This is a genomic window from Micromonospora sp. NPDC049060 (genome assembly GCF_040649055.1).
In the GTDB taxonomy this organism is placed as follows: domain Bacteria; phylum Actinomycetota; class Actinomycetes; order Mycobacteriales; family Micromonosporaceae; genus Micromonospora; species Micromonospora reichwaldensis.
This window is the reverse complement of sequence record NZ_JBEZEV010000028.1, coordinates 1-56,916: the sequence shown is the minus strand read 5'-3', so window position 1 is coordinate 56,916 and position 56,916 is coordinate 1. Positions and strand designations below refer to the sequence as shown.

The 56,916-nt window shown below is 72.1% G+C and carries 48 protein-coding genes and 3 tRNA genes (1 of these 51 only partly in view); 25 read left to right on the top strand and 26 right to left on the bottom strand.

The features are described from left to right. A protein-coding gene (gene fxsT, locus AB0B83_RS13750; protein WP_357578453.1) for an FxSxx-COOH system tetratricopeptide repeat protein crosses the window boundary here: on the top strand, window positions 1-3,478 show its 3' portion. Its footprint begins 434 nt before the window's first position; only the last 3,478 of its 3,912 coding nucleotides appear in the window; its start codon lies beyond the left edge, outside the window; the stop codon is at window positions 3,476-3,478. Here the strand turns inward: fxsT and AB0B83_RS13745 are convergent. Next, window positions 3,472-4,422 (bottom strand): alpha/beta fold hydrolase, encoded by a 951-nt coding sequence (locus tag AB0B83_RS13745; protein WP_357578452.1) that lies wholly within the window; start codon window positions 4,420-4,422, stop codon window positions 3,472-3,474. The two genes, fxsT and AB0B83_RS13745, sit on opposite strands and share 7 nt — an antisense overlap. 231 nt (window positions 4,423-4,653) lie before the next feature. Next, the gene (locus AB0B83_RS13740) at window positions 4,654-5,421 is read right to left on the bottom strand and encodes an RNA pseudouridine synthase (RefSeq protein WP_357578451.1); all 768 of its coding nucleotides are present in this window, start codon (window positions 5,419-5,421) and stop codon (window positions 4,654-4,656) included. Window positions 5,422-5,980: 559 nt separating this feature from the next. On the opposite strand from AB0B83_RS13740, the gene AB0B83_RS13735 reads away from it, so the two are divergent. Further along, window positions 5,981-6,631 (top strand): DUF2306 domain-containing protein, encoded by a 651-nt coding sequence (locus AB0B83_RS13735; RefSeq protein ID WP_357578450.1) that lies wholly within the window; start codon window positions 5,981-5,983, stop codon window positions 6,629-6,631. Here AB0B83_RS13735 and AB0B83_RS13730 read toward each other — a convergent pair. Next, window positions 6,603-7,043 (bottom strand): pyridoxamine 5'-phosphate oxidase family protein, encoded by a 441-nt coding sequence (locus AB0B83_RS13730; RefSeq protein ID WP_357578449.1) that lies wholly within the window; start codon window positions 7,041-7,043, stop codon window positions 6,603-6,605. The genes AB0B83_RS13735 and AB0B83_RS13730 overlap by 29 nt on opposite strands. 254 nt (window positions 7,044-7,297) lie before the next feature. On the opposite strand from AB0B83_RS13730, the gene AB0B83_RS13725 reads away from it, so the two are divergent. After that, window positions 7,298-9,166, top strand: coding sequence for an ABC transporter ATP-binding protein (locus tag AB0B83_RS13725; protein ID WP_357578448.1), 1,869 nt, complete (start codon window positions 7,298-7,300; stop codon window positions 9,164-9,166). Window positions 9,167-9,268: 102 nt separating this feature from the next. Here AB0B83_RS13725 and AB0B83_RS13720 read toward each other — a convergent pair whose 3' ends face one another. The 3 genes from AB0B83_RS13720 to AB0B83_RS13710 all read right to left on the bottom strand — a co-directional run bounded on the left by AB0B83_RS13720 (window position 9,269) and on the right by AB0B83_RS13710 (window position 13,267). Further along, complete coding sequence (locus AB0B83_RS13720) at window positions 9,269-10,501, bottom strand: serine protease (RefSeq protein ID WP_357578447.1); 1,233 nt, start codon at window positions 10,499-10,501, stop codon at window positions 9,269-9,271. A 240-nt stretch (window positions 10,502-10,741) separates the two neighbouring features. Then, complete coding sequence (locus AB0B83_RS13715; protein WP_357578446.1) at window positions 10,742-12,421, bottom strand: cellulose-binding protein; 1,680 nt, start codon at window positions 12,419-12,421, stop codon at window positions 10,742-10,744. 345 nt (window positions 12,422-12,766) lie between these two features. Continuing rightward, window positions 12,767-13,267, bottom strand: a complete 501-nt coding sequence (locus tag AB0B83_RS13710) for an HAD family phosphatase (RefSeq protein ID WP_357578445.1) — start codon at window positions 13,265-13,267, stop codon at window positions 12,767-12,769. A gap of 9 nt (window positions 13,268-13,276) precedes the next feature. Between AB0B83_RS13710 and AB0B83_RS13705 the strand changes: the two genes are divergently transcribed. Next, on the top strand, window positions 13,277-13,453 hold the full coding sequence (locus AB0B83_RS13705; protein WP_357578444.1) for a hypothetical protein: 177 nt from the start codon (window positions 13,277-13,279) through the stop codon (window positions 13,451-13,453). A 125-nt stretch (window positions 13,454-13,578) separates the two neighbouring features. Here AB0B83_RS13705 and AB0B83_RS13700 read toward each other — a convergent pair whose 3' ends face one another. Next, the gene (locus AB0B83_RS13700) at window positions 13,579-13,752 is read right to left on the bottom strand and encodes a hypothetical protein (protein WP_357578443.1); all 174 of its coding nucleotides are present in this window, start codon (window positions 13,750-13,752) and stop codon (window positions 13,579-13,581) included. A 247-nt stretch (window positions 13,753-13,999) separates the two neighbouring features. Here AB0B83_RS13700 and AB0B83_RS13695 point away from each other — a divergent pair, with 247 nt between their 5' ends. Beyond that, window positions 14,000-15,256, top strand: coding sequence for an MFS transporter (locus tag AB0B83_RS13695; RefSeq protein ID WP_357578442.1), 1,257 nt, complete (start codon window positions 14,000-14,002; stop codon window positions 15,254-15,256). A 288-nt stretch (window positions 15,257-15,544) separates the two neighbouring features. Next, a complete protein-coding gene (locus AB0B83_RS13690; RefSeq protein ID WP_357578441.1) occupies window positions 15,545-16,795 on the top strand; it encodes a S8 family peptidase in 1,251 nt (416 codons plus the stop codon). 148 nt (window positions 16,796-16,943) lie between these two features. Here the strand turns inward: AB0B83_RS13690 and AB0B83_RS13685 are convergent. From AB0B83_RS13685 to AB0B83_RS13675, 3 genes are all read right to left on the bottom strand, one after another. After that, window positions 16,944-17,016, bottom strand: a tRNA-Arg gene (locus tag AB0B83_RS13685). 36 nt (window positions 17,017-17,052) lie between these two features. Next, a tRNA-Ser gene (locus AB0B83_RS13680) sits at window positions 17,053-17,143 on the bottom strand. 635 nt (window positions 17,144-17,778) lie between these two features. Beyond that, window positions 17,779-18,243 (bottom strand): hypothetical protein, encoded by a 465-nt coding sequence (locus AB0B83_RS13675; RefSeq protein WP_357578440.1) that lies wholly within the window; start codon window positions 18,241-18,243, stop codon window positions 17,779-17,781. Between AB0B83_RS13675 and AB0B83_RS13670 the strand changes: the two genes are divergently transcribed. Beyond that, complete coding sequence (locus tag AB0B83_RS13670; RefSeq protein WP_357578439.1) at window positions 18,233-18,991, top strand: hypothetical protein; 759 nt, start codon at window positions 18,233-18,235, stop codon at window positions 18,989-18,991. The two genes, AB0B83_RS13675 and AB0B83_RS13670, sit on opposite strands and share 11 nt — an antisense overlap. A 178-nt stretch (window positions 18,992-19,169) precedes the next feature. On the opposite strand, the gene AB0B83_RS13665 is transcribed toward AB0B83_RS13670, so the two are convergent. Continuing rightward, the gene (locus tag AB0B83_RS13665) at window positions 19,170-19,940 is read right to left on the bottom strand and encodes a CPBP family intramembrane glutamic endopeptidase (RefSeq protein ID WP_327029954.1); all 771 of its coding nucleotides are present in this window, start codon (window positions 19,938-19,940) and stop codon (window positions 19,170-19,172) included. A gap of 189 nt (window positions 19,941-20,129) precedes the next feature. On the opposite strand from AB0B83_RS13665, the gene AB0B83_RS13660 reads away from it, so the two are divergent. Then, window positions 20,130-21,248, top strand: coding sequence for a globin domain-containing protein (locus tag AB0B83_RS13660; RefSeq protein ID WP_357578438.1), 1,119 nt, complete (start codon window positions 20,130-20,132; stop codon window positions 21,246-21,248). Window positions 21,249-21,410: 162 nt separating this feature from the next. Here the strand turns inward: AB0B83_RS13660 and AB0B83_RS13655 are convergent, their stop codons facing one another. Then, the gene (locus tag AB0B83_RS13655) at window positions 21,411-22,928 is read right to left on the bottom strand and encodes a peptide deformylase (RefSeq protein WP_357578468.1); all 1,518 of its coding nucleotides are present in this window, start codon (window positions 22,926-22,928) and stop codon (window positions 21,411-21,413) included. A 293-nt stretch (window positions 22,929-23,221) separates the two neighbouring features. On the opposite strand from AB0B83_RS13655, the gene AB0B83_RS13650 reads away from it, so the two are divergent. Beyond that, the gene (locus AB0B83_RS13650) at window positions 23,222-24,004 is read left to right on the top strand and encodes an IucA/IucC family C-terminal-domain containing protein (protein ID WP_357578467.1); all 783 of its coding nucleotides are present in this window, start codon (window positions 23,222-23,224) and stop codon (window positions 24,002-24,004) included. Window positions 24,005-24,029: 25 nt separating this feature from the next. On the opposite strand, the gene AB0B83_RS13645 is transcribed toward AB0B83_RS13650, so the two are convergent. Next, window positions 24,030-25,850 (bottom strand): hypothetical protein, encoded by a 1,821-nt coding sequence (locus tag AB0B83_RS13645; RefSeq protein WP_357578437.1) that lies wholly within the window; start codon window positions 25,848-25,850, stop codon window positions 24,030-24,032. A 212-nt stretch (window positions 25,851-26,062) separates the two neighbouring features. On the opposite strand from AB0B83_RS13645, the gene AB0B83_RS13640 reads away from it, so the two are divergent. Beyond that, complete coding sequence (locus tag AB0B83_RS13640; RefSeq protein WP_357578436.1) at window positions 26,063-26,773, top strand: class I SAM-dependent methyltransferase; 711 nt, start codon at window positions 26,063-26,065, stop codon at window positions 26,771-26,773. Window positions 26,774-26,791: 18 nt separating this feature from the next. Here the strand turns inward: AB0B83_RS13640 and AB0B83_RS13635 are convergent, their stop codons facing one another. The 3 genes from AB0B83_RS13635 to AB0B83_RS13625 form a co-directional block, all read right to left on the bottom strand. Beyond that, on the bottom strand, window positions 26,792-27,325 hold the full coding sequence (locus AB0B83_RS13635) for a YbhB/YbcL family Raf kinase inhibitor-like protein (protein WP_327029958.1): 534 nt from the start codon (window positions 27,323-27,325) through the stop codon (window positions 26,792-26,794). A 90-nt stretch (window positions 27,326-27,415) separates the two neighbouring features. After that, entirely contained in the window at window positions 27,416-28,654 is a 1,239-nt protein-coding gene (locus AB0B83_RS13630) for an ATP-grasp domain-containing protein (RefSeq protein WP_357578435.1), read from the bottom strand. A 42-nt stretch (window positions 28,655-28,696) separates the two neighbouring features. Continuing rightward, entirely contained in the window at window positions 28,697-30,094 is a 1,398-nt protein-coding gene (locus AB0B83_RS13625) for an FAD-linked oxidase C-terminal domain-containing protein (RefSeq protein ID WP_357578434.1), read from the bottom strand. Between the two features lie 341 nt (window positions 30,095-30,435). Between AB0B83_RS13625 and AB0B83_RS13620 the strand changes: the two genes are divergently transcribed. The 7 genes from AB0B83_RS13620 (at window position 30,436) to AB0B83_RS13590 (ending at window position 39,085) form a co-directional block, all read left to right on the top strand. Further along, window positions 30,436-31,866 (top strand): FAD-dependent oxidoreductase, encoded by a 1,431-nt coding sequence (locus AB0B83_RS13620; RefSeq protein ID WP_357578433.1) that lies wholly within the window; start codon window positions 30,436-30,438, stop codon window positions 31,864-31,866. A 230-nt stretch (window positions 31,867-32,096) separates the two neighbouring features. Next, window positions 32,097-32,897, top strand: a complete 801-nt coding sequence (locus AB0B83_RS13615; protein WP_357578432.1) for a DUF6202 family protein — start codon at window positions 32,097-32,099, stop codon at window positions 32,895-32,897. A 101-nt stretch (window positions 32,898-32,998) separates the two neighbouring features. Further along, complete coding sequence (locus tag AB0B83_RS13610; RefSeq protein ID WP_357578431.1) at window positions 32,999-34,126, top strand: DUF6421 family protein; 1,128 nt, start codon at window positions 32,999-33,001, stop codon at window positions 34,124-34,126. Window positions 34,127-34,191: 65 nt separating this feature from the next. After that, window positions 34,192-35,037 carry an aspartyl/asparaginyl beta-hydroxylase domain-containing protein gene (locus AB0B83_RS13605; protein ID WP_357578430.1) on the top strand — a complete coding sequence of 282 codons (846 nt, stop codon included), beginning with the start codon at window positions 34,192-34,194 and terminating at the stop codon, window positions 35,035-35,037. Window positions 35,038-35,045: 8 nt separating this feature from the next. Continuing rightward, window positions 35,046-36,311, top strand: a complete 1,266-nt coding sequence (locus AB0B83_RS13600; RefSeq protein ID WP_357578429.1) for a hypothetical protein — start codon at window positions 35,046-35,048, stop codon at window positions 36,309-36,311. A 78-nt stretch (window positions 36,312-36,389) separates the two neighbouring features. Then, window positions 36,390-37,751, top strand: a complete 1,362-nt coding sequence (locus tag AB0B83_RS13595) for a hypothetical protein (protein WP_357578428.1) — start codon at window positions 36,390-36,392, stop codon at window positions 37,749-37,751. Between the two features lie 26 nt (window positions 37,752-37,777). After that, complete coding sequence (locus AB0B83_RS13590; protein WP_357578466.1) at window positions 37,778-39,085, top strand: MFS transporter; 1,308 nt, start codon at window positions 37,778-37,780, stop codon at window positions 39,083-39,085. On the opposite strand, the gene AB0B83_RS13585 is transcribed toward AB0B83_RS13590, so the two are convergent. Together AB0B83_RS13585 and AB0B83_RS13580 are read right to left on the bottom strand one after the other, a co-directional pair. Further along, a complete protein-coding gene (locus tag AB0B83_RS13585; RefSeq protein WP_357578427.1) occupies window positions 39,075-39,902 on the bottom strand; it encodes a PhzF family phenazine biosynthesis protein in 828 nt (275 codons plus the stop codon). The genes AB0B83_RS13590 and AB0B83_RS13585 overlap by 11 nt on opposite strands. A gap of 17 nt (window positions 39,903-39,919) precedes the next feature. Next, window positions 39,920-41,488 carry a hypothetical protein gene (locus AB0B83_RS13580; RefSeq protein WP_357578426.1) on the bottom strand — a complete coding sequence of 523 codons (1,569 nt, stop codon included), beginning with the start codon at window positions 41,486-41,488 and terminating at the stop codon, window positions 39,920-39,922. A gap of 140 nt (window positions 41,489-41,628) precedes the next feature. Between AB0B83_RS13580 and AB0B83_RS13575 the strand changes: the two genes are divergently transcribed. Beyond that, a complete protein-coding gene (locus tag AB0B83_RS13575) occupies window positions 41,629-42,432 on the top strand; it encodes a cyclase family protein (protein WP_357578425.1) in 804 nt (267 codons plus the stop codon). Window positions 42,433-42,491: 59 nt separating this feature from the next. Next, window positions 42,492-43,010, top strand: a complete 519-nt coding sequence (locus tag AB0B83_RS13570) for a hypothetical protein (RefSeq protein ID WP_357578424.1) — start codon at window positions 42,492-42,494, stop codon at window positions 43,008-43,010. A 38-nt stretch (window positions 43,011-43,048) separates the two neighbouring features. On the opposite strand, the gene AB0B83_RS13565 is transcribed toward AB0B83_RS13570, so the two are convergent. Next, a tRNA-Ser gene (locus AB0B83_RS13565) sits at window positions 43,049-43,135 on the bottom strand. 83 nt (window positions 43,136-43,218) lie between these two features. Here AB0B83_RS13565 and AB0B83_RS13560 point away from each other — a divergent pair. Continuing rightward, window positions 43,219-43,479 (top strand): AAA family ATPase, encoded by a 261-nt coding sequence (locus tag AB0B83_RS13560; protein ID WP_357578423.1) that lies wholly within the window; start codon window positions 43,219-43,221, stop codon window positions 43,477-43,479. 71 nt (window positions 43,480-43,550) lie between these two features. Beyond that, the gene (locus AB0B83_RS13555; RefSeq protein ID WP_357578422.1) at window positions 43,551-44,528 is read left to right on the top strand and encodes an NAD(P)H-quinone oxidoreductase; all 978 of its coding nucleotides are present in this window, start codon (window positions 43,551-43,553) and stop codon (window positions 44,526-44,528) included. Between the two features lie 21 nt (window positions 44,529-44,549). Here AB0B83_RS13555 and soxR read toward each other — a convergent pair whose 3' ends face one another. Then, window positions 44,550-45,014 carry a redox-sensitive transcriptional activator SoxR gene (gene soxR / locus AB0B83_RS13550; protein ID WP_357578421.1) on the bottom strand — a complete coding sequence of 155 codons (465 nt, stop codon included), beginning with the start codon at window positions 45,012-45,014 and terminating at the stop codon, window positions 44,550-44,552. Between the two features lie 46 nt (window positions 45,015-45,060). Here soxR and AB0B83_RS13545 point away from each other — a divergent pair, with 46 nt between their 5' ends. Then, window positions 45,061-45,828, top strand: a complete 768-nt coding sequence (locus tag AB0B83_RS13545; RefSeq protein WP_357578420.1) for a transketolase — start codon at window positions 45,061-45,063, stop codon at window positions 45,826-45,828. A 2-nt stretch (window positions 45,829-45,830) separates the two neighbouring features. Further along, window positions 45,831-46,733 (top strand): transketolase, encoded by a 903-nt coding sequence (locus AB0B83_RS13540; protein ID WP_357578419.1) that lies wholly within the window; start codon window positions 45,831-45,833, stop codon window positions 46,731-46,733. Between the two features lie 63 nt (window positions 46,734-46,796). Here the strand turns inward: AB0B83_RS13540 and AB0B83_RS13535 are convergent, their stop codons facing one another. Beyond that, window positions 46,797-47,504 (bottom strand): glycosyltransferase family 2 protein, encoded by a 708-nt coding sequence (locus tag AB0B83_RS13535; RefSeq protein WP_311410093.1) that lies wholly within the window; start codon window positions 47,502-47,504, stop codon window positions 46,797-46,799. Window positions 47,505-47,625: 121 nt separating this feature from the next. On the opposite strand from AB0B83_RS13535, the gene AB0B83_RS13530 reads away from it, so the two are divergent. Both AB0B83_RS13530 and AB0B83_RS13525 read left to right on the top strand, forming a co-directional pair. Continuing rightward, the gene (locus tag AB0B83_RS13530; protein ID WP_357578418.1) at window positions 47,626-49,848 is read left to right on the top strand and encodes a hypothetical protein; all 2,223 of its coding nucleotides are present in this window, start codon (window positions 47,626-47,628) and stop codon (window positions 49,846-49,848) included. Between the two features lie 155 nt (window positions 49,849-50,003). Then, window positions 50,004-51,602 carry a ricin-type beta-trefoil lectin domain protein gene (locus AB0B83_RS13525; RefSeq protein ID WP_357578417.1) on the top strand — a complete coding sequence of 533 codons (1,599 nt, stop codon included), beginning with the start codon at window positions 50,004-50,006 and terminating at the stop codon, window positions 51,600-51,602. A 95-nt stretch (window positions 51,603-51,697) separates the two neighbouring features. Here AB0B83_RS13525 and AB0B83_RS13520 read toward each other — a convergent pair whose 3' ends face one another. The 5 genes from AB0B83_RS13520 to AB0B83_RS13500 all read right to left on the bottom strand — a co-directional run bounded on the left by AB0B83_RS13520 (window position 51,698) and on the right by AB0B83_RS13500 (window position 55,978). Further along, the gene (locus tag AB0B83_RS13520; RefSeq protein ID WP_357578416.1) at window positions 51,698-52,288 is read right to left on the bottom strand and encodes a hypothetical protein; all 591 of its coding nucleotides are present in this window, start codon (window positions 52,286-52,288) and stop codon (window positions 51,698-51,700) included. 55 nt (window positions 52,289-52,343) lie between these two features. Beyond that, window positions 52,344-53,759 (bottom strand): HAMP domain-containing sensor histidine kinase, encoded by a 1,416-nt coding sequence (locus AB0B83_RS13515; RefSeq protein ID WP_357578415.1) that lies wholly within the window; start codon window positions 53,757-53,759, stop codon window positions 52,344-52,346. Further along, window positions 53,752-54,444 carry a response regulator transcription factor gene (locus tag AB0B83_RS13510; RefSeq protein ID WP_357578414.1) on the bottom strand — a complete coding sequence of 231 codons (693 nt, stop codon included), beginning with the start codon at window positions 54,442-54,444 and terminating at the stop codon, window positions 53,752-53,754. The genes AB0B83_RS13515 and AB0B83_RS13510 overlap by 8 nt, the downstream gene beginning before the upstream one ends. A gap of 68 nt (window positions 54,445-54,512) precedes the next feature. Continuing rightward, window positions 54,513-55,025 (bottom strand): hypothetical protein, encoded by a 513-nt coding sequence (locus AB0B83_RS13505; RefSeq protein WP_357578413.1) that lies wholly within the window; start codon window positions 55,023-55,025, stop codon window positions 54,513-54,515. A 362-nt stretch (window positions 55,026-55,387) separates the two neighbouring features. Continuing rightward, window positions 55,388-55,978 carry a hypothetical protein gene (locus tag AB0B83_RS13500; protein ID WP_357578412.1) on the bottom strand — a complete coding sequence of 197 codons (591 nt, stop codon included), beginning with the start codon at window positions 55,976-55,978 and terminating at the stop codon, window positions 55,388-55,390. Window positions 55,979-56,916 lie beyond the last annotated feature (938 nt).

Sequence of the window (56,916 nt, the reverse complement as noted above, 5' to 3'; positions counted from 1 at the left end):
CTACAACCGGCTCGGCGGCGCGCAGTTCTTCGACGCGCTGCGCGAGGACATGAAGCGGCACTACGACTACGCCCTGATCGACAGCCGCACCGGGATCAGCGACGTCGCCGAGATCTGCACCATCCACCTGCCCGACGTGCTGGTCGACTGCTTCACCCTCAGCGACCAGGGCATCGACGGCGCCGCGGCGGTGGCCGCCCGCGTCCGCGACTACGAGGGGCGTCGGGCGCGGCGGGTGCTGCCCGTGCCGATGCGTGTCGACGACGGGGAGAAGGGCAAGCGGGACGCCGGGCGGTCGCTGGCCATGCAGAAGTTCGCCGGCCTGCCGGGCGGCATGACCGACAGCGAGCGGCAGGCCTACTGGCTCACCGTCGAGGTGCCCTACCGCGCGTACTACGCCTACGAGGAGACGCTGGCGACCTTCGGCGACGAGCCGGGCGGGCGCACCACCCTGCTGTCCGCGTACGAGACGTTGACCAGCCACATCACCAACGGCAGGATCACCGGCCTGCCCCGGATGGACGACCAGCTGCGCCGCCGGACGGTGCAGCGCTTCGAACGCAAGCCGACGGTCGTGGACGAGCTGATCCTGCTGCGGCACGTGCCCGAGGACCAGGTGTGGGCGGAGTGGGCGCAGGCCGTGCTGAATTCCGCGGACCTACGGGTGGTCACCGCTGCCCTGGACGGGCCGGCACCCGAGCAGACGGGCTCGGCCTTCCGCGAGGTCCGGCTGCTCTCCCGCGCCTACCTGGCGGCCTGGCGTGCCCGCTCCGGCACCGCTGGCGACCGGGCCGCGCCGAGCTGGCTGACCGTGCACGTCGACGACACCCCGCCCGTGCCGGACGTCCCGGTTGGCAGTTGGACGGCCGTGCACGACCTCACCGCCGAGGACGCGGCGACCCACCTGCTGAAGCTGGTGGGACGCACGGTGGGCGCGGCCGGCCTGCGCCCAGCCCGCTTCCCCGGGGTGCGCGCGACGGTCTTCAACGCGCCGGCCCGCAACGCCCGCTTCACCGGGCGCGAGGACCTGCTGCGCCGGCTCCGTGAGGAGCTGAGGGCGTCGGGCGGCAGCGGCACCCCGGTCGCCCTGCGGGGCGGTCCCGGTCTCGGCAAGACGCAGCTCGCCATCGAGTACGCCCACCGGTTCCGGGGCGCGTACGACATCATCTGGTGGGTCGCCGCCGACCCGCCGCAGTTCGTCGACGTGCTCATGACGGAGCTCAGCGACGAGCTGGGCCTGCCGAGCCAGGCGACGATCCCGGAGACCAACCGCGCCCTGCGGCAACGGCTGGGTCAGACCGAGCGCCGCCCCGACGGCAGCCCGCCGCCGCACTGGCTGCTGATCTTCGACAACGCCGACCAGTACGAGGACGTCCGGCCCTACCTGCCGCAGGGCAACGGACACGTGCTGGTCACCACCCGCAACCCGGACTGGGGTGACCTGGCGCGGGCGGTGGACGTCGACGAGTTCGCGCGGGCGGAGAGCGTGGCGCACCTGCGCGCCCGCCTCGGCGAGCACCTGATGAGCGTCGCCGAGGCCGAGCGGGTCGCTGACGCCGTGGAGAACGTGCCGATCTTCGTCGCGACGGTCGGGGCGTGGTTGGCCGACACCCGCACACCGGTCGAGGACTACCTGGCCGGGCTGCGCCGCACCGGCCTGGAGACGGAGGTCTGGGACCTCCCGCTCCAGCGGCTGAGGGAGGGTTCCCCGGGGGCGTACCGGCTCCTCCAACTCGCGTCGGTGCTCGCCCCGGAGATCTCCCTCGACCTGCTCTACAGCGACCGGGTGGCGCGGGTCATCGCCCCGCACGACCCGGTCGTCGCCGCGCGGGTCGCCGACCGGGTCTCCGAGCGTGACATCGCGGCGACGCTGGTGCAGCGGATGAACAAGCTCGCGCTCATCAAGCTGGACCCGCACGCCCACCGCGTGCAGGTGCACCGGCTGTTGCAGACCGCGCTGCGCGCCCGGATGACCGACGACGAGTTGGTCACGGCCAAGCACGAGGTGCACCAGATCCTCGCCGGGTCGCGACCGCCGGGTGAGGTGGAGGACCCGGCGAACCGGCAACGGTTCCGGATGCTCTGGCCGCACCTCGACGGCTCCGACGCGATCTCCTGCCGGGACGACGACGTCCGGCAACTGGTCATCGACCGGGTCCGCTACATCTACGTCAGCGGCGGGTACGAGCAGGGCGAGCGGTACGCGCGGGAGACCGAGGCCGTGTGGTCGGCGCTGCTGGCGGAGTTGCCGCCGGACGGGACGGAGCACCGCAAGCTGCGCGTCCAACTGCTGCACCTCCGGTTCAACTGGGCGAACGTGCTGCGCAGCCTCGGGCGGTTCGACGAGGCCCTCCGGCTGGACGAGGACACCCTGCACCAGCAGGAGGAGCTGATCGGCGACAGCCACCCGCACACGCTGATGACCGCCGGTGGTTACGGGGCGGACCTGCGCACCCTGGGCCGCTACCGGGAGGCCCTGGAGCGCAGCTCGCGGACGTACGCCGCTTCGGTCGAGGTCTTCGGCGAGGATCACCGGCGGACCCTGACCGCGGCGAACAACCTGGCCGTGTCGTACCGGCTGATGGGCATGTTCGACCGGGCGCTCGAGGGTGACCAGGCGACCAACCGGCGACAGCGGGTCGTTCTCGGGCCGGAGCACCCGAACACCCTGGTGTCGGCCAACAACCTCGCCCGCGACCTGCGGGAGACCGGCGACTACGAGGGTTCCGTGGCGCTGCTACGGGAGGTGGTGACCGGCTACCGGAACCTCTTCGGCGAGCAGTCCCGTGACCTGCTCACCGCGCAGGCCAACCTCGCCGTGTCGTTGCGCAGCACCGGGGAGATCGCCGAGGCGGCCCAGTTGCTCGACGAGACCTACCAGCGGCTGCTGGCCACCCTCGGGCCGACCAGCCCGGACACCCTGTTCAGCCGGCTCAGCCGCACGGCCAACCTGATGTTGCAGGGGCAGAACGCGCAGGCCCTGGCGGAGCTGGTCGAGGTGGAGCAGCAGTTCGTCCAGGCGTTCGGCGCCGACCACCCGTACTCGCTGGTCTGCCGGGTCAACCTGGGCGTGGCCCAGTGGGACGCCGGCGACACGGGCACCAGCCTGTCGATCACCGAGGCGGCCGCGGCGGCGATGCTCGCCGCACTCGGCGACCGGCACCCGTTCACCATGGCGGCGGCCAACAACCTCGCGGTCTTCACCATCCTCACCGGGGAGCCGGAGCGGGGACGCGACCGGCTGCTGGCCGTGGTGGAGCAGCTCGCGGAGGTGCTCGGGCCCGAGCACCCCGACACGTTGCGGGCCCGGGGCAACCTGGAGACCGTCAACCAGGCGTTGTCCGGCGGCCGGGTGAGCATCGGGCGGATGCGGATCGCCGACCGGCTCGCCAACCGGGTCGGGCAGCACCACCCCAGTGTCGTGGTGCTCCGCGACGGGCGGTACGTGCGGCGGGTGCTCGACCCGCACCCCTACTGACCGGGCCGCGCGCCGATCAGCAGGTCGGCGCTCAGCGCGGGGTCGGGGTCGACGAGCCAGCGCAGGATGCGCGGCAGCTCCTCGACCGCGTCGAAGTGCGCCGCCCCGGGCCGGACCTCCATCTCGGCGCCGGGTATCTGCGCGGCCAGCCAGCGGCCGTGGCTGACCGGGGCGAAGTTGTCGTCGGCGCCGTGCCACAGCCGGACCGGCGTCGCCGCGGTGTCGATCGCCCGCAGGTCGAAGGCCCAGGGGCGGCGGAACGCCAGCACGTCGTCGATCCACCCGTACGGCCCGGAGCGGAGCGCCTCCGCGTAGGTGTCGGTGATGAGCCGGCGCAGCGCCGGATCGTTGACCGCCCGCCGGTCCGCCGCGCTCATCTCCGTCCTCAGGTCCGCGAGGAGCAGCCGTGGGTCCGCGGCGGCCCGCTCGGCACGCTGGCGGATCTCCTCCACCACGGCGGCGGTGTCGGGGCTGCCGGCGCCGAACCCGCGCACGTTGCCGGTGTTCATGCCGCCGACCCAGTCCAACTCGATGGCGTTCCACGGGGCGAGACTTACCAGCACCGCCACCCGGGTCACCCTGCCGCGCAGGCGGGCATCGGCCGCGCAGGCGAGGGCGTGCGGGCCGCCGCCGGAGCGTCCGACGACCGCGAACTCCCGCACGCCCAGGTGGTCGGCGATCGCCTCGACGTCGCGGGCGGCGTCGGCGACGTCGCGGTTCTCCCGTCGGTCGGAGTCGCCGTAGCCGGGCCGGTCGTAGGCGATCAGCCGGACACCCATGCGGTAGAGGACGATGCCGCGAGGCTTCGGGCCACGGCGGCTGCCGGGCGTGCCGTGGAGCAGGAAGACGGGGAAGCCGTCGGGCGCGCCGGTCACCTCGTACGCCACGCGTCTGCTGTCCTCGCGTTCGGCGAAGTCGGCCCCTGGCTCGCCGTCTCGGGTCACTCCGTCCTGCCCTTCGGTGCCGCAACCAGCCAATACTCGCAACCCGGCATCGAGTAGAGACGATGTCGGACGGCTCCACTCAACAATCGAGCCTAATGGTCGGGCCCGCTGCGCCGCTATGCCGAGCGGGAACAAGGGGCCGGATCTGTCGGAAACGACACCTACGGTCTGCCGCCGCTGGAACTTCCGGCGGCCGCTTCCACCGGGCACGCGGTGGCGGGGGTCGGACGGTCAGGCGGTCAGCGCGTCGAGGGCGTCGTCGAGCCGGGGCTTCCGGCCGTCGGCGAAAACGTCGAGGAACTCCTCGCCGGGCGCGGCCCAGAACCGGGTGCGCGGCTCGTCGCGCCAGTCGCAGGTGATCTCGCAGCCCCACGAGTGCAGGTACGTCCGTTGGTCCGCCAGCCCGCGGTGGAACAGCGGGTCGCCGACGATCGGGAAGCCGAGCCACGCCAGGTGGACGCGGATCTGGTGACGCCGGCCGGTGACCGGCTTGAGCACCAGCAGCGTACGGTCGCCGCTGACCAACGCGGTGGCGAAGTCGGTACGGGACTCGTAGGAGGGCTTGGACCGGTCGACGGCCGACTCCGGCAGCGCGAAGCGGCGGCGGTCGGCGTCGTAGCGGATGGCGTCGCGCTCGCCCGCGATCCGGATGGTGCCCTTGCGGCCCGGCCGCAGCGGCAGGTCGATGGTGCCGGTCTCGGGCAGCCGCGCCCCCTCGACCCAGGCCAGATAGCGCTTGTCGGCGCCCCGGTTGGCGAACTGCCGGGTCAGCGAGGCGTGCGCCGACGGCGTCCTGGCGAGCAGCAGCAGCCCCGAGGTGACCTTGTCGATGCGGTGCACCCAGTGCACCGGCTCCCCGGCGGCGGCGGCCAGGTCGGTCAGGGACTCGGCGTGCCGCTCGCCCATCACGGAGATGCCCGGCGGCTTGTCGAGCACGAGCAGGTGGTCGTCCTCGTGGATGGGATCGCGCCGAAGTTCCGACCAACTGAAGGTGGTCATCATCGCCTCGGCTCTCGACTGTGCTGAGCTGCTCGGTGTCGCCGACGGCCGGCCCCGGGACATCGGTGACGCGCGGAGCGGGGTCGAGCCGGGCCAGGTGGGCCGGCACGGCGAAGGATACCAACCCGGCGACCGCCCGCCCCGACGTCGAGCGACGTCGCGCCCCGGGGGCGTCGCGCCCGCGCCCCGGGGGCGTCGCGCCGGCACCTCGGCCCGTGCGGACGACCGACCACGAGCCGCGTGCCGGCGCACCGTGGGATCACCACATCCGGGTCGACCACACCATCTCCGTACGTCGCCGCACGGAGCGGGCCAATGGCGAGGCCAGCATTCTGAAAGAAATATGACGGGTTGTCGGACTCTACCGTGAAAACGGCACATGGGGGGTCGAGGCAGACCCGCGCGGAGAGCGCGGTCCGGACCTGGGAGGAATCCAACCGTGACCCAGTACGTGGAGGAGGCCGGCAGCCCGACGCAGCAGGCCGAACAGTCCCGACCGCCGGCGCGCAGGGCAGGTGCCCGGCGATCGTCCGTGTCATGGTGGAGACGACCGTGGATCGTGCCACTGGTCGCGCTGAACGGGGCCTTCCTGCTGTTCGTCCTGCCGCCGTACCTCGGTCTCGACCCGAGCCAGTCACGGGTGGTGCTGAACGACGGCTTCGCGTCGCACTACGCCGTCCTGGTGGTGCACATCCTCTTCGGCACCATCGCGCTTGTGACGTTGTCCCTCCAGGCCTGGCCGTGGCTGCGCCTGCGGTACCCGAGGGTGCACCGGCTCAGCGGGCGGCTGTACGTCTTCGCCGGCGCCATCCCGTCCGCGCTGCTCGCGCTCGTCCTCATGCCGTTCGCCGCGGCGCCGAACGGGCTGCTCGGCAGCGCGCTGGCCTCCGTGGGATGGATCGTCACGACCGTGCTCGGGTTCCGCGCGGCCCGTCAGCGCCGCTACGCCGAGCACCGGAAGTGGATGGTCTACAGCTTCGCCTTCGCCCTGCAGACCATGTGGGGACGGGTGATCTTCCTGTTCAGCGCGCTGACCGGGCTGTCCATGAACCCGATCGTCGCCGCCGAGGCGGGCGGGTGGCTCAGCGTGCTGGTGAACCTCGCCATCGCCTACTGGTGGCTGCACCGCACCCCCCGCCCGGCCCGCCTCGGCGCTCAGCTGACACCCCCGGCCGGCGCGCTCAGTCGAACCGCCACCGGGTCGCGCTGAAGCCGGAACCCTTGTCCATGCCGATGACCTTGGCCGGGGTCACCTCGTAGACGAGGTACGGCGACGGACCGATCCCGTCGCCGTCGATCCCACCGTCGACCGGGGTCACCTCCCAGCCGTACTTCTCCCCGTACGCCTCGGCGACGCGCTTGAGTGTCGCCGAGTCGCTGACCCGGGATGCCGTGCCCTCGATCGAGAGGTCCAGCTCCGAACCGGCGACGGTGAGGACGCAGTGCGGGTTGGTGGCCAGGTTGTCGACCTTGTGGGCGGCCTCGCTGGAGCAGAAGTACATGTTCTGGTCGAGCCACATGGCCAGCAGCGGCACGGCGTGCGGCCGGCCGTCCGGCCGGACCGTGCACAGGAAGAACTCTCCCGCCTCCGTCAGCCGCTCACGCGCCTGCGACCAGGGCATCGGCTTGGAGTCTTCGCTGGCAAAGGACGGTTCCGCGACCGGCTCACGGTTCACCATGGTTCCCCTTCGAACGACGACATCGTGACTGAAGCAGCACGGAGAGTATCTCAGTGTGGCGGCGTCCGCGAGCGGACGGATACCGCCGCCACGGAGTGTCGGAGGGACGCGCCCCTCCGACCGCCCCCGCGCTCCCGCATTCCACAGGGGACGAATTCGCTTGACCTCAACCGCGCTGCAGGTCCTAGGTTCGCGGCATGAGCATGGAAGTCACCGCGTGGATGTCCCTGCACCACGCGATGCATCAGCGTGACCAGCGGCCCTTCTCCAAGGCGACCCTGAGGCGGATCGGCGGCTTCGCCCGCCCGCACCGCCGCCTGCTCGCGTGGTTCCTGGCGGGCAGCGTCGTGGCCGCGGTGCTGACCGTCGCCGCACCGGTGCTGGCCGGGCGGGTGGTCGACGCGATCGTCTCCGGCACCGACACGGCGACGGTGGTGCGGCTGGCTGTGGCGATCGCCCTGATCGCGCTCGCCGAGGCCGGGCTGGGGCTGCTCACCCGCTACCAGTCGGCGCGGATCGGCGAGGGCCTGATCCTCGACCTGCGGACCGCCGTCTTCGACCACGTGCAGCGGATGCCCGTCGCGTTCTTCACCCGGACCCGCACCGGCGCCCTGGTCTCGCGCCTCAACAACGACGTGATCGGGGCGCAGCAGGCGTTCAGCGACACGCTCTCGGGCGTGGTCGGCAACGCCGTGACGCTGCTGCTGACGCTCGCGGTGATGCTGACCTTCTCCTGGCAGATCACCCTGCTGGCGCTGGTGCTGCTGCCGATCTTCGTGCTGCCCGCGCGGCGGATGGGCCGGAAGCTCGCCCGGCTCGAACGGGAGGCGGCCGACCTGAACGCGGCGATGAGCATCCGGATGACCGAGAAGTTCTCGGCGCCCGGCGCCACCCTGGTGAAGCTCTACGGGCGGCCGGCGGAGGAGTCCGCCGAGTTCGCCGCCCGCGCGCGGCGCGTGCGCGACATCGGCGTGCGTACCGCCATGTTGCAGACCGTCTTCATCACGGCCCTCACGGTGGTCGGTTCCCTCGCGCTGGCCCTGGTGTACGGCCTGGGCGGCGTGTACGCCATCGGCGGGCAGCTCGACGCCGGCGCGGTCGTCGCGCTCGCCCTGCTGCTGTCGCGCCTGTACGCGCCACTGACCTCGCTCGCCAGCACGCGGGTGGAGATCATGAGCGCGCTGGTCAGCTTCGAGCGGGTCTTCGAGATCCTGGACCTCAAGCCGATGATCGAGGACAAGCCGGACGCCCGGCCGCTGCCCGACGGGCCGGTGGCGGTGGAGTTCGACGACGTCCGCTTCGGGTACCCGTCGGCGGAGAAGGTCTCCCTGGCCTCGCTGGAGGACGTGGCGAAGCTCGACACCCGCGGCGGCGAGGAGGTGCTGCACGGGATCTCGTTCCGCGCCGAGCCCGGACAGATGGTCGCCCTGGTCGGCTCGTCGGGCGCGGGCAAGTCCACAATCGCGCAACTGCTGCCGCGCCTGTACGACGTGGAGGACGGCGCCGTCCGGCTCGCCGGGCGCGACGTCCGCGACCTGACCGGCGACTCGGTCCGGGACGCCCTCGGGGTGGTCACCCAGGACGGTCACCTGCTGCACGACACGATCCGCGCCAACCTGCTCTACGCCCGACCGGACGCCAACGAGGACGACCTGTGGGACGTGCTGCGTCGCGCGCGGCTGGCCGATCTGATCCGCTCGCTGCCGGACGGCCTGGAGACGGTCGTGGGCGAGCGGGGGTACCGCCTCTCCGGCGGCGAACGTCAACGGCTCACCATCGCCCGGCTGCTGCTCTCCCGCCCGCGCGTGGTGATCCTCGACGAGGCCACCGCACACCTCGACTCGACGTCCGAGGCGGCGGTGCAGGCGGCGCTGGGTGAGGCGTTGACCGGGCGGACCAGCGTGGTCATCGCGCACCGGCTCTCCACGATCCGCTCCGCCGACCAGATCCTGGTGCTCGAACAGGGCCGGATCGTGGAACGCGGCCGGCACCCCGACCTGCTGGCCCGGGGCGGCCGGTACGCCGAGCTGTACCGCACCCAGTTCGATCAACCGGTGCCGGCCTGACGTGTCCACCCTGGTCGCGCGGCGCGTGCCGGGGGATGAGCGAGCGTGCGGACGGGCCGCCGGGGTGCGTGTCGCGCCCCGACGGCCCGCCGTCAGTCGTCGTCAGCCGTTGTTGTCGATCAGGCTGGCGATCTGGTTGTAGATCAGGTGCGCCTTCGCGCCCTGGTTCGACGGGCAGCCGCCGAGGTGGTGCAGGGCGATCACCCGGTGGCTGGAGTTCAGCACCGGCGAGCCCGAGTTGCCGCCGGAGGTGTCGCAGCTGTAGCTGATGTTCGAGGCGTTGTAGTTCGCGTTCTTCACGGTGCAGTTCGCACCGTTCTGGGTGTCCTCGAAGATCGACAGTCGCTTCGGGCTGCCGTCACCGTGCCCCGGGATGTACATCCGCGTGCCGGTGGTGGTGGCGGTCGTCGCCAGGTACAGCGTGCCGAAGCTCTGGATGCTGGTGAAGTTGTTCACCGAGTACAGGGCGTAGTCCAGCTCGCTGGAGCCGCCGCTGCTCACCTTGTAGAGGGTCGCCCCGCTCACCTTGGTGCCGGCGCCGGGGTTCGAGCCGCCGCAGGTGGCGCACTGGTAGTTGAACTGCATCTCGCTGCCGGTGACGGCGGCCTGCGTGGAGAAGCAGTGCTTGTTGGTCAGCATGCGGTTGGTGTTGCCGACCCGCCAGGTGGTGCACATCCCGCCGCCGCTGATCAGCAGCCGCGCCACGGCCCTGCCGCGGGCGTACTCGGTGGGGTGGCTGTTCTGGTAGCAGACCACGTCGCGGCGGGCGTCGGTGCTGCAGACGGACTGCGTGGAGAAGTTGTGCTGCGCGATCTCCGCGCGGTCGTAGCCGCGCCAGAACCGGTCGATGGTCGCGACGTTGCCACGGGAGGCGCGGCTGCTGTGCATCGTCACCACCGCGGTGTCACCCTCCACCGACATCGCCCAGAAGCCCGGCTGTCCGTCGGTGGTGTAGTCCGCGCCGGTCGCCCGGTTCAGGTAGCGGTCGTACCGGTAGCTCTCCCGGCCGTCGGGGCTCGCCACGGTGACGTAGTCGCCGTGGGCCAGTCGCAGCGCGCTGAAGTGCACCTTGACGTACGACGCGCCGGGGTGCCGGATGACCTGCGTCCGGGCGTCGCCGGCGGAGGAGAGCGTGCCGGTGACGGTACGGAGTTCACCGACCGTGGTGACGCCCTCCGCCGAGAACTGCTCCGATTCGGGCGCCCGTTCGGATTGCGGCGCGAGAGGTTGCACCGAGTACGCCTCAGCGGCGGGTGCCGACATCAGACTCAGGCCGAGTGTGCAGGCGCCCAGCGCGACCGCCGCCGTTCGTAGGCGGCGCATGGCATGTTTCATCGTCGCTCCTCCCGAGGAACCAGCACCCAGACGTGCTTGCAGCCTTCATACACGAACCGATGGAGGCATGTAAACATACCGATGTCTACCTACCGGCGCGGTGGCGTCGGTCGCGCTGGCGGGTTCCTGGCGGGGACCACCCGCACGACACACTCCCCCGGTCGAGCCCGGCCACGGCCGGGCCGCACCGGACGGAACGCCGGCGTCACCGCTGCGGTGACGCCGGCGTCGTACCGTTCGTCAGGGCGTGACGACCCTGCCGCCGAAGGTCACCACGAGTCGACCGTCGGACGCGAAGGACCAGCCCAGGGCGCCGGAGTACTGGGCGCACCGGGATCCGTTGGTGCCGGACCAGAACTGGTTCGAGCTGTCGGAGTTGCCGATGATCTTGTCGTTCGAGCCACCGTCGCACGAGGTGTTGTTCCGGAACACCGAGGAGCCGCCGTCGAAGGTGAAGTTGCGCTCGGCGTTGCCGATGCTGGCGTTGTTCGACACCTGCATGCTGCCCAGATTGCGGTTGTAGGTGAAGCCGTGCTTGCCGTTGTCGTAGGCGATGTTGCCCCGGACGATGTGGTTCACCCCGATGTCCTCGCCACCGAGCTTGTAGCCGTTGCGGTCGCCGGCCCCGGCCTGGCCGCCATTGCTGAGGGTGCCGTTGTCGTAGGCGAGGGAGGACTCGATGGTCACCGCGCCGATGGCCCCGGTGTCGCTCTTCGTGTAGAGGTCGTAGCCGTCGTCGATGTTGTTGTGGGCCACCGTGTAGCGGAAGACGTTGCCGGGGCCGACGGTGAGCTTCGGGGCGAAACCGTCGGCGTCCTCACCGTCGGAGTCGACGTTGTCGTGCGACACGGTGCTGACCACGAGGTTGTTGGACGGCCACTGGTCACGGGGCGCGTTGGCCACCAGCCGCGAGAGCTGGAGCCCCGAGTCCCGGTTGTGGCGGGTCACCGTACGCTCGATGATGTTGTTGTTCCCGGCGAGCAGGATGCCGTTGTCCCCGGCCCGCTCGACGACGATGCCGCGGATGTGCCAGTACGACCCGCCCACCGCGAGGCCACGGTTCGCCGGGTCCTCGCTCTGGGCCGAGAAGTTCAGGATCGGGGTCTCGCCCGGGTAGGCGAAGATGTTCTTGCGCGCGCTCGACGTGCCGTTGTTGCCCTGGCCGATGGTGATGGTCTGCGAGTAGCGGTAGGTGCCGCCGCGCAGGTAGATCGTGCCGCCGGCGGCGATCCGGGTGATCGCGGAGGTGAGCGTCGTCGGGTTCGCCTGCGTGCCGGACGCACTGTCGGTGCCGGTCGGCGCCACGTACAGCGTGCCGCTCGACGGCGGTGGCGTGGTCGGCGGGGGCGTGGTCGGCGGCGGGGTGGTGGGCGGCGGCGTGGTCGGCGGCGGAGTCGTCGGCGGCGGGGTGGTCCCGCCCGAGGCGTACGTCTCGAACTCGGCGACCCTCGGCGTACCGGTCGAGCCGGTGATCTCGAAGTTGATCTTGCGCAGCGACGTGGCGGCGAAGTTGATGACCCCGGCCCCGTTGCCGCTGGCCAGGGTGGCGCCGGTGTCGTTGTTGACGACCCGCCAGGAGCCGATGACCCCGACGGCGCCGGCCGCCTCCCGGATGTTGATCGAGGCCACCGTGGTGGCGGTGTCCCACTTGATCGAGATGCGGCCGGTCGAGCCGGTCGGCGACCAGTAGGTGCTCATGTTGCCGTCGAGCACGTTGCCGTAGCTGGTGCCGCTGGCCTTGCTGGAGCCGTCGGAGCCGGCTCCGAGGCTGAGGTTTGTCGCGTTGACGCCGACCGATGCGGGACTGGGGCCGCCAGCCGCACCAGACGCCTGGGTCATCGGCAGCGCCGCGGCGAGCGCGGCTGCGGCAGCCACGGCGGTGCCGCCGGCAAGAAGCTTGTGTCGCACTGTGTTTCGCACTGTTGGACTCCTCAGGAGTGAGCACGGTGCGGGGCACTACCTGCACAGCCCGACACCGCATGCGGCTTCGTGTCCGTACCCTCAGCCCGGTCAGGGATCGAAACATCGATGAAACACAGGCTAGGAAAGCGCTTGCCCGCGAAGCAAGTGCGGAGACGTGCAGGTTTGTTGCATACGGCAACGCCTGCGCCGGCCGGGCAGCGGCCCGCGCTCGCCGATGGGACCTGGCCGAGCCCCACCTGCTGAAGGGTCACCTACCCGCCATCGCCGCCACCGGCCGAGGCGACGCGGCAGCCTGCGCCCACAGTCTTCGAACCGCACACCAGCCCAGCATCGTCCGGCCTGCTAGAGCCTGGCGTCGGACCTCGGCCACCCTGTTTGCACCCGGCTGATCGCCTGGGCCGTCCCGGCAGGCTCGGTGAACTGGTGGGTGTGCATGCCGAGGCGTTCGGCGGCGTGAATGTTGACGGTGGTGTCGTCGACGAAGAGCACGCTGCCGGGTGGCACACCGAGCCTGTCGCAGCACCAGAGGAAGGCCGCGGGCTCCGGTTTGGCGTGACCGATGCGGGAGGAGAACGCGACGAGTTCGAAGTGCCGCAGCCACTGGGCGTGGTGATGTTCGTAGTGGCTGGCGAGTTCCTCGGGGATGTTGGACAGCAGGGCCAGGCGTACGCCTGCGGCGGCGGCCCGCTCGATCAGCCGGATCATGTCGGTGTCGACGCTGGCCCAACTGGCGACGTCCGCGGCGATCAGCGCGGTGGTTCGGTCATCGTCGAAGGTGGTGCCGAGTTCGGCGTGCCGACATGCCCGGGAGGACAGCCGCAGACCCGGGGCGTCCAGGAGCACATCGACGCGATGGTGGCGTTCACCGAGCAGAACGGTGGTGAGCCGCCGCAGATCAAGTCGCACCCCATCGGTTTCGGATCGGGGGAGTGGACCTGCGTGGTGGGCGAGTTCGAGGACGGCAGCCGGATGGTGACGGTGGCGAAGTGGCGGGACGGGGCCATCGCTGAGGAGTACATCTGGATGTAGTGCCGGACGCGGCTCGCCACGGCCACCGGCGTCACCGTCACCGATCCGCAGCGTTCGTCCGAGCGGTATCGGGTCCGAAGCGGTGGAGTGTCCCCGGCCCGGTGACCTCCGGCCCGCGTGGCCGATCAGGCCGGTTCGCGGACCCCGCCGGCCTGGTCACCGTCGTCCGGAAGCGGTTCGACGGGTGCTTCCGGCAGCTCGTCGGGCGTGTCGGGAAGCAGTTGCGCCGCGTCGTCGGGCACGGGCTCCCGAGGATCGAGCGGCGGATACAGCTCCGGGTCGAGATCAGGGTTGGTCATCGACCAAGTATCAGTCCCGACGGCACTCACCGCCCGTCGGCCGCCATCGCGTACGCGGCACGGGCCAACCGCTGAAGAACGACGGCCTACGACGAGGGCCGCCGGGTAGGCCGCCCGAGACCCGCCGGGGCTGCCCTGCTTCCTACCGCCACCCGCTGCGGATAATGCCGACGTGCGTTCGGACGTGGATCGTGGGGATGACGCCGCTGGAGTGGATGCCGCTGGTGGCACCGCAGGCAAGCGGGCGGTGACCCGCAGCCCGCTGCTGTCCCGGACAGGTGTGGCCGCAGGCGACGGCTCGGCGTGGCGGGTCGTCGTCGGGTTCGGCGTGGTGAGCCTGGCGGCCGACATGGTGTACGAAGGTGCCCGCTCGGTGTACGGGCCGCTGCTGGCCTCACTGGGTGCGTCCGCTGTCGTCGTCGGGCTGGTCACCGGCGCCGGTGAGGCGGCGGCACTGCTGCTGCGGCTGGTGTCCGGGCCGCTTGCGGACCGGACCCGCCGGTACTGGTCGTTGACCCTCCTCGGGTACGGCCTGACCGCGGTCTGCGTACCGCTGCTCGCCTTCACGCCGCTGTTGGGCGGCGCTGGTCTGGCCGTCGCCGCCGCGTTGATCCTCGCCGAACGGCTGGGCAAGGCGGTGCGCAGTCCGGCCAAGTCGGCGCTGTTGGCCGACGCCGCCAGCCGCGTCGGGTTGGGTCGAGGGCTGGGCGTGCACAAGGCACTCGACCAGGTCGGCGCTTTCGCCGGTCCGCTGCTCGTCGCCGCGGTCGTCGCGATGGCAGCGGGGACCCTCTGGCCCGCGCTGGCCGTCCTTGCCCTGCCAGGCGTCGTCGCGATGCTGTTGCTGCTCGCCGTTCGGGCGCGTACCGACATGCCGGCCGCGAGCAACGCACCGGCCGGCGGCACCCCCTCGGCGTCATCCGATCCGCCCGCCACCCGGGCGGCCCGGCGAACGCCGTTGCCGGCGGTGTTCCACTGGTTCGCGGCGGCGATGGCGCTGTGCACAGCCGGCCTGGTGACATTCGGGCTGATCGGCTTCCATCTCGTCCGCGCGGGCGTCGTCGCGACCGCGACGGTGCCGCTGATGTACGCGGCCGCGATGGCCGCCGGCGCTCTCGCCGCCCTCCTCACCGGCGCTCTCTACGACCGGACCGGCCCACGGGTGCTGATTGCGCTTCCGGCGCTGATCGCCGCCGTGCCCGCCCTGCTGTTCGCCGGTGGTCTGCCACTGGCAGCGGCGGGAGTCCTGCTGTGGGGTGCCGCCGTGGGTGTGCAGGACTCCACAGTCAAGGCGCTGGTCGCCGATCTCGTGCCACGGGAACGCAGAGCGACCGCGTACGGGGTGTTCGCCGCGGTGCAGGGCGCAGGGGCGCTGGCCGGCGGTGCCGCAGCCGGATTCCTGTACGAGCTTTCGCCGGCGAGTCTGACGACTGCGGTGGCCGTCACGCAGGTCATCGCCCTGGTCACGCTCGTGGGCGTCCTGACGAGGCTGACCAGGCGGTGACCCGGTTGACGCGCGGGGTGCTGGGCTGATCGTGGCCGCGCCCAGGACGAGGTTGCCCGCGGCCGGCAGTCGGCAGCAGCCGCAGTCGAGGCCCCGGAAGCAGCCCTGATACATCGAGCCAGAACTCTTCCCACTTGATGCTGAAAAAGACTGCCGTCGATTGGATTCATGAATTCCACGATGGAATCGAGTCGTATATCGACTGTACGATCCGGCAAAACCGTTCGGACCATTCAATCGGCGCGTCGTACGCCCGCCGGAATGGCCGGAACAGAGGGAGGCTGGGAGATGAGACTCCACCGCCACACGATCTTCGCCCGCGAACGTCGAGCCGGAACGGCCGCCATGGCCACGCTCGCCACCACGGTCATGCTCCTCACCGTGGCTGCCGGACCGGCCACTGCGACACCCGCCACCGAGGCGCGTTCCGGGGCGACCGGCGAGATCCTCGGCGCCGGCAACGCCACCCCCGTGCCCGGCGGCTACGTGGTCACCCTCAAGGACAGCGGCGGTACGGTCACCGATCGGCAGGCTGGCGTGTCCCGCCTCGCCGACCGGTACGGCTTCCGCCCGGACCAGGTCTGGCGCGACGCGCTGAACGGCTTCTCCGTACGGACCTCCGAGTTGGTGGCCCGCCGGCTGGCCGCCGACCCGGCGGTGGCGGTCGTGGAGCAGGACCGTCTGACCAGCTTGGCCACCACCCAGACGAACGCGCCGTGGAACCTCGACCGGATCGACGCACCGCTGGGACTCAGTGGTACCTACAACTTCACAAGTGTCGGAACCGGCGTCCGGGCGTACATCGTGGACAGCGGGATCCAGATCGGCCATGCCGACTTCGGCGGCCAGGCGGTGTACGGCTACGACGCCGTCGACGGCATGCTCCCGGCCAACGACTGCAGCGGGCACGGCACCCACGTCGCCGGCACCGTCGGCGGGACGACCTACGGGGCGGCCAAGAACGTCGTGCCGGTCGCGGTCAAGGTGTTCGACTGCGCCCTGCCGAGCACGCTGTCGATGTTGATCAACGGAATCAACTGGATGATCGCCAACCACCTCGCCGGGCAACCGGCCGTGGCGAACATCGGCGTGCTGACCAGCCCCACCGTCGCGCTCAACACCGCAGTGACGAACGCGGTCGCCGACGGCATCACGGTAACGGTCCCGGCCGGCAACTCGAACGTGAGCGCCTGCACCGTCTCACCCGCGTCGGTGCCGGCCGCGCTGACCGTGGGCGCGACGTTGACGAACGACAGCCGGGCAAGCTGGTCGAACTTCGGCCCTTGCCTGGACATCTTCGCTCCAGGCGATCGCATCACGTCTGCCTGGTGGAACTCGACCACCGCGACCCAGACGATCAGCGGCACCTCGCACGCCGCACCGCTCGTCGCCGGCGTCGCCGCTCGGGTGCTCAGCAACAACCCGACCTGGACACCGGCCCAGGTGGCCAGCTACCTGTTCAGCGTCGCCAACCCGGTCGTGATCAACCCGGGGGTCGGCTCGCCCAACCGTCTCCTGCACCTGTCCCCGGCGCTCTGACCTGGCCCTGTCGTCCCGACCCCCGCTCGCCCCCCTGCGCCAGCCCAGGTCAACCGCGACATCCAACTCCTGGGAGGCTCCGCCCAACCCGCAGAAGCAATCAAGGCCGTGACCGGCGTTTCCGCTGGTCACGGCCTTGATCGTGAAGTGCGCCCGAAGGGACTCGAACCCCTAACCTTCTGATCCGTAGTCAGATGCTCTATCCGTTGAGCTACGGGCGCTCGGTGCTTGGCCAGTCTACACACCCGGCTTTCGCGCGGAGACTCCGGGATTCGAACCCGGGAGGGGCTTTAAGACCCCAACCGCATTAGCAGTGCGGCGCCATAGACCAGACTAGGCGAAGTCTCCCTGGTGGCCCTGCAGACCACCGCGCCCGAGGATACAGGGCCTCACCCATCAGGAGCAAAGCGACTTCCCCGGTCCGCCCCTCCGCCGGCGCAACGGGCTGTCCCGAACCAGGCCGGGACTCCCCCCGGCCTCGGCTTTCCCTGCTGTGCACGGGCGTGATCAGGACTACGCTCCATCGATATGCAGGAGCAGCCGCCGCGCGAGCCGACCCGCCGAGAGCCTGCTGAGGGAGCGCGCCGACGTTCCCCGAAGGCGACCTTCAGTCCGCCCCCCGCGCCGCCGGAGCCGGCCGGGCCGGAGGATTCCGGGAAGCGCCCCCGGCGGGCGAAGCCGGCGCCTGCGGTGCTCTTCCAACCGCCCTCGGCCGATCCGCCGCTGCCCCGTCAGTCGGGACGCGCGGCCGAACAAGCGCCACGGGAGCGGCCCGACCAAGCCGACCGCACGGCCGAGCAGGCGCCACAAGAGCAGCCTGACCAGGCCGACCGCACGGCCGAGCAGGCGCCACAAGAGCCGCCCGGCCAGGCCGACCGCACGGCCGAACGGGTGCCACGGGAGCGGCCCGGCCAGGCGGACGAGACCGGCGGGAGTGACGCCGCGCACATCGGCGGCGGCGGCGCGTCCGCCGCTACCGGCGATCAGCCGGGATCCCCCACCGCTGCCGGCCCGCCCGCCTCCGGCACGCAGACCTCTGGTGGTGACGCCGCCCCCACCCGCAAGGCGCCCGGGAAGAGGGCGGTCGCGAAGAAGGCCGCGCCAACGCGACCGCCTACAGCAAAGAAGGCGGCAGACCAGGCCGACGTGACGACGCCGGCGGAGGCCGCCGGGCCGGGAGCGGCGAAGAAGGCCGCAGTACCGGGGACGGCGGCGAAGGAGGCCGCAGAGCCGGGGACGGCGGCGGCGGAGACCGCAAGGCCGGGGACGGCGGAAGGCGCGGCGCCCCCGGCGGCGACGAAGGGGGCACCCGCTCGGAAGACCACAGGCGCCCGGAAGGCCACGCCCGTGAAGAAGGCGACGGCCACGAAGAAGGCAACACCGGCCGCGATGGCCGAGCCTGCCCGGAAGGCGACGCCCGCGAAGAAGGCCGCCCCGGTGACGCTCACCCCGGCGACGGTCGCTGCCGAGGCCCCGGTCCAGGCCCCGACCGCCGCGCCCCCGCAGGTGGTCGAGCGGCACGCCGGCGACGGGGCGGCGGGGACCCCGCCGGGGCGTACGCCGGAAACGGTCCTTCGGCTGGCCGCCGCGCGGGTGGTGGAGCATCCCGCGTTCGCGCCGGAGTTGCTGGCCCTGGCCGCCGTCGAGGCGTTCGGGCCGCGGGCCCGCGACTGGGCGCAGCGGCTGCGCGACGCGTACCCCGATGCGGGAGCGGACGGCTTGGCGCGGCTCGCGACCCGGCGGTTCGTCCGGCAGGCGGGGGCGGGCGGGGCGACCGCCGCCCTGGCGGGGCTCTTCGCGCCGGTGGCCGAGCTGGCGGCGGTGCTGTGGGCGCAGGCCAACCTGGTGCTGCACCTGGCGGCGGCGTACGGCCGGGACCCGGCGCATCCGGACCGGGCGGTGGAGCTGCTGGTGCTGACCCGCGTGCACCCGGACGCGGAGAGCGCGCGGGCCGCGTTGGCGGCGGCCGGGGCGGCGGACGCGCCCGACGAGGCGGGCTGGCCCCGGGCGGCGGAGGCGGCGTGGCGGCTGGCGGCGCCGTTGGCCGCCCAGGCGGGCGGTTGGCTGGCGCTGCGGGTGGCGTCCCGGCTGCTGCCCGGCGCGGCGGTGCTCGTGGCCGCGGCCGGGGACGCGGCGGCGGCCGAGCGGCTCGCCGCCCGCGCGATCACCGCCTACCGGCGACCCACGCCCCGCTGATCGCCGGCGGCCTGCGCTCGGCTGAACGAACGCGACGGGGAAGGACGCGGGCCGCTGGTAGATCTTGGTGAGAAATGGCCCCCGGAGGGGCACTTTCCGACCAAGATCTACCAGGGCGGCACACCGACGGGGGCCGCGAAGGGGACGAAGCCGCGGAGGGAGGAGGGGCTGGCGGGCGTCAGAGCCAGTCGAACCATTCCTTCGGCAGCAGGGCGTAGCCGAGGAAGGCGACGATGTCGAGCAGCGTGTGCGCGACGACCAGCGGCATGACCCGGCGGGTGCGCAGGTAGAAGAGGCTGAACACGACGCCCATCACCACGTTGCCGAGGAAGGCGCCGAAGCCCTGGTAGAGGTGGTACGAGCCGCGCAGCAGGGCGCTCGTCGCCACGATCGCGCCGACCCGCCACTGGAGCTGGCGCAGCCGGGTCGTCAGGTAGCCGACGACGATCACCTCCTCCAGCACCGAGTTCTGCACGGCGGCGAGGATCAGCACCGGGACCGTCCACCAGAGGTCGGGCAGCGCGGCCGGCACCAGTGTGGCGTTGACGCCGAGCTGGGCCGCCGCCCAGAACAGCGCCAGGCCGGGCAGGCCGATCAGCGCGGCCAGGCCGGCGCCGCGGGCCAGGTCCTGACCGGGCCGCCGGGCGTCCAGGCCGAGCGTCCGCGCCGGATCGCCGGGGTCCCGCGCCAGCAGGTGTACGGCGAGCAGCACCGGCAGCAGCGCGAAGACGATCCCGAGCAGCTGGTACGTCAGGTCCAGCCACGGCCGGGGTGACACCGACGTGTTGAGTGCGGCGGTCTGCTTCGACAGCGGCCCGTCGGCGGTCAGCTTCGCCACGATCGACACCGTCGCGTAGACGGCGGACTGGCCGAGCGAGAGGCCGAGCACGAGCAGCGTCTCGGTGCCGAGCATCCGGCGGGTCGCCGGGCGTTGCAGCTCAACGGTCACCGCACCACTCTGCCCGACGTCGAGGGCCGACGTCACCGGCCGACGTCAGCGTCACCGGCCGAGTCAGCGGCCGACGTCACCGCCCGAACGAGCCTCACGAGCCGATCGCACATTCTGTGCGACCGGTAGGCACGCTCCGTGGACATTCTATGGGTGCCCGATCCGCCGTCAGGAGAAGGAGCGCGCCTCGTGGACGACTTCGCAAGGCTGCTGAAGGAGAGCTGGACCCTGGTCGAGGAGCACCGGGAGCGGCTGAGCGGTCACTTCTACGCCCGGCTCTTCCTGCTCGACCCCGAGCTGCGCAAGCTCTTCCCGGTGGAGATGACCGGGCAGGGCGACCGGATCCTGGAGGCGATCGTCACCGCCGCCCAGACGGTCGGCGACCCGGAGAGCTTCGACGAGTACCTGCGCTCGCTGGGGCGGGACCACCGCAAGTACCACGTCGAGGCGGCGCACTACGAGACCATGGGCGTCGCGCTGCTGGACGCGCTGCGCAGTGTCGCCGGCGACGGCTGGAACCTGGAGTACGACCAGGCGTGGCGGGACGCGTACGCGGCGATCACGGAGAAGATGCTGGCCGGGGCGGCGGCCGACGACAACCCGCCGTTCTGGCACGCGGAGGTGCTGACCCACGAGCGGTACGGCAGGGACACGGCGGTGCTGACCTGCCGGGCGTTGCAGCATCCGCTGTCGTGGCGGGCCGGCCAGTACGTGAGCGTGGAGGTGCCCCGCCACCTCCCCCGGGTGTGGCGCACCTACTCGGTGGCGAACGCCCCGAACGACGACAACCTGCTGGAGTTCCACGTCCGTACGCCGGAGGGCGCCGGCTGGGTGTCCGGGGCACTGGTCCGCCGGGTCAAGCCCGGCGACCTGCTCCGGGTGGCGGCGCCGATGGGGTCGATGACGCTGGACCGCGCCTCGGAGCGGGACATCCTCTGCGTGGCGGGCGGCGTCGGCCTGGCTCCGATCAAGGCGCTGGTGGAGGAGTTGGCCAGCTACAACCGGACCCGCTGGGTGCACGTCTTCTACGGCGCCCGTACGGCGGCGGACCTGTACGGCCTGGCCGGGCTCCAGGAGTTGGTGGCCGCGCACCCGTGGCTGTCGGTCACTCCGGCGTGCAGCGAGGATTCCGACTTCGACGGCGAACTGGGTGACGTCCCCGACGTGGTCGGCCGGTACGGCCCGTGGACGGCGCACGACTGTTACGTCTCCGGTTCCGCCCGCATGGTCCGGGCCACCCTCCGGGTCCTCGCCGAGGACGGCGTCCCGCCGGAGAACACCCGCTACGACACCTTCGGCAACCTCTAGAAGCGTTCCTCCCCCATACCGGGGCGCGTGCTCCTGCCCCCTGGGGCACGCGCCCCGGTCCCCCAAGCGGGCGGACCGGCACCGCCCCGCACGACCACGTCCGCCCGGCCGTCCTTCCCACCCGGGCGGACGTGGTCGTGCCGCCAGACGGATGCGCGCAGGTCAGTAGCGCCAGGGCCGGCCGGTCTCGCGGTACTCCTCGACCGGCACCAGCGGCACCCCCGGCGCCATCCGGTCGACGTAGAGCCGCCCCTCCAGGTGGTCGATCTCGTGGGCGACGAGCCGGGCCATGCCGAACTCGAACGAGGTGATGATCCGGCTGCCGTCGTACTGGGCGTGCTCCACGTCGAGCCGGAGCGGCCGGGGCACCAGGCCACGGTGGTCGAAGAAGGAGAGGCAGCCCTCGTACTGCTCGTCGCTGTCGGGAGAGGCGTCGACGACGCGGGGGTTGAGCAGCACGACCGGGTCGGCCGCCCGGTCGGGGAGCCGGACCACCGCCACCGCCCGGCCGAGGCCGATCTGCGGGGCGGCGATGCCCACCCCCTTGCGGAACGGGTGCAGCTCGTCGAGGCGGACCAGGGTCGCCGCGAGGCGGTCGGCGACGTCCCGGGCCTCCCGTTCCTCGCGGGGCAGGTCGAACGGGCGGGCCGGTTGGCGGAGCAGGTCGTCGCCGCGCTGCACGATGCCGAGGCCGCGCATCCGCTCGCTGGGCCGGACCCGCCCGGCCTCCTCCGGTTCGGCCTCCGGTCGGCTGCGGAACCGCCACTGCAACCGGTAACGCGCGTTGAGCGGGGGGTCCTCGGTCGCCCAGTCGAAGATGACCCGGTCGGCGTCCTCCCGCTTGGTGACCGGCGTGCGCAGCGGGCCCTCCTCCGCCGAGAGCGAGGTCTCCGCGCCCCAGACCTGCGGGTCGAGGGCCGCCGGGAAGTCCAGGCGTACGGCCATCTGCCGGGTGGGCAGCCGGACCGCCCGCTGGAACCAGGGGCCCCACTTGTCGTGCCCGACGCAGTACGCGTACTCGATGGTGGCCCGGTCCCCGGGATAGAGGGGGAAGCGCCGGTCGGCGTTCTCGAAGAGCAGCCACAGCTCCTTGAAGGCGTCGCGGTCGTGCTTGGCCCGCCAGTGCATCGCCTCCCGCTCGTCCCCGTCCTCCCGGTACGCCCGCAGCCGCAGCTCGGCGAAGGTCAGCGGGTGTTCGCGGTGGTGCAGGTTGGAGCGCCCCGGGTCGTTGGGGTAGCGGTCGACGGCGATGCGCACCAGGTAGCGGGTGACCGGCTCGGTGCCGGCGTTGTACAGCTCGCGCCGGATGACGCAGCGGTAGGCGTCGCCGAGGTGGGTGAGGGTGGCGAGTTCGCGCTCGACGATCAGCCCGGTGCCGGGCGGCATCCACTGCCCGGGTACGGGCGGGTCCCGGTGTGCCCGGTCGGCCCGGGCGTGCCGCAGCTCGTCGTACTCCTTGAAGCGCTGCCAGATCGCGCCGCCGGCCTCCAGCACGGCTTCGGCGCGGCGCGCGAAGTCCTCGGTGGGGCGGTGCCGGCGCCCCTCGACGTGGCTGACGTACGACGGGTCGAAGCCCATCAGGGTGGCGAGCTGCTTCTTGGACAGCCCCCGCCCCGTGCGGTGCCGGGCGATCTCGGCGGCGAAGGAGTCGGCAGCCCGATCGAGCGGTGAGGTCATCAGCTTCCTCGTGGCCGGGAGTATCAGTTTCACGTTCTGTGGCGACGCGCACACGGAACTGACACCTTGCCGACGCGAGCCTTGACAGGCAGCGATGCCTGTCGATACTGATGCGACGTTTTCCGCCCCGATGACCGGGTAGTACGCCGCACGGGTGGAGTGACCGGCCCCTCCGGATCCGACGCAGGCGAGCCTTCCCTTATCTCGTCAGATGTGGTTAGGCTAGCCTTAGCTCAGCGACGGGCGGATGCCCGCCGACGCGACGACGGGGTGGGTGAGGTCCAGTGACAGCGGTGATGCCGGAGCGCCACACCGCCGCCGCGCCGCTGGCCCCGGTCACCGCCGCCATGCGCGCGATGTTCGGCACCGACGACGTGCCCGGGCTCGCGCCCGGCCTGCTGGTGCACGACGAGTTCGGCTGGCGCCCGGCGACCACCCTTGTCGACGGCACCCTCCTGCCGGAGTTCCTGCGCTCGGCCAGCTCGCGCTGGGGCGGCACCCCGCACGCCTGCGCGGCGCTGGCCTGGAAGTCGTACAGCTACTGGACGGCGCTGCCCGTGGCGCTCGGCTGGGCCTCGGCCCGACGGGTGCCGCTGCTCGACCCGGCCGACGTGCTGATCCACTTCGAGGACCACCGACCGCTGCTCACCATGGGCCTGCGCCGCTCGACCACGGTCGCGGTGCTGCCGAGCGACCCGCTGGCGCTCGCCGGGCTGCCCGAGGTGCGGGTCGTCGCGGACGAGGCGGAACTGCTCCAGGCGCTCCGGGCCTCGCTGCTCGACGCCCACCTGGCCCCGATGGTCGCCGCGATCCAGGCCGAGGTCCGGATCGGCGCGCGCACCCTGCTCGGGTCGGTGGCCTCGGGCATCGCCCACGGCGTCCTCCGGGCCGCCGACGGCCTGCCCGGCTCGTCGGTCGAGACGATCGAGACGCTGCTCGGCGCGCTCGATCTCGCCGACCTGGTGGAGCTGGTCCCGAGCCCGAACGGCGAGCCGACCGTGCAGCGGCGCACCTGCTGCCTGGCCTTCACCCTCCCCAAGCCCAAGATCTGCCAGGGCTGCTGCGTCCGCCAGGCCTGACCGGCCGCCTCCGGGCCGCCCGGCGTCAGTCGGTGAGCGGGCGGACGTCCCAGAGCCAGACCCCACCGGTGTACGTGGGGCGGACGCCGGTCAGCTCGGTCATGCCCCGGCGCAGCGCGTCGGCCTGCCGGTGCGGCCCGAGGACGACCGCGCCCGCCCGCCAGTACCGCAGGTCCCCGACCGCGTCGACCCGCGCCTGCGGGGTGATCGGCGGCACCGCGCCGGTCCGCCGGATCTCGGCGAAGAACTCGCTGGTGGGGCGGGGCGGCGCGGAGAACAGGGCGATCCGGTCCCGACCGGGGCGGGTGTCCGGGCCGAGGAAGTAGCCGCGGGCGATGGGCATGTCCAGGCCGGTCCGCGCCGACCAGCGCAGCGGATCGGCGTAGTGGGTGTCGGGCAGCGGGAGGGTCACGATGCTCCGCCCGCCGTCCGCGTACGGCCGCCAGGCGCCCGAGGTGACGAAGGCGGGTACGGGGTCGAGCCGGGTGGTGGGCAGCGGGGTCGGCAGGATCGGCAGCAGGGCCATGACCAGCACCGTGGCGGTGGCGAAGCGGATCTGCGGGCGTGCCCGGGGGTGCCGGGCGGCCAGGGCGCGGGCGTGGTCCGCCCCGTAGGCGAGCAGCACCCCGACGATCGGGGTGATCGCCAGCGCCCACCGGGTCGGCACCACCGAGTGCAGGACGGGCAGGTTCTCCAACGCCGCCCACGGGCCGGGTATCCCGGTCCCCCTGCCGTTCAGCTGCACCTCCCGCCCGAGGGAGAGCAGGCCGAAGAGGAGCGCGAGGACGGCGAGGCCGCGTACCACGACGTGCCGGCGCAGCCACCAGACCAGGGCGACGACGAGCACCACCAGCGGCCAGCCGAAGAAGGCGTTCTCCTCGGTGGGGTTCTTCGCCAGCCCCTGCGCGCTGCGGGCGTCACCGGCCAGGGACTCCCGCGAGTACGCCACGAACGACGCGAGGTCCGTCGAGTAGCCCCGGATCAGCCAGGACAGCCCGTTGTACGCCCCCGGGCCGAAGAACTGCACGTAAAGCGGGTACGCGAGCACCACAAGCGCCACGGCGGCGGCCACCGCCAGGCCTGCTAGGAACGGCCGGACCCGCCGGCGCAGCTCGGGCCGGCCGAGGGCGAGCGCTCCGACCACCACGCCCAGCCCGATGGCGGTCATCAGCAGCACCTCGAGGTTGAGGAAGGCCTGCCACACGATGACCGCCGCGAGCAGCAGCCCGTTGCGCAGCCAGCGCCCCGGCTCGGCGAGTCGCAGGGTGCGCCAGACGATCAGGGGCACCACGTACTGCGAGACGATGTTGGGGTGCGCGTTGGCGTGCGAGACCATCGCCGGGGCGTACGCGCAGAACGCGGCGCCGAGCCAGGCCGGCCCGCGGGCGCCGACGACCACCCGGGACAGCAGGAAGTACCAGGCCGTCGCCGTGGCGATCATGCCGAGGGTGAGAAAGAGCAGAAACGACGCGCGGGTGCCGAGCAGGAGTGTGACGGGCGTCATTGGCAGAGATACGGATAATACGGACGTATTTGCCATCAGATTGACGGTCTCCGGCACGTTCATCCGGTCCGAGGTGAATGGATCAACAAAATCGGTCACCACGCGCGCGCCGTGCGCCATCATCCACTCGAACTGCGACTGGTCGGTGCGGTTGTCCCGGATGCCGTGCGACGGGCGCAGCCAGAGCCGCGCGGTCACCCAGAAGCCCAGCACGACGAAACTCGCCACCGCGGCGGCGTCCGTCCACCACCCCTTCCAGGGCCGTACGCTCCGGTCGGGCCCGCCCACCGACGCCCCGGGCCCTGACTCGCCAGCGGGGAGGCCCGATTCAGGAGTAGTCATGACGATTCGTAGAGTAGTCAGGCTATGACGCCAAGGTGACATGTTTCGGGGTACTGGCGTACCATGTGCCGGGTTCGCCGACCGCCGATCACGTGCCCACCCCCGACCGCATTTCGGCCACCACGGGTGCCCCGATTTTTCTGTTGCCAGTGCGGATGATTCACTCTGTCGGTCCAGGCGCGGGTCGAGTTCATATCGTGAGGAATCGACGCATGGCAGAAATCACTGGGGATCAGCGCGTGCAGTCCGAGGTCCTGGAGGGTCTCGCGACGGCGGTCAACCACCGTCGCTGGTTCGTCGAGCTGGCCCTGCCGTACCTCGGTGACAACCCGATCGAGATCGGCAGCGGGCTCGGCGACTACGCGCTGGAGTGGGCGGAGCACCTGCCGCGCTTCACCGCCACCGAGGCCGACCCGGACCGGCTGATCCTGCTGAAGGAGCGGCTGGCCGACCAGCCCCACATCGAGGTCCGGCAGATGCTGCTGCCGCACCCCGACCGGGGCGACTACAGCGCCGCCGTGTCGTACAACGTGCTGGAGCACATCGAGGACCACGTGGGCGCGCTGCGCAGCATGCGCGACCTGGTCCGGCCGGGCGGCAACGTCATCATCATCGTGCCCGCCTTCCAGTTCGCGATGAGCCCGGCGGACATCGCCACCGGCCACGTGCGGCGCTACACGAAGAAGACCCTGGCCGCCGCGATGACCGACGCCGGCCTGACGGTGGAGAAGGTCCACTACGCGAACGCGCTCGGCCTGATCGGCTACTTCATGGCGACCAAGGTCTTCCGGCTGATGCCGAAGGAGGGCCCGATGGTCAAGGTCTACGACACCCTCGTGCTCCCCGCCACCAAGGCGGCGGAACAGCGCGTCCTCCCCCCGTTCGGCCAGTCGGTCTTCGCGGTGGCCCGGGTCCCCTCCTGAGGCCGGGCCCGGTCCGGGTTACTCCTTGACCTGGTAGGTGGGACGGATCACGGCGCGGGCCAGGGTGTGGAAGGCCAGGTTGAAGCCGACCACGGCGGGGGTCGCGGCGGGGGTGACGTCGAGGCGCTCCACGTCCAGGGCGTGCACCGCGAACACGTAGCGGTGCGGCCGGTCGCCGGCCGGTGGGGCGGCGCCGCCGTAGCCCCGGTCGCCGTAGTCGTTGCGGACCGTGAAGGCGCCGCCGAGGTCGTCGCCGGCCGCGCCGCGCGGCAGCCGCGTCACGTCGGCCGGCAGGTTGACCAGGACCCAGTGCCAGAAGCCGCTGCCCGTCGGCGCGTCCGGGTCGAGGCAGGTCACCACGAAGCCCTTGGTCTCGGCCGGGAAGCCGGACCAGGCGAGCTGCGGCGAGATGTTGTCGCCCCCGACGCTGCCGTGGGCGTACGCGGCGTCCATCGGCTCGCCGTTCTGCACGTCGTCACTGGTCAGCGTGAACGACGCAACGGTCGGCAGCAGCTCGTACGGGTCCGGGGCGATCGGTCGTTCCAGGGTCATCGGGGGGTCCTTCCGGTGAGCGGTTGTTCCTCCGCACCTTCTTACCCCGTCGGCACCCGCGATCGAACCGGCAGCGCCGGGCGCGCGGGGTCAGCTCCCGTACAGGCCGTGCCGTTCCCAGCGGCGCAACATCTCGTAACTCCGCTCGACCTCGGCCGGGTCCTCCGCGGCGAGATAGAGGTAGCCGGGCGAGCTGAACAGGTCGACGGTCTGCGGCAGTTCGGCCCCGGGGGAGCAGCGCGCGGCGATCGCCACGGCCGCCGGCAGCTCCGACAGCCGGGCGTACCAGTCCCCCGCCTGCGCGGCGACGGGGACCGGGTTGATCAGCGACACGTTCCGGACGGCGGCGGCCCAGCCCGGCGTACGGTCGTCGAACTGGTCGAGCGACGCCGGATCGACGAGGTGCTGGGCCTGTAGGAAGGTCTGCGACACACCGCAGAACTTCGCCACGACGTCGGGCAGGGTCGCTCCCCCGAGGCGGGCCCCGGCCTCGATCAGCACCGGCCCCCGGTCGGTGAGCATGAGCTCGGTGTGTGCCGCCGAGGACCGAACACCGAGCGCGTCGAGCACCCCGAAGACGAACTCACGGAGCTGCCGGGCCAGGGCCGAGCCCCGGTCGACCGGCTCCTCGTAGTCGTAGATGGGCCCGCCGCCCGGACCTGGCCGTTTCGTGTACCGCCAGATCTCGGCGACCCGGTGCGCGCCCGCGTACGAGACCGTGTTGACGTAGAACTCGGTCCCGACGAGCCGCTCCTGGACCAGCACGCGTCGATTGGGTACGCCGTACAGGTTGACCGAGGCCAGGACCGTCTCGCAGGCGAGGCGCACCTCGTCGAGACCCTCGCAGAACCGCACGTTGTCGGTGCCCGCGCCGTCCACGGGCTTGACGACGGCCGGGCCGGACAGGCTGGCCGCGTACCAGTCGACCGCCTCGTCCACGGACTCGAAGCAGCGGCCGGCGGGCACGGCGAGACCGGCGACGGCCACGGTTTCCGCCATCGCCGACTTGTCGCGCCGCGCGGTGACCGTGGCGATGTCGTTGCCGGGCGTGCCGAGCAGGTGGTTGAGCGTGTCGGCGAGGACCACCCCCGGCTCGGTGCCCGCGACGACCCGGTCGACGCCGAGCGCCCGCAGCCGGTCGACGAGGTGGTCCTCGTCGGCGACGAAGCCGAGGTCGACCGCGTAGTCGCCGGGGCGGAACGTCTTCAGGTAGTAGTCGTACAGGGACTCGCCGCTACGTACGTGGACGCAGGTCACCCCCCGCTCGGCCAGCGCCCGGCTCAGCGCGCTGCCTGTGGAGTATCCGTCGACGATGGCTATGGTCGGCACGCTCTCCTCATCTCCGTACGGCCCGCCGGAGGGTGGCGGGCATCAGAAGACCTTGCCGGGGTTGAGCAGGCCGGCCGGGTCCAGGGCGGCCTTGATCGCCTGGTGCACCCGTAGGCTCACCGGGCCGATCTCGCGGGCGAGCCAGTCGCGCTTGAGCAGGCCCACGCCGTGCTCGCCGGTGCAGGTGCCGCCCAGTTTGAGGCCGAGGCGCATGATCTCGTCGAACGCGCGCCGGCCGCGTTCGAGGCTCGCCGGGTCGGCCCGGTCCACCACGATGTTCGGGTGCATGTTGCCGTCGCCGGCGTGGCCGACCACGCCGATGGTCACGTCGCATTCCGCCGCGATCCGGGCCACCCCGTCGAGCAGCGCCGCCAACGCCGCCCGGGGGACCGCCACGTCGTCGATCACCATCCCACCGTTGCCGGTGGGGAACGACTCCCTGGCGAACTTCTCCATCGCCGCGTGCCCCAGCCGGCGGGCCTGCAACAGGGCCGCCGCCTCCACGGCGTCGGTGGCCGTGTGGATCTCGTCGGCGCCGGCCGCCTCGCACAGCTCGGCGAGCCGCGCCAGGTCCCCGGCGGCCTGGGGCCCGGTGTCCGCCGACGCCAGCAGCAGCGCCTCGACGTCGGTACGCAGGCCCATCGGCCGGTACGCCTCGATCGCCCGCAGGTACGTGCGGTCGATCAGTTCCAGCAGGCTGGGGGTGAGTCCGTGTTCGGCGATCCGGGCGACCGCCCGACCGGCGGCGGCGGTGGTCGGGAAGACCGCCACCATGGTCAGCGACTCCGCCGGGGCGGGCCGCAGCGCCACCGTCACCTCCGTGATCACGCCGAGGGTGCCCTCGGAACCCACGAAGAGCCGGGTGAGGTCGTAACCGGCCACCCCCTTGGCGGTACGCCGACCAGTACGCAGCACCTCCCCGGAAGCCAACACGACCTCCAGCCCCAACACGTACTCGGTGGTCACGCCGTACTTGACGCAGCACATGCCACCCGCGTTGGTGGAGACGTTCCCACCGATCGTCGACATCTCCCACGATCCCGGATCCGGCGGATACCACAACCCCTGTTTCGCCACCTCCGCCGACAACGCCGCGTTGACCACGCCGGGCTGCACCACGGCGATCCGGCTCACCGGGTCGATCTCCAGCACCGCGTCCATCGCGACCATGCTGACCACCACCGCACCGTCGACCGCGTTCGCCGCGCCCGCCAGCCCCGTACGCGCCCCCTGCGGCACCACCGGCACGCCGTACCGCCCGGCGATCGTCACCGCCTCGACCACATCGGCCGTGCCACGTGGACGGACGACGACCAGCGGGGTGCCGGCCTCGCAGAGATCGGCCTCGTCCTTGCGGTGCATCCGGAGCAGGTCGGGGTCGGTCAGGACGGCGTCGCCGAGCGCCGCACGCAGGTCGTCGACGAGGGGGGAACCAGACATGGCAGAGAGGGTACAGATCCGCGTCATCCGCTCCGGAGCGCGAACGTGGGCGCCCCCGATCCGGCATCGGTGCTGGTGAGAGCGGTGTGAGCGGGCCCGGTCGCTCGAACCCCTGTCCTATCGGAAGATCCTTCCGGGGTTGATCGAAGTTTGTTACCGTCTACCGCCAACGAGGGCACCCCTCCTCCAGCCAACGTCCCCCGGCCTGCCACCTCACCGCTCTTCCACCCCAAGATCCGCAGCAGGACGCGCTGTCCGGCCGGGCACGGTGCCGAAACCGGGACCTGGTTCAGCTCGTGTTGCGGCAAAGGATCGTTGCCCATGACAGAGGGATTGACAGAGTGAAGCGAACCGAGCTGCACATCGTGATCGGCGGAGGTATCGCGGGCTGCCTGACCGCGATCATGCGTAGCCGCGCGGGATACCGGGTCCTTCTGCTGGAGCGGGCCGAGGCCCGTTCGTCCGAGGCCCACCCGATCTGCACGGGGGCCAGCAACATCGTCAGCGAGAACCACAGCGGTGCCGAGTATCCGTTCGATCCGCAGAGCGCCCGGGACTGCTTCGACGGGCGCCTGGTCAACGAACGCTTCTTCCCCGACCTCGTCTTCGGAGGCAAGGACCACAGCAGGGTCATCGCCTCCCAGGCCATGCAGGACAGCGGCACCGACATCATCGGCCAGTGCCGGGAGAACATGCGGGTCATCCAGGACCGTTACGCGCAGCTCTGCGCCGAGGACCCGGCCAACGCGTTGTTCGGCGCGCCGGAGCAGGTCTGCCGCGAGATCCCCGCGCCGGACTGGGTCGCCGACGTCGGCGCCGCCTTCGTCACTCCACAACGGGGCATCAACCCGGTCGTCGTCACCGCGCTGCTCGACCAGGAGCTGCGCCGCAGCGGCGTCGAGGTACGCGGTGGCGCCGACGTGGCCGGGGTGAGCCGCCGTGCCGACGGCACCTACGAGGTGGAGTACGTCGAGGACGGCGCGCGGAAGACGGTCGTCGGCGACCAGGTCGCCCTCTGTGCCGCCACCGAGACCCCGGCGATCGCCCGCCGTCTCAACCCGTCGCTCGCGCTGCCCCCCATCTACATGGCGCTGCGCCAGATCCTCTTCGTCGAGCTGCCCGAGCGCACCACGAAGAACTACACGTGCCTGAAGCTCGAGGACGAGTACGGCGGCATGCTGAGTCCCTTCAGCCAGGACACCGCGCTCGTCTACTACCCGCCGGCGGCGCACATCGCGGTGCACCGCGTCGACCCGACGACCTACGCGCTGCCCGACGACTTCCGTCACTTCCTGCGCAACGGTCACCCCGAGGCGGCTGAGCGTGCCCAACTGGCGCTCCGTCAGCTCAGCCAGTGGTATCCGGAGGTGCGCGGCGCGGAGGTGGTGTCCGCCCACCTCAAGGTGGCGATCAACACCACCGACTCGTCGCGACTGCGGCGCAACGCCGGGGTGCTCGACGTCGCACCCGGTTGCACCGCGACCGTCCTGCTCAAGTGGACGATGTGCGTCGTCAACGCCCAGCGCGACCTGGAGGCGGCCCTCCGGCACTCGATCGCCACCGGCAACGCGGATCGCGACGAGTACGCCGAGCTGGTCGCCCGCGGCACCGTGCCGATCGCGCCGCCATCGGATGTGTCCGCCTGGCAGCGCCGGCTCGGGATCTTCGCGCGCAACATGGGGGTGCCGGAGCGACTGGCGGCGCCGTTCGTGGACGCCGGCGAGCCGGACAGCGGTCTGGCCCGCGCCGTACCGTCGCTCGCGTCGAGTTGACGCTGGTCACGCTGAACTGGCGGGGACTACTACCCGCTCCTGAGGCAACGCACGAGGGGTCGCCACCCGCTTAGGGGGCAGCACAGGGGTTCGGCCGTCTTCCCGTTGCGCGATACACCATATTCGATGATCATAGGCCCGCGTCGACTCGATGACCTTCGTCGACATTGGCCTGTCCTGGCGGGCTTCGGGGAGCACTCCGCCCGGTCCCTATAAGCGAGGAGGGCACGATGACCACCGCACTCGACCTGACCGACCTCCGTGTGCAGGCCGACGCCACCATCGATCGGCTGATCGACGAGGCAGGCCTCACCCGACGCAACAACCGGTTCTTCGCGGGCGCGAAGGAGGCCACCTCGGTGAGCCCCGCCGGTGCGCTGCGGATCGCGGAGAAGTGGCAGCGGACCACTCAGGCGTTCATGTTCACCACCATCTCCAGCCTCGGTGCCCACGGGCGACGTCTGGCTCGCGACTACACAGTGAGTCGAGAGGTACTCGGAGCGTATCAGATGGCCTACCGAGTCATCGGGGACGATCTGGACAATCGGGCGGCGGCGTTCGCGGAGGTCGCACCGGAGGGTGTGGACGGTGTCCACTACCTGTGGTGGGCGGACACGATCTGCGCGCCGCTGCGCTCGGCCCTGGGCAGCGCGGACGCGCCCGCCGAATCCCCCGCGCTGACCCGCATCCTCGACGTCATGGACGCCATGGCGGCCGAGGAACTGGGTGGCGCGGTCCAGCTCCGTGTCGTGGAGACCATCGCCCTCGACATCGCGGTCGCGTTCCGGCGCCTGTACGGCAAGGTCACCGTGGACGGTCGCCAGGTCCTTCCCGAGCAGCGCGACTACGCCTGGATCGACTCGCACATCCGGGCGGAGACGGGCCACGCCGCGTCCGTCAGCGACGACGAGGCCGGCATGAGTCACCTGGTCTCCACCCCGGCCGAGGCGCAGCACTTCGTCGCGCTCGCGGAGTCCTACATCCCGGCCTGGGCGGACCTGCTGGACGACTTCGCCCGGGACCTGTCGTAGCGCGACCAACCGAGAACGGCACTGACGGCCGCCACCGACGACGCCCCGGGGCCCGTGGTGGCGACCGCCGGAGTCATCCGGCTTCGAGGATAGGAGCTGCCATGCGATCGTCCCTCCCCACAGTGGAAACAGACGCCGTCGTCAACGAAGTGAACGAGCTGCGTGCCCGCTACCAGCGCGAGACCGAGCCCGGGTCGCCGGAGGCACTGCGCCGGCTGGCCGGTTGGATCGCCGACTCGGCGTCGCTCGGTGCCCAGCCCGCGGCCAGGGCACTCGTCGAGGACCTGTCCGGCGCACACGACACGCCGCAGCTCACGGCCACGAAGCGGCACATCAACTCGCGGGCCGACAACACGCTCCTGTCCGTGTTCTCGGCCGCGTACTTTCCGTCCCTCGGTCTGGACTACCTGGAGTACGAGCCCATCCCGTCCGACCCCGTGCTGGTGGAGCGCTACCCGAGCCCGACGATGCCGGTCAACCTGCTCCGGCACAGCGCCGGCTTCGACAGTAGGGTCGTCGTGGCGCTCTTTCCGGAGAACCACATCGACGGTCGCCAGGAGCCGGACGACCTGATCTTCTACTTCATCGACAAGTTCGTCACCCGGCACGGCCTCACCCGCCGGCTCATCGACGCCGCCATGGTCCCGGGCTCGTTCCCGCTGCTCACCGGCGTCGACGACAGCGGCGTCGAGCGGGCCGCCGGCTCCTGGGTCCGGCTGCACGAGTTCCACCACCGCACGGGCAGCATGCCGATCCCGCAGTTCCTGTCCGCGAAGAGCTACAAGCCGCTCGCCGGCCTGGAGGAGATGCGGGTCGACGTCAAGTCGATGCTGGTCTGCCTCGACGACGCGGACATCGATCGTGAACTCGCCGCGCTGACCTTCGAGTTCGTCCTGGCCGAGCGGCTGCTGCGCTACTCGGTCGAGGGGATCCCGAAGCCGAACTACGACGCGATCGCGTCGCAACTGCTCTTCAACTACCTGCGCGAACAGGGCGCCCTGACGATCGACGAGGGACGGATCCGGCTCCTGCCGAGCCTGCCCGAGGCGCTGAGCACGCTCGTCACCGAGATCACCGAGCTGGAGGACGTCGTCCTGACCGAGGGGGTCGAGGCCGCCCGCGCGGGCCTGATCGACTTCACCCGCCGGTACACCCGGTACGACGAGGAGAAGCGGGAGTTCCTCCACGTGCCCTTCTTCGCCGAACTCAAGGAGCGACTCGGCGTGTGAGTCACGCCGGCCGCCCTCCCGACGACGTGCGGCTCCGCCCCTCACCCCGCTGGAAGGTACCGACCATGACCACCGTTATGAACTCGACCGAAACCGGCATCCTCGGCACGTGCGACATCGACGCCGACAGCCTCGCCACGGACCTCGACACCATGGCGTCGTTTCCCTACACGGACAAGTACAGCGACTTCGTCTGCGGCGCCTGGAAGAGTTGCGCGGTGTGGAACGGCACGGGCCTCGGCCTCGACGCGGGACTCGACCCGTTCGAGGGCCCGGCCGTCGTCACCGACCTGGGCCAGCGCCTGCCGTACGTGCGGCACCTGGTGGGTGAGCTGTTCGACATGTCCCGCCTCAAGTACGGCCGGCTCGCCCGGCTGACCCCCGGCAGCGCGCTCGTGCCGCACCGGGACTACCTCGAACTCGACAGCAACCTGATCCGGATCCACCTTCCGCTGGAGACCCACGAGTCCTGCGTCAGCTCGCACAACACGACGCTCTACCACATGAACGTCGGTGAGATCTGGTTCCTCGACGCCACCCAGGCCCACAGCGCGGTCTCCGGGTGGACGAAGGACCGCACCCACCTCGTGCTCGACTTCCAGGCCGACTCGCTCGCCGCCTGCTTCACCGGCGAGGTCCAGCCGCCCAGCATCCCGAGCACGCACCAGGTCGCGCGGCAGCCGATCGACCAGGAGGAACTCGCCGCGTTCGAGCGCGCCGGGGTGCTCATGGACACCACCAACTACCGGGACTTCCTGAAGATCGCCATCAAGACGATGTTCACCCGGGACATCACCCCGGACAACGTGTTCGACCTGCTGGAGGGGGCGGCCCGGCACTCGCCCGTCGCCGCGCGGCTCGACATGATCCCCCCGATGCGGACGTACTTCCTGCTGGCCCGAGAGTCCTGAGGCGGATCATGCGACACGCCAGCCAAGTCTGTGTCGTCGTGGACGGGTACTCGACGGCCAACGCGCTCGCGCCGGCCCTCGCCGGTTACGGCTTCGGCGCGGTGCACGTGCAGAGCGACCCGGACCTGCCGCAGTTCCTCCTGCGCACCGGCGTCGACCACGCCTATCTCGACACCTACCTTCACGACGGCGACGTCGGCACCATCGTCGACCGGCTCGACCGGGCGGGCCTGCGCGCGCGCAGCGTGGTGGCCGGCGCCGAGACCGGGGTCGAGCTGGGTGACCAGTTGGCCAGGGCCCTCGGCGTGCCCGGCAACGATCCGGCGACCACCCGGTGCCGCCGCGACAAGCACCACATGGCACGCGCCGCGGCGGCCGGGGGCGTCGCCGTCATCCCGCACCTGAGCACCGCCTCCCGCGACGAGGCGGCGGAGTGGCTGCGCGCGGGAGGTTGGCTCGGCGACGCCGTCGTCAAGCCCCGAGCCAGTTCCGGCAGCTTCGGCTTCCTGCGGTGCCGCTCCGAGGCGGACCTCGACATTGCGTTCAAGAGCTGGCTGGGCGCACCCGACGTGTTCGGCGACCCCATCGGGGAACTCCTCGTCCAGCCGTTCATGACCGGCGACGAGTACGCCGTCAACACCGTGTCGGCGGGGGGCGGGTACGTCGTCTCGGACATCTGGCACACCAGGAAGCGCCACGAGGGCGGTACGGCGCTCTACGACCTGGAACGGCTCGTCGATCCCCGCGATGCCGTCTTCGAGCAGCTGCACGGCTTCGTCGGGACCGTGCTCGACGCCCTGGACATCCGCGAGGGGACGGCGCACACGGAGGTCATGATGATCGCCGGTGAGCCGGTGCTCGTCGAGACCGGCGCCCGGTTCATGGGCTCGATCGACATCTCGCAACTGACCGAGGCGACGGGCACCAACGCGGTGCAGTTGGTGGCCGAGACGATCGTGGCCCCGGACCGCTTCGCCGCCCGGGTCCGCGAGGGCTGGCGTCCCGTGCTCCGCCGGCACGCCGCCATGGTGCAGTTGCTGTCCCGCCACTCGGGGACCCTCGCCGGCTACGACCTGCCCCTGCTGCGCGGGCTGCCGTCCTTCCACACCGTCGACACCTACCTGGAGACCGGCGACCCGTTGCAGGTCACCGTCAACTCGTACACGACCCCGGGCCTGGTCTTCCTGGTCCACGAGAGCCCGGAGACGATCTCGGATGACTACCGCCAGATTCGCGAACTGGAGGCAGCGGGTGCCCTGTTCTTGTCGGCCTGACCAGCGCACGCCACGGCTGACCGTCGGCGGCACCGCACGCGCCCGCCGGCGGGCCGCCGCCACGCGGGAGGCAGCCGCATGAGCGCGCCGCACCGGTCGGCGTCCCAGGACCCGGCGACGGACTACCTGCGGGCGGTACGCGACGGTGAGCTGCCACCGGACCTGCCGGCGCGCACCGCCGGACGGGTGCTGGGGCCCGACATCGAGGCACAGAGCTTCCACCGGGTGATGTTCGTCGACGAGCGGGAGCTCACGTCGTTCTACGCCGACTTCACGGTGCTGCTCGACGTCGTGGGGCGGCTGCCGCACCTGCTCGCGGGTGGCAGCACGGCCGCGTTCGGCGCGCTGACCGACGTGCCGGAGGTGCTGCGCCCGCTGTTGGCCGGCACGGACCTGCCCGCCCTGGTGCCGTACGGCCGCGCCGACCTGATCCACGACGGGACCGGGTTCAAGGTCCTGGAGCTGGGCCTGAGCCCCGCCGTCGGCGGTGCCGAACGCACCGGCTGGCTCCCCGCCGTCATGGCGGAGCCGGCCTTCCGACCCTTCGCCGAGCGGCACGGGCTGCGACACCTCGATTCCATCACCGCCCTGCTCGACCTGCTGCGCACGGTGGAGACCACGCGCGCGGGGCACGACGCCGAGGCGCCCGGGCCGGCGGAGGTGCTGATGGTCGAGGCGACCGGCGCCCTCGCGGAGTGGGCCGGCGACTGGCGTCCCCTGGGCGAGTGCCTGGAGGCGTACTCCGATCGTCCGCTGCGGACCCGCCTGGCGGAGGTCGCGGACCTGCACGACCCGGACGGCAGCGTCGCCGACCACGTCGCCGGGGTGACCCACCTCCTGCGGTTGTTCAACCTGACGGAACTCGCGGAGGAGCCGGATCCCGTGGCGGCCTGGCAGCGGCTGCATCCGGAGCCGGGCTCCGCCCTGCCGCCGATGGCCACCTCGCCGGTGCACGACATGTACAACAGCAAGGCCTGCCTCGCCCTGGTGTGGCTCCCCCAGGTGCAGAACGCACTGACCGACGGCGAACGCGCCGCGTTGCGGCGCATCCTTCCCGAGACGACCCACGTCGACGCGGCCACCGACCTGACCGGCTTCGTCCGCGACCGGGCGGACACCATCCTGAAACCCACCACCCTGGCCCGTGGCGAGGGCACGGTGGCCGGCTGGACGGTCGACGACGGGACGTGGCGGGCGGCGCTCGCCTCGGCGGCCGAGAGCGGTCGCCACATCCTGCAACGGAGGGTCGTCCAGCGGGCGGAGCCGGGCTTCGACACCGACGGCGTGACGGAACGCGACTGGTACGCGGTATGGGGGATGCACTACGGGCCCGGCGGGCACACCGGCTTCTCCTGCCGCCTGACCACGGTGCCGGGGACCGTGGTCCGAGGCATCTCGAACGTCCTGCTGGCACCGGTGCTGCTGCACCCGGGGGCCTGAACATCGCCGCCGGTCACGGGTAGGAGATCACCCTGAAGAAGAACTTCCGCCTGCTGTGGAGCGCCGAGACCGTCAGCCAGTTCGGCTTCGAGGTGGCGACGGTCGTCATCCCGCTGTTCGCCGTGAAGACCCTGAACGCCACACCGGCGCAGGTCGGTTTCCTGGTGACCTGCGAGTTCCTGGGCTTCCTGCTCCTCGGACTACCTGCCGGCGCGTGGATCGACCGCCGGCGCGGGGAACGGGTCCTGGTGTTCTCCAGCCTGGGCCGTACGGCCGTGTTCGGGGTCGTCGCGGCACTGGCGCTGGCCGGCAACCTCACCATGCCCGCGCTGTACGCGTTGATGTTCGCGGGAAGCCTGTGCACGGTCTTCCTGGGGATCTCCTACCAGAGCGTCCTGCCGCGGATCGTCGACCGGCAGCTGCTGCCCGGCGCCAACTCGCGGGTGGAGTTCACCCTCTCCCTGGCGGAGATCACCGGCCCGGCCATCGCCGGCTTCCTGATGGCGCTGGCCACGTCGTCGTACGTCCTCGGCGCCACGGCCGTCTGCTTCGGCATCGCCACCGTGCTGCTCAGCCGGATCCGGGTGACCGGGGCGGCGGCAGCCCCGCCGGCACGCAACACCACGCTGGTCCGGGACGTGCGCGACGGCATCGCCTACGTGCTGCGGGTGCCGATGTTCCGGGTGATGGCGCTCCGCAGCTCGACGTACAACTTCTGCAACATCGCGACCACCACCATGTTCCTGCTGCTGCTGGCGTCGGTGCTGCGGCTGCCGTCGGCGTACATCGGGATCATCTTCTCCGGCGCCGGTGCCGGCGCGACCCTCGGTGCCCTCCTGGCGGTGCGGCTGTCCCGGCGCTTCGGCGTCGGGACGACCGTCCTCGCCGCGTGCGTGCTGGCGGGGATCGCCTCGATTCCGCTGCCGTTCGCACGCAGCGGCACCTGGCTGATCGTCGCCGGCATCGGCTACGGCATCGCCTCGGGATGCATCGTCGTCTCCAACATCCTGCAACTGTCGGTCCGGCAGGCGCTGTGCGCGCCGGGCATGCAGGCGCGGTTGAGCGCGACGATGCGGTTCCTGGTCTGGGGCGTGATCCCGCTGGGCGCGTCGGTCGCCGGGCTGGTCGCGAACGTCATCGGCGTCCGCCAGACCCTCGCGCTCGCGGTCGCCGGCGAGCTCGTCTCCATCGTCCCGCTGTACTTCTCGCCGCTGCGGCGGGTGGTGGAGATGCCCACCGAGCCCGAGTCCGGGCCCGAGCCGGCCCCGGAGTCGCAGCCCGAAGGGGCGGCGGGCGACGGGGCACGGCCGGAGGCACGGCAGCTCAGCGACTGAGTCGAGCGACCTCGTCGTCGTCCAGCGTGATGACGCCGGCGAGGTACTGGCGCGTCGACCCGCCCAGGACGACCCGGTCGCCGCGCAGCTCGCAGTTGGCGTGGATGGTCAGCGTCTTGCCGAGCCGGGGAGAGAACTGACGGGACGTCAGGCTGGTCCTGCCCAGCACCTCCGCCCAGTAGGGGACCAGCATGCAGTGGGACGACCCGGTGAACTGGTCCTCCGGGATCGACAGCTTGGGGCCGAAGAAGCGGGCGACGAAGTCGGAGGAGACGCCGGGGGCCGTCACGACCACCCCGCGCCGGTCGAGGGTCCCGAGCATCCGCTGGTCGGGTTCGATCGCGCGCAGGTCCTCCTCGTTGTCGTAGACCGCCATGTAGTCCATACCGCCGTAGACGGCGGTGGGCGCGATCGACAGCCCGGCGAGCAGGGCCTCCGGCGGGTCGACCCGCTCGCGCGGCAACGCGGGGAAGGACATCGAGAACTGCCCCTCGGGCGTACGGCTGACCACGAGGGGACCCGTGTTGGAGTGGAAGGTGACCTCGTCCCACTCGGGCCGCAGGTGGTGCAGCACCACGTGGGCCGCGGCGAGCGTGGCGTGCCCGCACAGGTCGACCTCCATCGACGGCGTGAACCAGCGCAGCGCGAAGCTGTCGCCCCGGTCGATGATGAACGCGGTCTCCGCGAGGTTGTTCTCCAGGCCGATCGCCTGCATCACCTCGTCGCTGAGCCACTCGTCCAGGGGGCAGACCGCGGCCGGATTGCCGAAGAACACCCGGTCGGTGAACGCGTCGACCTGGTACAGGGGAATTTCCATCGTGCCTCCAACTGGTGTCAGTGTCGTTCGCGGGCCGCCGGCCCGATCGCCTGCACGCGCTCGATGAGCTGTCGCCGTTCGTCGGCGTCCATGGGGATGGCCCAGCCGCTGGCCGCCGACTGGTGGATGTTGACCACGGCCGAGCCCCGGTCGGCGCGGATGTTCATGCCGGAGCACTCGCCGCCGAGCACGTAGAGCCCGAGCACCACGTGGTGGGGCACCGGCTCGGCATCGGCCTCGGGGGCGAACCGGCACTCGGCGAGCTGCACGCGGCGCTGGGCGAGCCAGCCGTCGGGGCCGCGTTCGGCCAGCCGGGCGGCGATCGTGTCCGCGTCGTGGTCGGCCCCGAGCATGACGTCGTGCCCGCCGGACGAGTGCCCGAACTTGAACACGTACTCGGCGCGGTCCGCCAGCAGGCGGTCACGGTTCTCCGGAGTCACCGAGACGGTGTGGGGCACGTAGCGGGCGACCATGTCGCGCACGCCTTCGGGCAGCAGGCTGGCGAAGCGCTCCTCCCAGAACATCGCCATCCAGCGCTTGTGCGTGCGGATCTCGGCCTCGAAGAGGTTGATCACGGAGGCACCGCTGCCGACCAGCCGGGTGATGAAGTCGTAGTCGTCGTCCATGTCCTCGTGCATGAAGCCGCGATAGACCAGGGTGCGCTTTCCGGCCGCCGGATCGAGCCACCGCTCCGGATAGTCGGCGTGGAAGACCAGCTCGACCGGCACGTCGGGCAGGCGCCGGCGCAGCGTCTCGGTCAGCAACTCGAAGCCGAAGTAGCCGACCCCGATGCGGCTCGACCAGTCACACACCACCACCCGGTCGAAACTGCCCTGGTGGAAAGCCCTGATGACGACGTCCGCGATCTGTTCCTCGGGCCGCGGCGTGCCGGCGAGCCACGGAATGTCGACCGCCTCACCCATCACCTGATAGCAGTCGTGGAACTCGAATCCGGAAATCGACGAGTCGATGTTGAATTCACAGAACTGGTATCCGGACGGGGTCGGCAGCACGTCGACGCGGGCGAAGACCTGCTCGACGGAATCCAGTTGTTCCCAATTGACGAAGGGCGCGATCTCGGCGGGCAGGCCGAATTCCGTCAACAGTTTCTCGGGAGGCCCCGACCGGAGGAACTCGCGGATCACCGTCGTCTGCGCCTCGATCATGGCGCAGGCCGCCTCCGCCATCCGGTCGAACTCGTCCCGGTCGATGACCAGCGGATAGGGGATGAACCGCATCCGGGTGGCACCGAGATCGTCCATGAAGCGCCGTACCGACGGCGCTGCCGCGACGAGCGCGGACCGCGCCGGCTCGGCCTGAAGCGCGGCCACCAGCGGCGCGTTCAATTCCGCGAAATTGCAGTCCGAGTTGTCGTGTCGCACCGTGAACCGCACCCCTTCGCCCGACTCGTTATTGAATCGGCTGCGAGTGTACGGCACGAGCGGCTTGGCGGGCAGGGGCGAACTCGCGGTATTGATTGCGGACACGGTAAGTGTCGAACATTTCAGGGGTCGACCGGTCCGGGGTCGCCGAGTACAGTGACCGGCCGTCGGCTGGTCCCGCTTCACACGCGACGGCGACGACATCGGCCGTGGCAATCCCGATTTCGTCGCGTGACCCGTGCCGGACACGTGGCGGAGCCATTACGGGGAATCATCACCCGAGACCCGTCCCCGGATTCGGCCCGGTACGCATCCGTCATCCCCGCAGAGACAGGATCACCGCCATGACCGCACTCCTGGACGCCGTCGCCGCGGGCGTCACCATCCACGACCTCAGCCAGCCGTTCGAGGAGGGGATGCCCTGCGCGCCGAACCATCCCGGGTTCCGCCTGGCCCTGCTCCGTCGGCACGGCGACGTGGTGCGTGCCGACGGCGGTTCGTCGGCCGGCGAGCTCATCGTCACCGGCGGGCACGTCGGGACCCACGTCGACGCGCTGTCGCACATCTCGCAGGACGGGCTGCTGCACGGCGGCCACGACGCCGCCGAGGCGCAGTCGGGTGGCCGGTTCCGCGTACACGGTGCCGAGACCATTCCGCCGCTCGTCCGGCGGGGGGTGCTGCTGGACGTCGCCTCGGCCCACGGAGTCGACGTCCTTCCCGGCGGGTACGGCGTGACCGCCGACGACCTCGAACGGTGCCTGCGGCGTACGGGTGTGCGGCTGGCCGAGGGCGACGTGGCGCTGGTGCGTACCGGCTGGTCCCGGCACTGGTCGGATCCGGCGGCCTACCTGGGTCTCGACACGGGCGTGCCCGGGGTCGACCCCTCCGGCGCGGCCTGGCTCGCGGAGCACGGGGTCGCCCTGACGGGCGCGGACACCACCGCCTACGAGCAGATCCCTGCCGGCGCCGGGTTCCGGGTGCTACCGGTCCACCGCCTGCTGCTGGTGGAGGCGGGCATCTACATCGTCGAGCACCTGCGGCTGGACTCGCTGGCCGAGGCCGGCGTGAGCGAGTTCCTGTTGGTCCTCGCCCCGCTGCCGATCGTCGGCGGCACGGGCTCGCCCGTACGCCCGCTGGCCGTCGTGTGACACGTGCCCGCCCGCCTAGCGCCCCCGCCCGTCGTCGCTCGGGCACGTAGTCTCGCCCGGTGATCGAGATGCCGCTCACCGCCCGGCAGTGGCGTCGCCGGGCGACGGTCGCCGCCGCCGTCGCCTTCGCGATTGCCTGCATCGGTGCGCCCGTCAGGCAGGCGGTGACGAGGGCGATCGAGGCAGGGCGGGGCGAGAAGACGCCCGCTGCGGCGGCCGAGGCGTACCTCCTGGCGGTCTTCCAGCCGGACGAGAACCCCGACATCAACCGGTGCCTGTGCGGCGACAATCGGGACGAGCTGTTTCGGCAGGCCCGCGACCTGCGCAAACAGGTCGAGTCGCAGGTCACGTTCGGCGTACGGGTCGAGGCCACCAACTGGCAGACCGACCCGGACGGCACGGTCTCCGCGATGGTGGACCTCCGGTTCACGGAGGTCGCCCCCTCGGGGAGCGTCACCTTCACCGGTGCCACCCACCGGTGGCGCTTCCAGACGACGGAGGAGGGCGGCTTCGGCGGCGGCTGGAAGGTCTGCCGCGTCGACGCGCCGCCGCTGTGCGGCACCTACCTCCGCTGCTGAAGACACCTGGTTGCCCAGGCTCTCTGCTGCTCAGGAAGCGGAGGGTGTGGGATTCGAACCCACGAAGACATCGCTGCCTTACCGGTTTTCAAGACCAGCGCCATCGGCCACTAGGCGAACCCTCCCGGGCCGCGCGCCCGAGGGTGCGCGACGTGCCTAGTCTGCCACGGACCCGCTGCGGGCGAGCGGGCACCGCACCCGCGCTGGCATGATCGACGGCGTGTGGGAGAACCCGTCGGTGGTGCTGATCAGCGGAATCATGGCCGCCGGAAAGTCCACTGTGGCCGATGCGCTGGCCCGGCGGCTGCCCCGCTCGGTGCACCTGCGCGGCGACGTCTTCCGACGGATGGTGGTCAGCGGCCGGGAGGAGATGACCGCCCAGCCGTCGCCGGAGGCGTGGCGGCAGCTGCGGCTGCGCTACGGGCGCAGACGCCCCGGATCGGGCTCTGGCTGGACACTTCGGCGCTGACCCCGGCGCGGACGGTGGACGAGATCCTGGCCCGGGCGTGGACCGACGGGCAGGTGGGGTAGACACGGAACATGCGCGCGATGACTGTCCCGGAGCCCGGCGGACCCGACGCACTGGTCTGGAGCGAGGTGCCCGATCCCGAGCCCGGCCCGGGCGAGGTGGTCGTCGACGTGCGGGCCAGCGCGGTCAACCGGGCCGACCTGCTGCAACGGCAGGGGCACTACCCGCCGCCGCCGGGCGCGCCCGCGTACCCCGGGCTGGAGTGCTCCGGAGTGATCAGCGCGATCGGGCCCGACGTGGCCGGCTGGGAGGTGGGCCGGGAGGTCTGCGCGCTGCTGGCCGGCGGCGGCTACGCGGAGCGGGTCGCGGTGCCGGCCGGGCAGCTCCTGCCGGTGCCGGCCGGCGTCGACCTGGTCGACGCGGCGGCGCTGCCCGAGGTCGCCTGCACGGTCTGGTCGAACGTGGTGCAGGTGGCCCGGCTCGGCAGGGGCGAGACGCTGCTGCTGCACGGCGGCGGCAGCGGCATCGGCACCTTCGCGATCCAGCTCGCGGTGGCGCTGGGCGCCACGGTCGCGGTCACCGCCCGCGCCGCGAAGCACGAGCGGCTGCGTGAGCTGGGGGCGACGCACACGATCGACTACCGGGAGCAGGACTTCGTCGAGGAGGTCCGGCGGGTCACCGGCGGCCGGGGCGCCGACGTCATCCTCGACATCATGGGTGCCGCCTACCTGCCCCGGAACGTGGCGGCGCTGGCCACGGGCGGCCGGCTGGTGGTGATCGGCATGCAGGGTGGCCGCAAGGGCGAGCTGGATCTCGGGGCGCTGCTGGCCAAGCGGGGCACGATCGCGGCCACCGCGCTGCGGTCCCGGTCGTTGGAGGAGAAGGCGGAGATCGTGCGCGGCGTACGCGAGCAGGTGTGGCCGCTGGTCGAGTCGGGGGCGGTCCGGCCGGTCGTGGACCGGCGGGTGCCGATGACGGAGGCGGCGCGGGCGCACCGGCTGGTCGAGACCAACGACCACGTCGGCAAGGTGCTGCTCACCACCGGCTGACGCGCGGTCCGCCCCGGCGGATCAGGACGCCGGCGTCGGGTCCGCGACCTCGCGGGGGAGCACCAGGCGGGCGCCGGGGCCCTCACCGGCGAGCGAGTCGCCGGGGTTGTAGAGCGTGCAGCGTTGCAGGGACAGGCAGCCGCAGCCGATGCAGCCGTCGAGGTCGTCGCGGAGCTTCGTCATCAGCCGGATCTTCTCGTTGAGCCGCTCCCGCCAGGTCGCGGAGAGCCGCGCCCAGTCGTCCGCGCTGGGCGTGCGGGACGCGGGCAGGGAGTCCAGCGCCTCCCGGATCTCCTCGAGCGAGATGCCGACCTGCTGGGAGATCCGGACGAACGCCACCCGGCGCAGCTCGGTGCGGGCGTAGCGGCGCTGGTTGCCGCCCGTCCGCTCCGCCCGGATCAGCCCGAGTCGTTCGTAGTAGCGCAGCGCCGAGGGCGCGACGCCGCTGCGGACGGAGAGCTGGCCGATGGTCAGAGACTCGTGCATCACGTCGCCTTGAGTTGAAGTGGACTTCAACTTGCAGGCTAGCGGCATGACCACGACCACCGCCAGCGCGGGTCCGGCCCCGACCGCCGCGCCACCCCATGACCCCACCGCCGCGCCACCCCGCCGCTCGGGCGCCCCGCCGCTGCCGGGACCCGTCGCGCCGCTGTACGAGCGGGTGCGCGCGGGCCGGGAGTTCGGCGCGAACGTCCGCTCCACCGTCGACGTGCTCTGGGTGCTCTACGACCGGGTCCTCCGGGTCACCCCGGAGACCGTCGACGACCCCGGGCGGGACCGGTTCCTGCTCTCCAAGGGCCACGCCGTGGCCGGCTACTACGCCGTACTCGCCGCGAAGGGGTTCATCCCCGCCGGCTGGCTCGACGACCAGGGCGGGCCCGCCAGCCGGCTCGGCGACCACCCCGACCGGGTGCTGGTGCCCGGGGTGGAGATCGGCTCCGGCTCGCTGGGCCACGGGCTCGGGCTCGGCGTGGGCACCGCGCTCGGGCTGCGCGCCCAGGGCCTGCTGACGCCCCGGGTGCACGTGCTGCTCGGCGACGCGGAACTGGACGAGGGCTCCAACCACGAGGCGATCGCGTACGCGGGGGCGACCGGGCTGGGCAGCCTGACCGCGATCGTGGTCGACAACAGCTCCGCCACGCACGGCTGGGCGGGCGGCGCCGCGGCCCGGTTCACCGTCAACGGCTGGACCGCCACCACCGTCGACGGGCACGACCACGACGCCCTGCACACCGCCCTGACCGGGCACGACAACCACCGGCCGCACGTCGTCGTCGCGGTCGTCGATCAGGGGGAGTGACAGTGCGGGACCGCTTCATCGAGACCACCACCACGCTGCTGGCGGAGGATCCGCGTACGGCCCTGGTGCTGGCCGACATCTCCGCCGCCGCGTTCACCCCGGCCGCGTACCGGCACCCGGACCGGGTGCTGAACGTCGGCATCCGGGAACAACTGCTGGTGGGCGTGGCCGGTGGGCTCGCCCTGACCGGGCTGCGGCCGATCGCGCACAGCTACGCCCCGTTCCTCGTCGAGCGGGCGTACGAGCAGCTCAAGCTCGACCTGGACCACCAGGGCGTGGGGGCGGTGCTGGTCAGCGTCGGCGCGTCGTACGACCGGGCGGCCGCCGGCCGGACCCACCTGTCGCCGGCCGACGTCTCGCTGATCGACACCCTGCACGGCTGGACCGTGCACGTTCCCGGTCACCCCGACGAGGTGCCGGCGCTGCTGCGGGACGCGGTGGCCGCCGACGGCTCGGCGTACCTGCGACTGTCGACGCTGCACAACGCCCGTCCGTACGGCGGCGACGGCGCGCTGCAGGTGATCCGGGACGCGGGGCCGGGCGCACCGCTGCTGGTCGCGGTGGGGCCGGTGCTGGACGCGGCGGTGGCGGCGGTGGCCGACCTGGGCGTGACGGTGGCCTACACCCACCGGCCGCGGCCGTTCGACACGGCGGGCCTGCGGGCGCTGGCCGGCGACGCGGTGATCCTGGTGGAGCCCTACCTGGCCGGTACGTCGGCCCGGGTGGTGGCGGCGGCCCTGGCCGACCGGCCGCACCGGCTGCTGGCGCTCGGCGTGGGACGGGAGGAGCTGCGCCGCTACGGCTCGGCCGAGGACCACACCCGCTGGCACGGGCTGGACGCCACCGGGCTGCGCCGTTCGGTCGCCAACTTCCTGGACGCGGCGCCGGTGCCGGCCGGCCGCTGAGTCACGCCGGCCGCGGCGGCGTGAAGGCCGGCGGCGGGAGGCGGCGCGGGAGGGCGGGAGGGGTCAGCGGGTCGGGGCGCCGAGGGGGCGGCGGCGGGTGCGCTCGCGGCCCAGGATCCAGATCGCCTCGACGCCGTCCTTCCAGGTGATCTTCTTGCCCTCTTCGCGGCCCCGCGCGCGGTAGCTGATCGGGACCTCGTAGGGGCGGATGCGCTGGCGCAGCAGCTTGCCGGTGACCTCGGCCTCCATGCCGAAGCCGCGCGAGCGGATGTCGAGCGAGCGGTAGAGCGCGACCGGCATCAGCTTGAAGCAGGTCTCCAGGTCGCCGATGTAGGAGTTGAACAGGACGTTCGCCGCCATCGTGACGCCCTTGTTGCCCATCACGTACCAGAAGCTGTAGGCGCTGTGGCTGCCGAAGGTGCGGTTGCCGTAGACCACCGTGGCCCGCCCGTCGAGCACCGGGTCGAGCAGCTTCGGGATGTCCAGCGGGTCGTACTCCAGGTCGGCGTCGAGAATGACCATGTAGTCGCCCTCGGCGTTGTCGACAGCCGTCTTGATGGCGGCACCCTTGCCGGCGTTACGCTGGTGGGTGATGACCCGCAGGCGCGCGTCGTCGGCCCGACCGAGGATCTCACCGGTGCCGTCCCGGCTGCCGTCGTCGACCACGACCAGCTCGATCTCACACGGGTAGTCGACCGCCAATGCCTGCTTGAGGGCATCCGCGATGCGTTCTTCCTCGTTGTAGACCGGCATGAGGATCGAGAGCTTCACGGGAATCTCCACGGTGGCGACGATATGTCGGCCCTAGCCTAGCCTGGCGGTTGACGACGCGGTGCTCAGCACTGCGGGCATTGGGCGCGGCGACCTCAGGTTCATGGTGTTTACTGCCGCCATGTCGGCAGTCGGCTACCCGCTCGCCCTGGCGCCGGTCGCCGCGATCGGACTGCTCGCCGTCGCGCTCCGTCCGGTCGCGGTCGGGACCGTGGCGGGGCGGCGCCTCGCGCTGGTCCGGGCGGCTCTGGTGACCGGGGCGTTCGCGGTGCTCACGGTGGAACTGCTGGGCGCGCTGCGGCTGCTCACCCGGCCGGCGTTCGCCGTGGCCTGGCTGACGTTCCTCGCCGGCGCGCTCGCCGCCGTCGGCTGGCGACGCCGCCGGGACGAAGCGCGCGGCACGGCCGTGGTCGCCGCCGCGCACCGCGCGATCGAGGTCGTCGCCGCGCCCGAACCCGCGCTGGTCGGCGCGACGGCCGGGCCGGCCGTCGGCGCCCCGCCCCCTCCGCCGCCGCCGGCCGCCGCCGCACGCCGCGTCGCACCCCGCCCCGCCGGCTGGTGGACCCGGCTGGCTGACGCCTGGCGTACGGCGGGTCGGGGCGAGCGGCTGCTCGCCGGCACGGTCGGCGGGCTGCTGCTGGTCGAGTTGCTGATCGCCCTGCTGGCCGAGCCGAACAACTTCGACTCGCAGACCTACCACCTGCCGAAGGTCGAGCACTGGGTGGCGCAGGGCGGCCTGGACTTCTGGCCCACCGCCATCCACCGGCAGGTGACCATCCCGCCCGGGGCCGAGTACCTGCTGCTGCACCTGCGCCTGTTCACCGGCGGGGACGCGCTGCACCACCTGGTGCAGTGGGCGGCCGGTGTCGGCGTACTGCTGGCGGCCACCCGGATCACCGCGCAGCTCGGCGGGGGACGGCGGGCCCAACTGCTGACCGCGTTCGTGCTCGCCACCACCCCGATGGTGGCGCTCCAGGCGACCAGCACCCAGACGGACCTGGTCTGCGCCGCCTGGGTGGCCTGCGCGGCCACGGTGGCGCTGGACGGGCTGCGCCGGCGCGCCGGGGCCGGGGCGGTGCTGGGGCTGGGGGCGGCCACCGGGCTGACCGCGCTGACCAAGACCAGCGGCCTGGTCGCGGTCGGGCCGCTGCTGCTGCTCTGGGGGCTGGCCCAGCTCCGGCTGGCCCGGACCGGTGCCGCGCCGGACCGCGCCGGACGGCCCGACCGGGGCACCGACGCGTCCCGGACCGGTCGCGTCCGGTCGCGGCGGCAGGTGCGTCGGACGGTCGCCGGGTCGGCGCTGATCCTGCTGGTGGCGGTGGTGGTGGTCGGGCCGTTCCTGGCCCGGGTGACCGCCGAGTTCGGGCATCCGCTCGGGCCGCCCCGGCTGCGCGAGTCCATTCCGATGGAGCGGCACGACCCGCCGTCGCTGCTGGTCAACGCGCTGCGGATCGCGCACACCGCGTTCGACACGCCGCTCGCGCCGCTGCGCCGGGCGGGTGCCGAGGCGATCGTCGGCGCCGCCGGGATCATCGGGGTGGACCCGCAGGACCGGGCCACCACCTTCGGGCGGGAACGGTTCCCGGTGCCGTCGTGGTACCCGGACGAGGACCGGGTGGCCTTCCCGCTGGCCGGGGCGCTGGCGGCGATCGGGGCGGCGTACGCGCTGGCCCGGCCCGGTCGGGTCGCCCCGACGCAGGCGGGTCCGCTGCGCGCGTACGCGGTGGTCGTGGTGGCGGCCGTGCTGCTGCACACCGCCATGATCAAGTGGCAGCCGTGGGGGAACCGCCTGCTGCTCTACGCGCTGGCGCTGGCCGTACCGCTGGCGGGGCTCTGGCTGGACGCGCTGTTCCGACGCCGGGCCGGCGGCGCGGGTGGCCGGCGGGCGGTGGCGGCCGGGCTCGCGGTGAGCGTGCTGGCCGGCTGCGCGCTGGCCGGGGTGCTGGCGGTGTCGTACGGCTTCCCGCGCCGGCTGGTCGGGGCGGGCTCGGTCTTCACCACCTCCGAATGGGACACCCGGTTCCTGCGGCGTCCCCAGTGGGCGGAGGAGTTCCGCTGGGCCGCCGGGGCGGTACGCGCGACGGACGCCCGCCGGATCGGCCTGGTGCAGCAGAACGACAACTGGGAGTACCCCTGGTGGCTGCTGCTGCGCGACGGCGACGGGCGCCCGCCGGAGCTGGTGGCGCTCCAGTCGGTGCTGCCGGGGCGCCCGCCGGCCGACCCGGCCTCGGTGGACGCCATCGTCTGCACGGGCAGCCGACCGGCGTGCACGGCGCTGGTGCCGGCGGGCTGGCACGTGCAGTTCCGGGGCTACGTGGGCTACGCCCTTCCGCCGGGGAGCTGACCGCCGGGAAGCCCGCCGCCGCGCGATTCGACCGGATCGCCCAGTTCTGCACTCTGCGCGCAACGATTACGAGACGCATTCACATACCTCGAAGCCGACGCTACCTTCTGGTAACTCGATCGACGTCCCGCGATCGAGCCGAAAGGAGTGCGTCGATGCTTGGTTCCTCTGCCAGGCGCGAACGCGCGACCCGACGACGGGCCCTCACCGTCGTCGCCGCCGCCGCTCTCGTCCTGCCCATGCTCGCCGGAACGGCCTCCCCCGCCACCGCGGCCGACCGACCGGCCGTCCAGCCGCTCCCCGCCAACCTGGAGACGATCCGCGCCGCCGAGGCCACCGCGCTCTACGGCACGCCCGCCGTCCGCCCCATCGAGCAGCGCCGCACCGCGCTGATCACCATGGGCGACAGCCAGATCTCCGGTGAGGGAGTCGGCAACTACGTCCCCGGCACCCACCAGCCCGGCAACTGGTGCGACCGCTCGTACGACCAGGCGGTGTTCCGCACCGGGATCACCGCCAACGAGAAGTACAACATCGCCTGCTCCGGGGCGACCCCGTGGAACCTCATCCGGGGCGGGCCGACCCAGCACAACGAGCTGAACCAGGGCGACCACCTCGCCATCAAGGCGCGTAACACGCACATCAAGCTGATCTGGGTGGTGGTCGGCGCCAACGGCGAGGGCACGATCCAGTTCGGTCCGGTCGCCACCGACTGCGCCGTCAGCCGGGTCCTCCTCCAGGGCGCGTGCTACCCCACCTACACCGACCAGTGGACCGTCCGCACCGACGGCAGCCGGCGGGCGGTCCAGGACGCGCTCACCGACATCCGGCGGACCATGACCGGGGCCGGCTACCTGCAGACCGACTACGAGCTGGTGCTCATGTCGTACCCGAGCCCCTTCGGCCCCGACGTGGAGGACAACCCGAACTTCCCCGGCTGGTACGCCGGCGGTTGCTTGACCTACCTGGCCGACTCCGCGTTCGGGCGGAACAAGGCGGTGCCGCTGTTCGAGAAGTCGCTGCGCGCGGCGGCGGCCAACACCGGCACCCGCTACCTGGACGCCAGCCGGCTCTTCCACGGCCACGAGGTGTGCACCGACAGCACCTCGGTACGCGGGCTGCACATCGAGATCGGCGTCTGGGACGAGAACGCGGCACGGCAGTCGTTCCACCCGAACTACCGGGGACACGGCATGTTCGCCCAGTGCGTCACCCAGTTCTTCAACTCCGGGCAGCAGCGCGCCACCTGTGTCGACCCGGCCAGCACCGGCAACGGCGTGCTCTACGACGGGCTGTTCGAGTTCAAGCAGCTGCGCAACGCCGCCACGGGCACCTGCGTCGACGGCAAGGGCTACGACTCGCGCAACGGCACCCCCCAGCAGTCGTACGGCTGTCACGGCGGGCGCAACCAGGGCTTCTGGTACGACCCGACCCGCCAGTCGCTGCACTCGGAGCTCTCCCACGACCGCTGCCTGGACGTCTCGGGCGGGTCGCTGAGCGCCGGCACTGCGGTGAACATCCACGACTGCCACGGCGGCGCCAACCAGAAGTTCGTGCTGGCCGGCAACCAGATCAAGGCGGCCGGCAACGCCAACCTCTGCCTGGCGTTCGACAACCCGCTGCTGGGCACCCCCCGGCTGCGCCTGGCCGCCTGCTCCACCAGCAGCCGCCAGCAGTGGTCCTTCGAGTCCCGCAACTTCGCCAACCCGGTCGGCTACGGGCACGACGACTTCATCGGCTCCCGCGTCTACTGAGTCCGACCGCGTGAGCGGTGCCGCCCTCCCGGGTGGCACCGCCCGCGCCGGCCGGCGTGGGGTGGCCCGCCGTCACCGACGGGCCACATGCACACCTACTTCTGCCGGGCCGGCACGACGACCAGGCGGGCGACCCCGCCGTCACCCTCCTTGGCACCGGCCACGCCAACCGTCGTGCCGACCTTCACGTCGGCGGAGCGGATCGTCGTGCGACGCTCCACGACGCGCAGCTTGTCGCCGAAGGTCCAGGTCATGGTGAAGCCGTCGGCGGACTTCACGGTCATCGAGTCGCCGTCGACGGCGGTCACCTCGCCCCGCTGCACGGCGACGGTCCGCGTACCGCCGTCCTTCGTCCGCACCACGGCCTCGCCGTGCAGGGCGTCCCGCCGCAGCAGCACCCGGGCCTGCCGGCGCTCGCGGCGCTCCTCGGCGCGTTCCCGCCGCTTCTCCCCGGCCGCGCCCGGCGACGCCTGCGGCGAGGCGGGTGCGGCCAGCGGCTCGACGTCCAGGTCACCGGCGTCGAAGCCCAGCGCGGCCAGCGCCTGGCCCTCCGCGCCCAGCGCCGCGGCGACCTCGACGGCGGTCTCCCGGGCCGGCTGACCGGCCGGTCCGGCGGCGCCGCATCCGCCGACGCCGAGCGCGACGGCCGCGAGCAGCGTGGTGGTGGCGATTCCCCAACGTGCCATGGGTCTCCCTCTCGTCCGTGGAACCCCAGCCTCCCGCCCACCGGCGAGCGGAGGGTCAGAGCGATGTTCGGGTCCGGTAAGGATCCGGGGGCAGCCGGACGGTGAACGCGGCGCCGCCCTCCGGCGCGTGCCCGGCCGCGACGTCTCCGCCGAGCCGGCGGACCAGGCCGGCGGCGAGCGCCAGCCCCAACCCGCTGCCGACCTTGCGCACCCCCCGGTAGCGCTGGTGCAGGGCGCCGCGCTCGAAGGCGACCGCCAGGTCGTCGTCGGTGAGGCCCGGTCCGCCGTCGCGGACCTCGACGACGCCGCCCGCCAGCGGGTCCGCGCCGGCCGCCCGGACCGCGAGCACGATCGGCGCCCCCGGCGGTACGACCCGCAGCGCGTTCTCCAGCAGCCCGTCCACCACCTGCCGGATCCGGCCCGGATCGGTGTGGACCGGCACCGGCGCGTCCGGGATCTCCGCACGGAACGGCACCCCCACCGCCGCGCACCGGTCGGCCCAGGTCCGGCCCGCGTCGGCGGCCAGCCGGGCGAGGTCCACCGGCACCGGTTCGAGCGGGAAGTCGGCGGCCTCCAGCCGGGCCAACGCCAGCAGGTCGCTGACCAGCCGGTCCAGGTGCCGCGCCTCCGCGAGCACGGTACGACCGGCGCCGGCCGCGTCCGCCGGCCCGATCACCCCGTCGGCCAGTGCCTCGGCGTAGCCCCGGATCGCGGTCAACGGCGTGCGCAGCTCGTGCGAGACGGAGAGCAGGAACTCCCGTTGCCGGCCCTCGCTCGTCGCCAGCGCGGCGGCCAGCCCGTTCAGCGCGTACGCCAGGTCGGCCACCTCGTCGGGCGGCTCCACCGGCACGCGTACCGCCCGGTCCCCGGCGCGCAGCCGGGCGGCGGCGTCGGCGGCGCGCCGGATCGGTCGGGCCAGCCGGCGGGCGAGCAGCAGCCCGGCGGCCACCCCGGCGGCGAGCCCGGCCAGCAGCGGCAGCCAGAGGCTGGGCACCACCTGCCGCCACGGCGCGGCGGGCCGGGCCCGGGTCAGCACCACCCCGTTGCCGCCGGGCAGGGCCCGCCCCTCGATCAGCGTGCGCCGCCCGTCGATCACGCGGCGGGTCGACACGTTGCGCCCCTCGGCGACGCGCCGCACCACCCGTGGCGGCAGGCCGGGGCGCTCGGCCGCCCCGCCCCGGACGAGGTACGCGTCGACGCCCTGGGCGTTCAACTGCCGGACGATGCGCTCCTCGTCGGTGGTCCGCCCGGTCTCCAGCCTGGGGCGCAGCACCTCGGCCGCGAGCCGGGCCTGGGCGGCCAACGCCTCCCGGTCGTGCCGCTCCACGCCGCGTACCGCCAGGGGCACCGCGACGATCGCGGTGACCAGCACCGAGACCAGGGCGACCGCGCAGGTGACCAGCACCGCGCGGGAGGTCAGCGTCCGGCCGGGACGGTGCCGAGGCGGCGGCGCGACGGTCGGCTCAGCCATCGGCGGAGTACCCGACGCCCCGGTGGGTGCGGATCACGCCGGCCGCGCCCAGCTTCGCCCGGACCTGTGCGACGTGCACGTCGACCGTCCGGGTGCCGGCGTGCGCCGCGTACCCCCAGACCCCGGCGAGCAGCTCCTCCCTGGTGAAAACCCGCCCCGGCCGGGCCATCAGGTGCGCCAGCAGGTCGAACTCGGTGGAGGTGAGCTGGACCGGGGTGCCCGCGACCGTCACCGTCCGGCGGGTCGGGTCGAGCGCCACCGCGCCGACGACCCGGGGCAGGCCCGTGCCCTCGGGCGCCCCGGCGGTGCGCCGAAGCACCGCCCGCACCCGGGCGACCAGTTCGCGCGGGCTGAACGGCTTGGTGACGTAGTCGTCCGCCCCCAGCTCCAGCCCGACGACGCGGTCCACCTCGTCGTCGCGGGCGGTGAGGAAGATGACCGGCGTCCAGTCGCCGGCCTCGCGCAGGCGGCGGCAGACCTCGGTGCCGGTCATGGCGGGCAGCGCGATGTCGAGGACGCAGGCCACCGGGCGCAGGCGGCGGGCGGCGGCCAGCCCGGCCGCCCCGTCCCGTTCCAGGTGTACGCCGAAGCCGTCCCGGGTCAGGTAGAGCCGGACCAGGTCGGCGATGGCCGGCTCGTCCTCCACCACGAGGACGAGCCCGCGAGGCGCGGCGTCGACGGTCACCGGCCCATGATTGCCGACCCGGTGCCGCCGCGCGGGTCAGCGGATGTTCGGATTCGGTAAGAAGACGGTCAGCGCACCACGGCGGGCCGGAAGGCGACGGGCCGCGCGACCGGCGCCGCCTCGCCGATGGTGGCGACGAGCCGCTCCCGGGGCGTCCGCAGCCGGGTCCGGAAGGCGTGGTTGAGCAGCGCGTCGAGCTGCCACACCTGCTTCGGGTGGCGGGTGCGGATGAGGAACCGCTCGCGGATCCCGTCGATCGCGGTGGCGGCCAGCTCGACCGAGTGCAGGCGCGGGTCGGGGCTCCAGGTGACGTTGCTGAGCTCGCGCAGTTCCGTGTTGAGGTGCAGGCGCAGCCGGTGCAGCACGCGGGTCTGCTGGGTGACCACCAGCCGTCGGTGGGTCAGCAGGAGCAGGTACTCGCCGGCCATCGGGCGGTCCGGCCGGGCGCACCGGGTGACGAGGATGGTGGCGTCGCCGGAGCCGACGCAGCGCCGGAAGACCGGCATGTGCCGGGTGACGGTCTGCACCGCCAGCCCGGCCTCGGAGGCGGCCGGGAGGAACGTTCGGGAGAAGACGTCCATGCCCTGCCCAACGAGGCGCGACCTGGGGTGACGTGGGTCACGCGGGAATTTTGGAACTTCCACGTGCCGGAGCCGGAGGCGGACCTGCTTCGCTGTCGCAGTGCCCCGGCGACGTCTGGCTGCTCTGCACCGACGGCGTCAGCGACCAGGTCGACTATCACCTGATGCCGGAACTCCTCGCGGCACCGCGACCCGAGGAGGCTGTTCGGGACCTGCTCCACGGCACCCTGGACGCCGGCGGCGACGACAACGCCACCGCCGTGATCGTCCGGGTCTCCCCGCTGAAGGGGCCCACCCGCCGCAGACGCCGCTGGCCGGCACCCCGAGGTGGGGTGCCGGCCAACGGCGATCGGCTACTGCTGTCAGCTGTTCCAGTGCTCGGCGACCAGGTCGGCGGCCTGCTGCTCCCACTGGGCGTAGTGGTCGGGGTACGCCGACACCTGCACCGTCTGGGCGGCCTTCGTCAGCGGCATGTCCTGCCAGCCGTCGACCTGCTTCAGACCCTTGAGGAACGCGGTGGTGGAGTACTCGGGGTCGGTGATCTGCTCGACCGTGCCCCACCCGGAGGAGGGGCGCTGCTGGAACAGGCCCTGCGAGTCGTGGTCGTTGCGGTCACCGAGGTGACCCAGGTTCTCCAGCTTCGACTCCTGCAACGCGGTCGCGATCGACACCACGGCGGCGCGCTCGTCCATGCCGGCCTTCTTCGTCGCCGCGATGATCGCCTTCACGTTCGCCACCTGCTCGTCGGACAGGTCGACGTGCGACTGCGCGCCCTGCACACCGTGCGGAATCAGCTTGGCCTTGTCGACCGACGGCTTGTCAGCCTGCACAACCGCCACCGGCGTGGACTCCACCGACGGGGCCGCGTGCGCGGTCGCGGGACCGGCGAACACGCCACCGGCGAACGCGAGACCAGCAACACCGAGAACGCTCTTACGCATGATCGTGTTCATCAGAAACGCTCCATTCGGGGGTTGGCACCCAAGCCGAGGGGGATCGGCTTCACGCGGGTGCAAGCACCGTCGGCGCTCATGCGAACTCAAGGGGGATCTCCAGCGGAACTGGAGAGTATCTCCGGCGTCGAACCACCGGAGGAAAGACCAGAGGGAAGATCAGATCGGCCGTGCCGGCCGGATGCCCGACCCGTGCGGGCCGAAGATCGGGGCCGGGGCTGTCGTGGCGGGGGGGGTGCCCTCGCGTGCGGGGCGGGGGGTTGCCCTCGCGCGTGCGGGGCGGGGAGGGTGGCCCTCGCGTCGGCCTGACCATGTGTAACGACCGGCGGCCCGCCATCATTCCAGCCCCCGGGCCCGCCATCCCATCAGGGCGACATGACCTCGGCGGCGTGGCCTTACTCGGCCGTACGCAGGGTGTAACGACCCCGCCCCCGTCACGATTCCGCCCCCACGATGCCCCCGGTCACACCCACAAACCGCTCACCCGACACGTCACGCAACCCGCTGACGATCTACCGGCTCAACCCCACCGGACAGCCACCACGAAACCGGACACCGGATCGCACTCGGGTCGCACGGCTCAGCGGTTCCTAGCCTCACCCGCTCACCCGGCTCATCCAAGCTGGCCCAGCTAGCCGGATGAGGCGAGTGGACCCGGGTGAGCCGAATAAGCCTGATCCTTGAGTCACTTGAGTCACTCGCGTCACCGAGGCCGCCTCGGACACCGGTTGACCGAAGGCGCCGGTGCAGATCTTGGTAGGAAATGGCCCCTGGAGGGCCGTTTCCTACCAAGATCTCCGGCAGGAGCCGGACGGACGCGAGAGTACGCACCGACGGGGTGTGGCCCGCCGTGCCCGGCGCAGGGATCAAGCCTGACCGCCCGGAGAAGACCCGTTCCCGGGTCTCGGCGTCGATCTCGTAGACGCCGTCGCCCAGCG

Coding starts and splice junctions, on each gene's coding strand:
- AB0B83_RS13600 (WP_357578429.1), top strand. CDS start 35,046: ATGCGACACGCCAGCCAAGTCTGTGTCGTCGTGGACGGGTACTCGACG.
- AB0B83_RS13580 (WP_357578426.1), bottom strand. CDS start 41,488: ATGTCGTCGCCGTCGCGTGTGAAGCGGGACCAGCCGACGGCCGGTCAC.
- AB0B83_RS13520 (WP_357578416.1), bottom strand. CDS start 52,288: ATGGCACGTTGGGGAATCGCCACCACCACGCTGCTCGCGGCCGTCGCG.
- AB0B83_RS13640 (WP_357578436.1), top strand. CDS start 26,063: ATGGCAGAAATCACTGGGGATCAGCGCGTGCAGTCCGAGGTCCTGGAG.
- AB0B83_RS13700 (WP_357578443.1), bottom strand. CDS start 13,752: ATGACCAACCCTGATCTCGACCCGGAGCTGTATCCGCCGCTCGATCCT.
- AB0B83_RS13635 (WP_327029958.1), bottom strand. CDS start 27,325: ATGACCCTGGAACGACCGATCGCCCCGGACCCGTACGAGCTGCTGCCG.
- AB0B83_RS13595 (WP_357578428.1), top strand. CDS start 36,390: ATGAGCGCGCCGCACCGGTCGGCGTCCCAGGACCCGGCGACGGACTAC.
- AB0B83_RS13720 (WP_357578447.1), bottom strand. CDS start 10,501: ATGAAACATGCCATGCGCCGCCTACGAACGGCGGCGGTCGCGCTGGGC.
- AB0B83_RS13650 (WP_357578467.1), top strand. CDS start 23,222: ATGCCGGAGCGCCACACCGCCGCCGCGCCGCTGGCCCCGGTCACCGCC.
- AB0B83_RS13705 (WP_357578444.1), top strand. CDS start 13,277: ATGGTGGCGTTCACCGAGCAGAACGGTGGTGAGCCGCCGCAGATCAAG.
- AB0B83_RS13555 (WP_357578422.1), top strand. CDS start 43,551: ATGCGCGCGATGACTGTCCCGGAGCCCGGCGGACCCGACGCACTGGTC.
- AB0B83_RS13575 (WP_357578425.1), top strand. CDS start 41,629: ATGACCGCACTCCTGGACGCCGTCGCCGCGGGCGTCACCATCCACGAC.
- AB0B83_RS13545 (WP_357578420.1), top strand. CDS start 45,061: ATGACCACGACCACCGCCAGCGCGGGTCCGGCCCCGACCGCCGCGCCA.
- AB0B83_RS13505 (WP_357578413.1), bottom strand. CDS start 55,025: ATGGACGTCTTCTCCCGAACGTTCCTCCCGGCCGCCTCCGAGGCCGGG.
- soxR (WP_357578421.1), bottom strand. CDS start 45,014: ATGCACGAGTCTCTGACCATCGGCCAGCTCTCCGTCCGCAGCGGCGTC.
- AB0B83_RS13615 (WP_357578432.1), top strand. CDS start 32,097: ATGACCACCGCACTCGACCTGACCGACCTCCGTGTGCAGGCCGACGCC.
- AB0B83_RS13585 (WP_357578427.1), bottom strand. CDS start 39,902: ATGGAAATTCCCCTGTACCAGGTCGACGCGTTCACCGACCGGGTGTTC.
- AB0B83_RS13725 (WP_357578448.1), top strand. CDS start 7,298: ATGAGCATGGAAGTCACCGCGTGGATGTCCCTGCACCACGCGATGCAT.
- AB0B83_RS13515 (WP_357578415.1), bottom strand. CDS start 53,759: ATGGCTGAGCCGACCGTCGCGCCGCCGCCTCGGCACCGTCCCGGCCGG.
- AB0B83_RS13560 (WP_357578423.1), top strand. CDS start 43,219: ATGATCGACGGCGTGTGGGAGAACCCGTCGGTGGTGCTGATCAGCGGA.
- AB0B83_RS13525 (WP_357578417.1), top strand. CDS start 50,004: ATGCTTGGTTCCTCTGCCAGGCGCGAACGCGCGACCCGACGACGGGCC.
- AB0B83_RS13730 (WP_357578449.1), bottom strand. CDS start 7,043: ATGCCCTGGTCGCAGGCGCGTGAGCGGCTGACGGAGGCGGGAGAGTTC.
- AB0B83_RS13740 (WP_357578451.1), bottom strand. CDS start 5,421: ATGACCACCTTCAGTTGGTCGGAACTTCGGCGCGATCCCATCCACGAG.
- AB0B83_RS13500 (WP_357578412.1), bottom strand. CDS start 55,978: ATGAACACGATCATGCGTAAGAGCGTTCTCGGTGTTGCTGGTCTCGCG.
- AB0B83_RS13645 (WP_357578437.1), bottom strand. CDS start 25,850: ATGACTACTCCTGAATCGGGCCTCCCCGCTGGCGAGTCAGGGCCCGGG.
- AB0B83_RS13625 (WP_357578434.1), bottom strand. CDS start 30,094: ATGTCTGGTTCCCCCCTCGTCGACGACCTGCGTGCGGCGCTCGGCGAC.
- AB0B83_RS13530 (WP_357578418.1), top strand. CDS start 47,626: ATGTCGGCAGTCGGCTACCCGCTCGCCCTGGCGCCGGTCGCCGCGATC.
- AB0B83_RS13690 (WP_357578441.1), top strand. CDS start 15,545: ATGAGACTCCACCGCCACACGATCTTCGCCCGCGAACGTCGAGCCGGA.
- AB0B83_RS13605 (WP_357578430.1), top strand. CDS start 34,192: ATGACCACCGTTATGAACTCGACCGAAACCGGCATCCTCGGCACGTGC.
- AB0B83_RS13610 (WP_357578431.1), top strand. CDS start 32,999: ATGCGATCGTCCCTCCCCACAGTGGAAACAGACGCCGTCGTCAACGAA.